This window comes from Mesorhizobium sp. URHB0026 (genome assembly GCF_054059755.1).
On record NZ_JBSSCN010000001.1, the window covers coordinates 56,717 to 111,486 of the forward strand.

The 54,770-nt window shown below is 62.9% G+C and carries 56 protein-coding genes and 1 pseudogene (1 of these 57 cut by a window edge); 25 read left to right on the forward strand and 32 right to left on the reverse strand.

Features of this window, described 5'->3' with window-relative positions; genetic code table 11:
* Positions 1–353, reverse strand: the beginning of a protein-coding gene (locus ACVWWD_RS00280) for a LysR family transcriptional regulator (RefSeq protein WP_023770131.1). 610 nt of this gene lie to the left of the window's left edge; the window shows 353 of its 963 coding nt (coding positions 1–353); the start codon lies at positions 351–353; its stop codon lies off the left edge, out of view.
* A gap of 107 nt (positions 354–460) precedes the next feature.
* Here ACVWWD_RS00280 and ACVWWD_RS00285 point away from each other — a divergent pair, with 107 nt between their 5' ends.
* On the forward strand, positions 461–1,096 hold the full coding sequence (locus ACVWWD_RS00285; RefSeq protein ID WP_023770132.1) for an FMN-dependent NADH-azoreductase: 636 nt from the start codon (positions 461–463) through the stop codon (positions 1,094–1,096).
* 228 nt (positions 1,097–1,324) lie between these two features.
* On the opposite strand, the gene ACVWWD_RS00290 is transcribed toward ACVWWD_RS00285, so the two are convergent.
* Positions 1,325–1,624: an AzlD family protein gene (locus ACVWWD_RS00290; protein WP_023794267.1), complete on the reverse strand. Its 300-nt coding sequence runs from the start codon at positions 1,622–1,624 to the stop codon at positions 1,325–1,327.
* Positions 1,621–2,355: an AzlC family ABC transporter permease gene (locus tag ACVWWD_RS00295; protein ID WP_352546476.1), complete on the reverse strand. Its 735-nt coding sequence runs from the start codon at positions 2,353–2,355 to the stop codon at positions 1,621–1,623. The genes ACVWWD_RS00290 and ACVWWD_RS00295 overlap by 4 nt, the downstream gene beginning before the upstream one ends.
* Positions 2,356–2,524: 169 nt before the next feature.
* Between ACVWWD_RS00295 and ACVWWD_RS00300 the strand changes: the two genes are divergently transcribed.
* Positions 2,525–2,983 (forward strand): Lrp/AsnC family transcriptional regulator, encoded by a 459-nt coding sequence (locus ACVWWD_RS00300; protein ID WP_023770135.1) that lies wholly within the window; start codon positions 2,525–2,527, stop codon positions 2,981–2,983.
* A gap of 28 nt (positions 2,984–3,011) precedes the next feature.
* On the opposite strand, the gene ACVWWD_RS00305 is transcribed toward ACVWWD_RS00300, so the two are convergent.
* Entirely contained in the window at positions 3,012–3,935 is a 924-nt protein-coding gene (locus ACVWWD_RS00305; protein WP_352546475.1) for a LysR family transcriptional regulator, read from the reverse strand.
* Between the two features lie 126 nt (positions 3,936–4,061).
* On the opposite strand from ACVWWD_RS00305, the gene ACVWWD_RS00310 reads away from it, so the two are divergent.
* From ACVWWD_RS00310 to ACVWWD_RS00320, 3 genes are all read left to right on the forward strand, one after another.
* Positions 4,062–4,580 (forward strand): cupin domain-containing protein, encoded by a 519-nt coding sequence (locus ACVWWD_RS00310; protein ID WP_352546474.1) that lies wholly within the window; start codon positions 4,062–4,064, stop codon positions 4,578–4,580.
* A gap of 15 nt (positions 4,581–4,595) precedes the next feature.
* The gene (locus ACVWWD_RS00315; RefSeq protein ID WP_352546473.1) at positions 4,596–5,513 is read left to right on the forward strand and encodes an alpha/beta hydrolase fold domain-containing protein; all 918 of its coding nucleotides are present in this window, start codon (positions 4,596–4,598) and stop codon (positions 5,511–5,513) included.
* Between the two features lie 141 nt (positions 5,514–5,654).
* A complete protein-coding gene (locus tag ACVWWD_RS00320; protein ID WP_352546472.1) occupies positions 5,655–6,857 on the forward strand; it encodes an MFS transporter in 1,203 nt (400 codons plus the stop codon).
* A 70-nt stretch (positions 6,858–6,927) separates the two neighbouring features.
* Here ACVWWD_RS00320 and ACVWWD_RS00325 read toward each other — a convergent pair whose 3' ends face one another.
* A complete protein-coding gene (locus tag ACVWWD_RS00325; RefSeq protein WP_032921909.1) occupies positions 6,928–8,934 on the reverse strand; it encodes an EAL domain-containing protein in 2,007 nt (668 codons plus the stop codon).
* A 285-nt stretch (positions 8,935–9,219) separates the two neighbouring features.
* On the opposite strand from ACVWWD_RS00325, the gene ACVWWD_RS00330 reads away from it, so the two are divergent.
* Positions 9,220–10,254, forward strand: coding sequence for a class I SAM-dependent methyltransferase (locus ACVWWD_RS00330; RefSeq protein ID WP_023770141.1), 1,035 nt, complete (start codon positions 9,220–9,222; stop codon positions 10,252–10,254).
* A gap of 114 nt (positions 10,255–10,368) precedes the next feature.
* On the opposite strand, the gene ACVWWD_RS00335 is transcribed toward ACVWWD_RS00330, so the two are convergent.
* Together ACVWWD_RS00335 and ACVWWD_RS00340 are read right to left on the reverse strand one after the other, a co-directional pair.
* Positions 10,369–10,665 (reverse strand): HlyU family transcriptional regulator, encoded by a 297-nt coding sequence (locus ACVWWD_RS00335; RefSeq protein WP_023770142.1) that lies wholly within the window; start codon positions 10,663–10,665, stop codon positions 10,369–10,371.
* A gap of 44 nt (positions 10,666–10,709) precedes the next feature.
* Positions 10,710–11,351 carry a TetR/AcrR family transcriptional regulator gene (locus ACVWWD_RS00340; RefSeq protein WP_023770143.1) on the reverse strand — a complete coding sequence of 214 codons (642 nt, stop codon included), beginning with the start codon at positions 11,349–11,351 and terminating at the stop codon, positions 10,710–10,712.
* 177 nt (positions 11,352–11,528) lie between these two features.
* Between ACVWWD_RS00340 and ACVWWD_RS00345 the strand changes: the two genes are divergently transcribed.
* Together ACVWWD_RS00345 and ACVWWD_RS00350 are read left to right on the forward strand one after the other, a co-directional pair.
* On the forward strand, positions 11,529–12,206 hold the full coding sequence (locus ACVWWD_RS00345; protein WP_352546471.1) for a PspA/IM30 family protein: 678 nt from the start codon (positions 11,529–11,531) through the stop codon (positions 12,204–12,206).
* Between the two features lie 64 nt (positions 12,207–12,270).
* Positions 12,271–12,531, forward strand: coding sequence for a YiaA/YiaB family inner membrane protein (locus tag ACVWWD_RS00350; RefSeq protein WP_023770145.1), 261 nt, complete (start codon positions 12,271–12,273; stop codon positions 12,529–12,531).
* A 69-nt stretch (positions 12,532–12,600) separates the two neighbouring features.
* On the opposite strand, the gene ACVWWD_RS00355 is transcribed toward ACVWWD_RS00350, so the two are convergent.
* The 7 genes from ACVWWD_RS00355 to ACVWWD_RS00385 all read right to left on the reverse strand — a co-directional run bounded on the left by ACVWWD_RS00355 (position 12,601) and on the right by ACVWWD_RS00385 (position 19,613).
* Positions 12,601–13,299 carry a PadR family transcriptional regulator gene (locus tag ACVWWD_RS00355; protein ID WP_352546470.1) on the reverse strand — a complete coding sequence of 233 codons (699 nt, stop codon included), beginning with the start codon at positions 13,297–13,299 and terminating at the stop codon, positions 12,601–12,603.
* Positions 13,300–13,444: 145 nt separating this feature from the next.
* Positions 13,445–13,813 (reverse strand): thiol-disulfide oxidoreductase DCC family protein, encoded by a 369-nt coding sequence (locus ACVWWD_RS00360; protein WP_023770147.1) that lies wholly within the window; start codon positions 13,811–13,813, stop codon positions 13,445–13,447.
* Positions 13,814–13,832: 19 nt separating this feature from the next.
* Positions 13,833–14,102 (reverse strand): putative hemolysin, encoded by a 270-nt coding sequence (locus ACVWWD_RS00365; protein ID WP_023794255.1) that lies wholly within the window; start codon positions 14,100–14,102, stop codon positions 13,833–13,835.
* 110 nt (positions 14,103–14,212) lie between these two features.
* The gene (locus ACVWWD_RS00370) at positions 14,213–14,506 is read right to left on the reverse strand and encodes a GYD domain-containing protein (RefSeq protein WP_023770149.1); all 294 of its coding nucleotides are present in this window, start codon (positions 14,504–14,506) and stop codon (positions 14,213–14,215) included.
* A gap of 209 nt (positions 14,507–14,715) precedes the next feature.
* Entirely contained in the window at positions 14,716–16,740 is a 2,025-nt protein-coding gene (gene rpoD / locus ACVWWD_RS00375) for an RNA polymerase sigma factor RpoD (RefSeq protein ID WP_023781522.1), read from the reverse strand.
* Positions 16,741–17,166: 426 nt separating this feature from the next.
* Positions 17,167–19,101: a DNA primase gene (dnaG, locus tag ACVWWD_RS00380; protein WP_352546468.1), complete on the reverse strand. Its 1,935-nt coding sequence runs from the start codon at positions 19,099–19,101 to the stop codon at positions 17,167–17,169.
* A 143-nt stretch (positions 19,102–19,244) separates the two neighbouring features.
* Entirely contained in the window at positions 19,245–19,613 is a 369-nt protein-coding gene (locus ACVWWD_RS00385; RefSeq protein ID WP_352546467.1) for an RcnB family protein, read from the reverse strand.
* Positions 19,614–19,991: 378 nt separating this feature from the next.
* Here ACVWWD_RS00385 and ACVWWD_RS00390 point away from each other — a divergent pair, with 378 nt between their 5' ends.
* The 4 genes and pseudogenes from ACVWWD_RS00390 to ACVWWD_RS00405 all read left to right on the forward strand — a co-directional run.
* Complete coding sequence (locus ACVWWD_RS00390; RefSeq protein ID WP_023781520.1) at positions 19,992–21,656, forward strand: Na/Pi cotransporter family protein; 1,665 nt, start codon at positions 19,992–19,994, stop codon at positions 21,654–21,656.
* A 130-nt stretch (positions 21,657–21,786) separates the two neighbouring features.
* Positions 21,787–21,996, forward strand: coding sequence for a DUF2061 domain-containing protein (locus ACVWWD_RS00395; protein WP_023770153.1), 210 nt, complete (start codon positions 21,787–21,789; stop codon positions 21,994–21,996).
* A 113-nt stretch (positions 21,997–22,109) separates the two neighbouring features.
* A complete protein-coding gene (locus ACVWWD_RS00400; protein ID WP_352546466.1) occupies positions 22,110–23,294 on the forward strand; it encodes an MFS transporter in 1,185 nt (394 codons plus the stop codon).
* Positions 23,295–23,361: 67 nt separating this feature from the next.
* Positions 23,362–23,518, forward strand: a pseudogene (locus tag ACVWWD_RS00405) (P1 family peptidase); the annotation flags it as partial.
* An 87-nt stretch (positions 23,519–23,605) separates the two neighbouring features.
* Here ACVWWD_RS00405 and ACVWWD_RS00410 read toward each other — a convergent pair.
* Complete coding sequence (locus ACVWWD_RS00410) at positions 23,606–24,163, reverse strand: GNAT family N-acetyltransferase (protein ID WP_352546465.1); 558 nt, start codon at positions 24,161–24,163, stop codon at positions 23,606–23,608.
* 52 nt (positions 24,164–24,215) lie between these two features.
* A complete protein-coding gene (locus tag ACVWWD_RS00415; protein ID WP_023770156.1) occupies positions 24,216–24,926 on the reverse strand; it encodes a DNA helicase in 711 nt (236 codons plus the stop codon).
* A gap of 378 nt (positions 24,927–25,304) precedes the next feature.
* On the opposite strand from ACVWWD_RS00415, the gene ACVWWD_RS00420 reads away from it, so the two are divergent.
* On the forward strand, positions 25,305–26,288 hold the full coding sequence (locus tag ACVWWD_RS00420) for a hypothetical protein (protein ID WP_457102858.1): 984 nt from the start codon (positions 25,305–25,307) through the stop codon (positions 26,286–26,288).
* Positions 26,289–26,315: 27 nt separating this feature from the next.
* Here ACVWWD_RS00420 and ACVWWD_RS00425 read toward each other — a convergent pair whose 3' ends face one another.
* The gene (locus ACVWWD_RS00425; RefSeq protein WP_023794237.1) at positions 26,316–27,107 is read right to left on the reverse strand and encodes an alpha/beta fold hydrolase; all 792 of its coding nucleotides are present in this window, start codon (positions 27,105–27,107) and stop codon (positions 26,316–26,318) included.
* Between the two features lie 99 nt (positions 27,108–27,206).
* Here ACVWWD_RS00425 and ACVWWD_RS00430 point away from each other — a divergent pair, with 99 nt between their 5' ends.
* A complete protein-coding gene (locus ACVWWD_RS00430) occupies positions 27,207–28,124 on the forward strand; it encodes a LysR family transcriptional regulator (RefSeq protein ID WP_352546463.1) in 918 nt (305 codons plus the stop codon).
* Positions 28,125–28,188: 64 nt separating this feature from the next.
* Here ACVWWD_RS00430 and ACVWWD_RS00435 read toward each other — a convergent pair whose 3' ends face one another.
* Positions 28,189–28,638, reverse strand: a complete 450-nt coding sequence (locus tag ACVWWD_RS00435; RefSeq protein ID WP_352546462.1) for a GatB/YqeY domain-containing protein — start codon at positions 28,636–28,638, stop codon at positions 28,189–28,191.
* A gap of 274 nt (positions 28,639–28,912) precedes the next feature.
* On the opposite strand from ACVWWD_RS00435, the gene carA reads away from it, so the two are divergent.
* Entirely contained in the window at positions 28,913–30,130 is a 1,218-nt protein-coding gene (gene carA / locus ACVWWD_RS00440) for a glutamine-hydrolyzing carbamoyl-phosphate synthase small subunit (RefSeq protein WP_031251996.1), read from the forward strand.
* 220 nt (positions 30,131–30,350) lie between these two features.
* On the opposite strand, the gene ACVWWD_RS00445 is transcribed toward carA, so the two are convergent.
* Together ACVWWD_RS00445 and ypfJ are read right to left on the reverse strand one after the other, a co-directional pair.
* Positions 30,351–31,616 carry a TCR/Tet family MFS transporter gene (locus ACVWWD_RS00445; RefSeq protein WP_352546460.1) on the reverse strand — a complete coding sequence of 422 codons (1,266 nt, stop codon included), beginning with the start codon at positions 31,614–31,616 and terminating at the stop codon, positions 30,351–30,353.
* 155 nt (positions 31,617–31,771) lie between these two features.
* Complete coding sequence (ypfJ, locus tag ACVWWD_RS00450) at positions 31,772–32,695, reverse strand: KPN_02809 family neutral zinc metallopeptidase (protein ID WP_352564608.1); 924 nt, start codon at positions 32,693–32,695, stop codon at positions 31,772–31,774.
* A gap of 225 nt (positions 32,696–32,920) precedes the next feature.
* On the opposite strand from ypfJ, the gene ACVWWD_RS00455 reads away from it, so the two are divergent.
* On the forward strand, positions 32,921–33,283 hold the full coding sequence (locus ACVWWD_RS00455; protein WP_352546458.1) for a hypothetical protein: 363 nt from the start codon (positions 32,921–32,923) through the stop codon (positions 33,281–33,283).
* 69 nt (positions 33,284–33,352) lie between these two features.
* Here ACVWWD_RS00455 and ACVWWD_RS00460 read toward each other — a convergent pair whose 3' ends face one another.
* From ACVWWD_RS00460 to mntR, 3 genes are all read right to left on the reverse strand, one after another.
* Positions 33,353–34,186: an alpha/beta fold hydrolase gene (locus tag ACVWWD_RS00460; protein ID WP_023770165.1), complete on the reverse strand. Its 834-nt coding sequence runs from the start codon at positions 34,184–34,186 to the stop codon at positions 33,353–33,355.
* A 26-nt stretch (positions 34,187–34,212) separates the two neighbouring features.
* Positions 34,213–34,401 carry a hypothetical protein gene (locus ACVWWD_RS00465; protein ID WP_023770166.1) on the reverse strand — a complete coding sequence of 63 codons (189 nt, stop codon included), beginning with the start codon at positions 34,399–34,401 and terminating at the stop codon, positions 34,213–34,215.
* A 104-nt stretch (positions 34,402–34,505) separates the two neighbouring features.
* Positions 34,506–34,955, reverse strand: coding sequence for a manganese-binding transcriptional regulator MntR (mntR, locus tag ACVWWD_RS00470; RefSeq protein WP_023770167.1), 450 nt, complete (start codon positions 34,953–34,955; stop codon positions 34,506–34,508).
* 231 nt (positions 34,956–35,186) lie between these two features.
* Here mntR and ACVWWD_RS00475 point away from each other — a divergent pair, with 231 nt between their 5' ends.
* The 3 genes from ACVWWD_RS00475 to ACVWWD_RS00485 all read left to right on the forward strand — a co-directional run bounded on the left by ACVWWD_RS00475 (position 35,187) and on the right by ACVWWD_RS00485 (position 38,204).
* Positions 35,187–36,551 carry an Nramp family divalent metal transporter gene (locus ACVWWD_RS00475; protein WP_352546457.1) on the forward strand — a complete coding sequence of 455 codons (1,365 nt, stop codon included), beginning with the start codon at positions 35,187–35,189 and terminating at the stop codon, positions 36,549–36,551.
* A gap of 53 nt (positions 36,552–36,604) precedes the next feature.
* On the forward strand, positions 36,605–37,441 hold the full coding sequence (locus ACVWWD_RS00480; protein ID WP_352546456.1) for a protein-L-isoaspartate O-methyltransferase family protein: 837 nt from the start codon (positions 36,605–36,607) through the stop codon (positions 37,439–37,441).
* 112 nt (positions 37,442–37,553) lie between these two features.
* Positions 37,554–38,204, forward strand: a complete 651-nt coding sequence (locus tag ACVWWD_RS00485) for a dihydrofolate reductase family protein (RefSeq protein ID WP_023781508.1) — start codon at positions 37,554–37,556, stop codon at positions 38,202–38,204.
* A 9-nt stretch (positions 38,205–38,213) separates the two neighbouring features.
* On the opposite strand, the gene ACVWWD_RS00490 is transcribed toward ACVWWD_RS00485, so the two are convergent.
* The gene (locus ACVWWD_RS00490; RefSeq protein WP_435053970.1) at positions 38,214–39,092 is read right to left on the reverse strand and encodes a LysR substrate-binding domain-containing protein; all 879 of its coding nucleotides are present in this window, start codon (positions 39,090–39,092) and stop codon (positions 38,214–38,216) included.
* A gap of 87 nt (positions 39,093–39,179) precedes the next feature.
* Here ACVWWD_RS00490 and ACVWWD_RS00495 point away from each other — a divergent pair, with 87 nt between their 5' ends.
* Positions 39,180–39,779 carry a LysE family translocator gene (locus ACVWWD_RS00495; protein WP_023770172.1) on the forward strand — a complete coding sequence of 200 codons (600 nt, stop codon included), beginning with the start codon at positions 39,180–39,182 and terminating at the stop codon, positions 39,777–39,779.
* Between the two features lie 20 nt (positions 39,780–39,799).
* Here ACVWWD_RS00495 and ACVWWD_RS00500 read toward each other — a convergent pair whose 3' ends face one another.
* Positions 39,800–40,594, reverse strand: coding sequence for an SDR family NAD(P)-dependent oxidoreductase (locus tag ACVWWD_RS00500; RefSeq protein WP_352546454.1), 795 nt, complete (start codon positions 40,592–40,594; stop codon positions 39,800–39,802).
* A gap of 276 nt (positions 40,595–40,870) precedes the next feature.
* Between ACVWWD_RS00500 and ACVWWD_RS00505 the strand changes: the two genes are divergently transcribed.
* The gene (locus tag ACVWWD_RS00505) at positions 40,871–41,329 is read left to right on the forward strand and encodes a MarR family winged helix-turn-helix transcriptional regulator (protein ID WP_352546453.1); all 459 of its coding nucleotides are present in this window, start codon (positions 40,871–40,873) and stop codon (positions 41,327–41,329) included.
* Between the two features lie 64 nt (positions 41,330–41,393).
* Here ACVWWD_RS00505 and ACVWWD_RS00510 read toward each other — a convergent pair whose 3' ends face one another.
* Positions 41,394–42,572 (reverse strand): MFS transporter, encoded by a 1,179-nt coding sequence (locus ACVWWD_RS00510; protein WP_023770176.1) that lies wholly within the window; start codon positions 42,570–42,572, stop codon positions 41,394–41,396.
* A 196-nt stretch (positions 42,573–42,768) separates the two neighbouring features.
* On the opposite strand from ACVWWD_RS00510, the gene ACVWWD_RS00515 reads away from it, so the two are divergent.
* The 4 genes from ACVWWD_RS00515 (at position 42,769) to carB (ending at position 48,674) form a co-directional block, all read left to right on the forward strand.
* The gene (locus tag ACVWWD_RS00515; protein ID WP_023770177.1) at positions 42,769–43,125 is read left to right on the forward strand and encodes an ArsR/SmtB family transcription factor; all 357 of its coding nucleotides are present in this window, start codon (positions 42,769–42,771) and stop codon (positions 43,123–43,125) included.
* Positions 43,126–43,222: 97 nt separating this feature from the next.
* Positions 43,223–43,993: a metallophosphoesterase family protein gene (locus tag ACVWWD_RS00520; protein WP_352546452.1), complete on the forward strand. Its 771-nt coding sequence runs from the start codon at positions 43,223–43,225 to the stop codon at positions 43,991–43,993.
* A 150-nt stretch (positions 43,994–44,143) separates the two neighbouring features.
* The gene (locus ACVWWD_RS00525; protein WP_352546451.1) at positions 44,144–44,980 is read left to right on the forward strand and encodes an SH3 domain-containing protein; all 837 of its coding nucleotides are present in this window, start codon (positions 44,144–44,146) and stop codon (positions 44,978–44,980) included.
* Between the two features lie 196 nt (positions 44,981–45,176).
* Positions 45,177–48,674 carry a carbamoyl-phosphate synthase large subunit gene (gene carB / locus ACVWWD_RS00530; RefSeq protein WP_457102859.1) on the forward strand — a complete coding sequence of 1,166 codons (3,498 nt, stop codon included), beginning with the start codon at positions 45,177–45,179 and terminating at the stop codon, positions 48,672–48,674.
* Between the two features lie 50 nt (positions 48,675–48,724).
* Here the strand turns inward: carB and ACVWWD_RS00535 are convergent, their stop codons facing one another.
* The 6 genes from ACVWWD_RS00535 to ACVWWD_RS00560 all read right to left on the reverse strand — a co-directional run bounded on the left by ACVWWD_RS00535 (position 48,725) and on the right by ACVWWD_RS00560 (position 54,653).
* Positions 48,725–50,530 (reverse strand): ATP-dependent nuclease, encoded by a 1,806-nt coding sequence (locus ACVWWD_RS00535; RefSeq protein WP_352546449.1) that lies wholly within the window; start codon positions 50,528–50,530, stop codon positions 48,725–48,727.
* Positions 50,531–50,614: 84 nt separating this feature from the next.
* Positions 50,615–51,400: a hypothetical protein gene (locus tag ACVWWD_RS00540; RefSeq protein ID WP_457102860.1), complete on the reverse strand. Its 786-nt coding sequence runs from the start codon at positions 51,398–51,400 to the stop codon at positions 50,615–50,617.
* A gap of 163 nt (positions 51,401–51,563) precedes the next feature.
* Entirely contained in the window at positions 51,564–51,956 is a 393-nt protein-coding gene (locus ACVWWD_RS00545) for a RidA family protein (RefSeq protein WP_352546446.1), read from the reverse strand.
* A 233-nt stretch (positions 51,957–52,189) separates the two neighbouring features.
* Positions 52,190–52,654 carry a cupin domain-containing protein gene (locus ACVWWD_RS00550; RefSeq protein WP_352546445.1) on the reverse strand — a complete coding sequence of 155 codons (465 nt, stop codon included), beginning with the start codon at positions 52,652–52,654 and terminating at the stop codon, positions 52,190–52,192.
* Positions 52,655–52,967: 313 nt separating this feature from the next.
* A complete protein-coding gene (locus ACVWWD_RS00555) occupies positions 52,968–53,525 on the reverse strand; it encodes a DUF4142 domain-containing protein (RefSeq protein WP_352546444.1) in 558 nt (185 codons plus the stop codon).
* Positions 53,526–53,654: 129 nt separating this feature from the next.
* On the reverse strand, positions 53,655–54,653 hold the full coding sequence (locus ACVWWD_RS00560) for a YihY/virulence factor BrkB family protein (protein WP_352546443.1): 999 nt from the start codon (positions 54,651–54,653) through the stop codon (positions 53,655–53,657).
* Positions 54,654–54,770 lie beyond the last annotated feature (117 nt).

The following is a 54,770-nucleotide window of genomic DNA, read 5'->3' on the forward strand; positions in this document are numbered from 1 at the left end:
AATGCCTTGAGCACCCGCACCAGCACGGGGGAAGGCAATGATACGTCCACCGCCAGCGCCACCTCGGCCTCCAGCCCGTGGTGGTGCCCGTCGACGCGCGAGCGCATCCGCTGCAGCACGCCCACCATTCGCCGCGCGTCTTCCAGCATCGCCCGGCCGATCTCGGTCAGCTGCGGCTCGCGCGTGCCCTCGCGTTCGAAAAGCTTCAGCCCGAGCTGCGCCTCGAGATTGGCGATTCCGTAGCTGATGACCGATTGCGCGCGGTTGAGCTTGCGGCCGGCCGCCGAGAAACTGCCGGTGTCTGCAACGGCGACAAGGATCTGGAGCTGGTCGAGGGTCGGGTTGGGCTGCATCATTGTATCTACTTTATGGATGGATCATATCGAAAATATACCAGTTTATCTGGTAGGTCGATGCCCCATATATGGCGGGACAATTCATTCCACTGGAGAGACCCGCTATGTCCATTCTTCTCGTTACCTCAAGCCCCCGCGGCGCTGCCTCGCACTCGACCCGCATCGCCACCGAGTTCGCCCAGAAGCTTCTCGCCGCCGACCCGTCGAACACGCTTGTCGTGCGTGACCTCGTCGCCAACCCGCTGCCGCACATCGATGCCGACTATGCGACCGGCATCTACACGCCGGCCGATGCCCGCACCCCGCGCCAGGCTGAAGTGGTGGGCGTTTCCGATGTCGTGCTCGACGAGTTGTTTGCCGCCGACACGGTGATCTTGGCCACCGGCTTCATCAACTTCAACATCTCCTCGACGCTGAAGTCCTGGGTCGATCACGTCGCCCGCTCCGGCAAGAGCTTTGCCTATGGCGAGAACGGCCCCAAGGGTCTCGTGACCGGCAAGAAGGTCTACATCGTGCTGGCTTCCGGCGGCATCTATTCCGAAGGTGCGGCCGTGCAGTTCGATCACGCCGTCCCCTACCTGCGCAGCGTGCTCGGTTTTATCGGCATGACCGACGTCGACGTCATCCGCATCGAGGGCGTCGCCAAGGGACCTGACGCGGTCACCGAAGCACTCGCCAAGGCGACCGCCAAGGTAGATGCCGTTGTGGCCAGGACGCGCGACGTCGCCGCGGCCGCGTAGGGCACGGCGTCATCCCGCATCGAAGGCAGGCGCCCCGCGCCTGCCTTTCTTTTTTATCGAGTGTCCTAGCGTCCGCCTGGAACTCGGACAGCGGCGGCGAGCGGATTCGTGTAGCGCCGGGTCAGCATGTTTTTCTGGCACCGGACCTGCTCCAGCTCCATCTGTTCAACGCCATGGGTCGACGTCCACGGTCCAGTAAACTCGGACGCCCATCGGCTTTGTTGGACGCTACCCAATGAAATGCCTCAGCAGGCCCGCGGCGCCCACGCCGATCAGCACGGTTGGCAGCATGGAAAGCCGTGTCGCGGCGACCAAGGTGATGGCCAATGCCGCGAGATCAGCGGGATTGCGCGACACGAAGGCCGGCGCGATGACAGAGATCAGCACGCAGCCGGGCGCTGCCTCCATCACCGCCGTGGCGCGGGGACTGAGCACGCGGTTGCGCAGCACGACATAGCCGCCGATCCGCGTCAGATAGGTGACCCCGGCCATCAGCACGATGGTGAAAAGGGTCGCCATGTCGATCATGCGTCACCTGCCGTCAGCCAGGCCGCGACCAGCCCCGACACGGCACCTGCCGCGACATACCAGGCGCCGGGAACGAGGAGATATACGAGCGCGGCGACGACAAGGCTTACAAGCCAGGGCCGCGCCGCCGCGACGCCCTTCCACATGCCGCGCATCAGCACCAGGAAGACGGCAGGAAACGCCATATCGAAACCATAGGTCTCTACATCGCCCAGCATCGGGCCGAGCAAAGCGCCGAGCGTGGTGAAGGCCACCCAGGTCAGATACATCGCCAGCGCCGCGCCCATGTAATAGCGCGGGCTGAAGGCCGGCGCGATGCCGGCCTCGGCGCGCTGTTTGGCGTCGGCAAGGCCCAGCGCCCAGCTTTCGTCGCATAGGAAGAACAGCGCCGGAAACACTTTGCGCCGCGGCAGGTCGCGCAGGAACGGCGCGAGCGCCGCTCCCATCAGCAGATGGCGGCTGTTGACCAGGAAGGTGATGGCGACGATGAGCAGGATGTGCGGAGGCGACGTCCACAACTGGATCGCCGCGAATTCCGAGCCGCCGGCGAAGTTCAGCCCCGTCATCGTGGACAACTCGACCGTGCTCAGCCCTTTCTGCACGGCCTGGGCGCCAAGCACCAGCGCATACGGGATGGTGCCGAGCAGCACCGGCGCGCAGGACGCCACGCCACGGCGAAACTCCGATCTCGAACCATTGCCCACCGACTCGACTGCCTGTGAAATGCTCATGTCCTGCCATTGGGCGGCCTCACAGCCGCCTGCTTGCGTTTGAAAATCTCGTGATGTCAGGGGCAAAACATACCTACACCTCGACGCAATTGGGTTGCGAAGATTGTTGTCTTTCGTCAGATTTTGGCATTCACTGTTACGAAGCCACAGGAAAATGGAATTCAACGCCATGAAGCTCGACGACATCGACAAACGCATCCTGCGGGCGTTGCAGCGAGACGGCCGCATGGCCAATAATGATCTGGCCAAGGAGGTCGGCCTATCGCCCTCGCCTTGCCTGCGGCGCGTCAAGCTCCTGGAGGAAGCCGGTATCATCGACCGCTACGTCGCCGTGATCAATCCGGCCAGCATCGGCAAGGGCCTCACCTTTTTCACCCGCATCTGGCTGAAGGCACAGGACGAGGACACGATCGAACATTTCGCCACCGAGGTCGCCAAGCTGCCGCAAGTGATGGAGTGCTATCTCATGCTCGGCGACTGCGACGCCATGGTGCGTGTGGTGGCCGCCGGCATCGATGACTACCGGCGCTTCCAGTCAGAGCATCTGAGCCGCATCAAGGGCGTGCAGAACGTCAAGACCGACGTACCGAGCCAGACGATCAAATATACGTCGGAACTGCCGATCTGATCCTCGAAAATCCCGCGCCGAGGCGGCATCAACCCGTCGCCACGATGCCGCCTTGCCAATGCTCGTTAGGGACGGAAACCTCGCGCATGAAATCCACGAAGCTGCGCACGGTCTGCGACAGCTCGCGCTTGCTCGGAAACAGCAGATTGACCTCGACCGGAGCGATGTCCCAATCGGTGAGCAGCGGAACGAGACACCCTTCGGCGAAGTCGTCCACACAGAGATAGGTGGAAAGCACGCCCAGGCCCGCGCCGTTGCGAACCAGTTGGTGGATGGTCAGCGCATCGTTGACGCTGACCCGGTTGGGCACATCAACCGTGGCCATCTCACCGCCCCGGTAGAAATGCCAGGTCCGCGTGCGGCCGTCGCCTCGGGGCATTTCGATGCATTCATGGGTGGACAGATCGGCCGGCGTGAGCGGCGTGCCATGCCGGCTGAGATAGCCGGGCGCGGCAGCGAGGCAGCGCCGCACACTGCCCAGGCGCGTCGCCACCAGTGCGGAATCCGGCAGCGGGCCCATACGGATCGCCACATCGACCCGCTCGGCGACAAGATCGAGGTCGCGGCTGGTCAGATCGAGCGCGACGTCGACATGGGGAAACCGGGCGAGGAACGCCGGCAGATGCCGGGACAAGACATTGATGCCGAAACCGATGCCGGCGCTGACCCGCAGCAGACCGCGTGGCTCGCCCGCGAGGCTCTCGACATAGGTCACCGTCTCGTCAATCCGGGACATCAGCTCGACGCAACGCGTCCGCAACGCGTCTCCGGCCGCGGTCAGGATCACCGCGCGGGTGGTGCGCTGGAACAGCCGTGCGCCCAGCTGCTGCTCCAGCCGGGCAATGTTTCGGCTGACTGTCGACTTTGGCAGGCCGAGTACGCGGCCAGCCGCCGAAAAGCTGCTGGTCGCCGCCACTCTTTCGAAGACGCGCAAATCGTTGAGATCGATCATGGGGGCGACTGTTCCATCCGTGGGACAGTGAGTCCAGCCGGTCGAACGAGCTTTTTGGTGCTTTGGCGCCGGCCAGCAGCTACCACTGACAAGGGCTGGAAACCTCCCCGACCCTGGAGATCAGACATGCTTGAGTTCACCATCCCCGCCGACGATCCCAACCGCCAGATGTCGATTGTTGATCCCGACGATCCGTCGCTCCAGCATCTGGCCATAGTGGGCGACACCTACACCATCCTGCTGTCCGGCACGCAGACCGCCGGGCGCTTCTGCCTCATCGACATGAAGGTTCCCGATGGCGGCGGCCCCGGTCCCCACCGGCATGATTTCGAGGAGACGTTTCATCTTCTGGAAGGCGAGATCGAGTTCACCTTTCGTGGCCAGAAAAGCGTGGCCAAGGCAGGCATGACGGTGAACATCCCGGCCAACGCCCCGCATTCGTTCAAGAATGTCTCGGGCGCGGACGTCCGCATGCTGTGTATGTGCGCGCCGGCGGGACAGGAAGAGTTCTTTGCCAGCGTTGGTACACCGGTCGGGAACCGCACCGCTCCGGCACCGAAACTCAGCCCGGCGGAATTCGGCGCCTTCCTCGGCAAGGCAGCAGCGCTCGCGCCGCAATTCCGCACCGAGCTTCTGAAGCCATAATCCTGACAGGCCGTCATGAGCGTCGAAATCCACCCCGAGGACGAGCGCGACCGCGCCGTCATGCTGGCGATGCGCGACATGCTGGCGACGCTGCCGGCGCTGGAGTTCGCGCCGGCGTCACGGCCGGTCTTCGAAGATCTGATGCAGCACACGCCTGTCGCCGACGGCATCAGTTTCGAGACAGGGACCGTCGGCGCGGTATCGGGCGTCTGGTGCCGGCCAATGGCCGGTGCCGCGCGCGCCGCGATCCTCTACCTCCATGGCGGCGCCTACGTGCTCGGCTCCGCCATCGGTCACCGCAACTTCGTCAGCCAGATCGTGCAACGCGCCGGCGCGCCGGCCTTCATTCCCGACTACCGGCTGGCGCCGGAGCACGGTTTTCCGGCCGCCTTAGACGACGCGCTCAGCGTATTCACCGGTCTTTGCGACATGGGCTATGACGCGATCGCGATTGCCGGCGACTCGGCCGGCGGCGGCCTTGCGCTGTCGTTGCTGGCGCTGGTGGCGGCCAGGGCCAGAAAGGGCGCCGGCGTCATGCCGCGTTGCGCGGTGCTGATGTCGCCATGGACCGATCTTGCACTGGCAGGCGGCTCGATGCTGACGAGAGCGGAAGCCGATCCGCTGGTGAAACGCGACGAACTGAAAAAGGCAGCCGATCTCTATCTCAAAGGCACCGATCCAACCGATCCCCGCGCCTCACCGCTCTATCAGCCCCTGGGCGGACTGCCGCCGCTACTGGTCCATGTCGGCGACGACGAGATCCTGCTCGACGATTCACGCCGCGCGGTCGAGGCGGCGTCGAGCGCCGGCGGCGAGGCGGCGCTGCATATCTGGGAAGGCATGACGCACGTCTTCCCCTCTAACCTTGCGCAGTTGCAGGCGGCACGCCAGGCCATCGACATGGTCGGTGCCTTCATCCGCCAGCATCTCTAGATTTGGCTGTATGGATCGCAGGCCCTAAAAAAATCGATCTGAAAATGTCGATTTGAGCGCTGCTCGGACGTCCTTCGGACGCAACCGGAATTGCCGGGGGGCGTCGAAAGATCGATCCTGCTCCCGGCTGGGAGAAGAAACATGAACCATTCCTACCGTTGGGCCATCGTCGCGGCTGGCGCGCTGATGTCCTGCGTCGCCATCGGCACGATGTTTTCGCTGGCGATCTTTCTCGAACCCATGGCGCTCGATACCAACTGGTCGCGCGCGGGCATTTCGAGCGCCATGACGCTCAACTTCCTGGTGATGGGCCTTGGCGGCTTCGCCTGGGGTGCCCTGTCCGACCGGTTCGGCGCCCGCATCGTCGTCACGATCGGCGCCGTGCTGCTCGGGCTGGCGCTGGTGCTGGCAAGCCGCGCCGGTTCGCTTCTCACCTTCCAGATCACCTATGGCGTGCTCGTCGGACTCGCGGCCAGCGCCTTCTTCGCGCCGATGATCGCGCTGACGTCAGGCTGGTTCGACACCAATCGCGGGCTGGCCGTATCGCTGGTCTCGGCCGGCATGGGCGTGGCACCGATGACAATCTCGCCGCTCGCCCGCTGGCTGATCTCCGCCTACGAATGGCGTAGCGCCATGTTCGACATCGGCATCCTGGCCTGGGTGCTTCTGCTGCCCGCCGTGCTTCTGGTGCGCCAGCCGCCAAAGCCTGTCGCCTCCGATGCGGCCGAATCTCGAGCCGCCGAAGGCGCAGGCCTCACAGTCGGCCAGGCGCTGCGCTCACCGCAATTCATCGTGCTGGGGCTGACCTTCTTCGCCTGCTGCGCGGCTCATTCCGGCCCGATCTTCCACATGGTCAGCTACGCTATGCTGTGTGGCGTCGCCCCGATGGCGGCAGTCTCGATCTACAGTGTCGAGGGTCTGGCCGGCCTGGGCGGCAGGCTGCTCTACGGCGTGCTGGCCGACCGGCTCGGTGTCAAGCCGGTGCTGATCGCCGGGCTGGCGATCCAGGCGATGGTCATTGCCGCCTATCTCTCCATCAGCCAGCTCGACCAGTTCTATATGCTGGCCGTCATCTTCGGCGCCACCTATGGCGGCGTCATGCCGCTCTACGCGGTGCTGGCGCGCGAATATTTCGGCCAGCGCATCCTCGGCACCGTATTCGGCGCCGCCACCATGCTCTCCAGCCTCGGCATGGCGCTGGGGCCGCTTGCCGGCGGCATGATCTTCGACGCCTATGCCAGCTACCATTGGCTGTTCATCGGGTCGGCGCTTATCGGCCTGGGTGCCGCGGGGATAGCGATCGCCTTCTCGCCGCTGCCACGCAGGGCGTTGCGGACGGCATAGGCATCGCCGCGCTGCAATCGCCAGAGGGCAGACGAGCTTGACGGGCCAATGGCCGGTCAAGCCAGCGCCTTTACGCAGACTTGAGAACCGTGAACGGCCGCTTTTGAACGGCCCGCTTGGTCTGGAAATTCGCGGCCGGAGCGGGACGGCCGACGTGAAAGCCCTGGACCTGGTCTATGCCGAATTGGCGCATGAGGACCATCTGCTCTTCGGTCTCCACCCCTTCGACCAGGATCTTGTGGCCGCGATTTCTGACCAGCGCAATGATGTCCTGCAGCATTGCCATGCCCTTGGGAGTGCCGCAGTCGTGAAGGAAGGAGCGGTCTATCTTGACCGTATCGAACTCGATGAGACGAAGCCATGAAAGGCCGGCGAAGCCCGTCCCGAAATCATCGAGCCAGATCTTGATCCCGAGCAGTTTCAGGTCGCTGATGCAGCGCAGGATGTCGGAGTGCATCTCCATCTCCAGCCCCTCGGTGATCTCGAAGGCCAGCCTGTTTCCGGTTACGCCGGTCTCGCCCAGAATGGTCGCGACCGACGTCGCGAAGCCCGGCGTCTTGAGCTGGATCGGCGAGACGTTGACGCTGACGACGCGCACGTGATCCTGCGCCAGGAGTTCGGCGCACACCGTCCTTATTGCCCAGCGCCCGAGCTCGAGGATGGCGCCGGTTCGCTCCGCGACGGGAATGAACAGGCTCGGCGGAACCAGGGTGCCGTCGAGCATCTTGAGGCGCATCAGCGCCTCCACGGCCTCGACCCCACCCGACGCGACGTTCTGTATCGGTTGGTAGACGAGCGAAACCAGGTCCTGGCCAATGGCGATCTTCAGCAAGGCCGCCAGGTTCTCGCTCTCGTCGCTGCTCTGGGGATCGGTCGGATCGAACAGCCGGGCACAGTTTCGGCCGCTGGCCTTTGCAAGATAGAGCGCTCGATCGGCCTCGTGGATGATCTTCTCCAGCTTGGCGGCGGTCTGCTTTCTGGTGAACGCCGCGCCGACGCTCGCCGTCACGATCGAGATGCCATCCCGGCGCAACTCGTGCGCGATCGCCAGGTTCTCGATCGTGCGGCAAATGGCTTCCGCCAGATCCGAGACCTCGCCCTTCTTGTCCATGCGGGCCAGGACGATGAATTCCTCGCCGCCGTAGCGGCCGATGGAGCCATCATGTTGCTTGATCAGGTCGCTGAGCGCATCGGCGACCTGGATCAGGCAACGGTCGCCTTCCTGATGGCCATAGCAATCGTTGAACTTCTTGAAGAAGTCGACGTCGATGAGGATCGCCGCGAAACCGTGACCAAGCTTTTGCCAGTCATTCCAATAGTCGCGCAGTTTTTCGTCGATCGCGCGCCGGTTCTCCAGCCCTGTCAGCGGATCCGTGCGCGACAGCCTGAGCAGGGCCTTGCCGCGCTCGGTCGCCTCCTTGTGCTGGATCTTGGCTTCCAGCGCGTTCAGGAAGACGTTGTAGCGCTCTTCGTTCAGCTTCCAGTTCACATAGGACGTGAATGTGAAGCACGAAACATAGAAGGTGCCGAATACCATTTTGTATATCAGCGTAGCGGGTAAAAAGTAATTCACCACATACAAGATGCACAAAATTATCGTCGACGTTATGATCGAGACCTTGAAGCGGAATGTAAAAAAGAGATTGGCACTCATCATGAAAATGGTGCCGAAGACCATATAATAGGCGACGCTTTCCTTGTTCGCGCCCATGGAAGCGGGGTAAAGCCAGCCGATATAGCCAAAGATGATGGCCGCGGCGCAAGTTACGTCAAGCCAGTCGGTGGCGGCTCCCTTGCGAAGCTGTGCTTCCAGCACCAACAGTGCGGTCAGTCCGACAGCGAAGCGGGCCGTGATCGTAAAGGCGGCCACATCGGGTATCAGCAGCAGATCCGATACCGAAAACAAGACGTAGATGGCGACGGCGATCCAGAGGCCTGGCCTGGCTTCCTTCCTTCGCTTCGCCTGGGCTTCCGTGCGGTAGAGCGTTCGAAGTTCGGCCGCCCCCAGCTCCTGACGCGGATCGTGCGGTTCCGCAGTCACCGCATCGGCCACTGTGGATGACGCGCGTTCGTTCACGACAAATCCCGGTTGAAGGGCATTTCGCGTTCCGAACTCTTTTCCAGCTTCTGCCCCCAACGCAGACCGACTCCTTGGGCGCGACACGTTTGCCGCGCGATCAAATGCAATGACGCAGGACAAGTTTCCGTTAACTCGAACCCGGAATCCCGTCCTTAAAAACTCCAATGAATTGGCATGGTTAGCGGGAAATTAATCATATCGGTAAAAGGCACCGGACCCGCCGTTGGCAAATGGAGTATTCTACGCAATAAGTTAACTGACTGTTAACCAAGGAGTCCTGGTGTGCAAACCGTGTTTGATGGCAAGAGCCTTATCACTGCCGAGGCGATCGCCGGTGGTCTCCGTCGAGGAAAGCCCGAGCATCATGGCGAAGCGTTCGAAACCGCTCGCGCGGAGCTGGCGCTGATCCTCCACGCTACACAGCAACAGGTCGAGCAGCAGAAATTTCCCGCCGAGATCGTCCGCCGACTGCTCTCGCTTCTCAATGCGCTGCGCGCCAAGGTCCATCCCGACGTGTGGCAGGCCTTGATACCGGTGGCGCAGAACCACCCGATCCAGAAGTACTTTCTGGAGGATCCGCTGACGCATTGGTCCTTCACCAAGCCCAGGGGGTATTCCGGCGACGCGCAGTTGCTCGACTACATCTATTGCGACCCGCATGTTGCCGAGAGCGTCGCAAGCGCTTCGGAGGTCGGCAAGGCGCTTTACAGCCATACCCAGAACGTTCCGTCATGCGTCGCGGCACGCGAGCGCCGCGATCTGCTGACCCGCTATGTCGACGAGACCGCGGCCAGGAACGGACCCGAAACCGAAGTCCTGGCGATCGCTGCCGGCCATCTGCGCGAGGCGAACCGTTCGGCCGCCTTGGCCGAGGGCGGTCTCAAGCGCTGGGTCGCGCTCGACCAGGATCCCCAGAGCGTCGGACTGATCGCGCGCGACTTCCAGGGCACCGCGGTCGAGGCCATCGACGGCTCGGTGCGCACCGTGCTCACCAGAGGCCACAAGCTCGGCAAGTTCGACCTCATCTATGCCTCCGGCCTTTACGACTACCTCCAGCACAACGTCGCAGTGAAACTCACCAAGACCTGCCTGCAGATGCTGAAGCCGAACGGGACCTTCCTGTTTGCCAACTACGCCGAGGGCACTCCTGACGCCGGCTACCGGGAGACGTTCATGGACTGGGTGCTGCTGCTGCGATCGGAGGTCGATATGTGGAACATCATCAACGCCAGCGTCGACCGCAACGCCGTCGACGCGCAGGTCTACTTCGGCGAGAACCGCAACGTGCTTTACGGCGTCATCCAGAAGCGTGGATAATACCCGTCTGGATGCAAACCGGCTGACGTAAGGACCTCGAGCGCTTCGACCGCGGTGCTCGAGGGTTTCGGTCCTCTTACGCGCGCCCCAGGCTCGCTGCTGGGACCGCCTGTCCTAGCCGAAGATCCGCTCACCCTGTTCGTCGACGAGTTGGATGCCTTTCTTGATCGAGATATCGACGGCGTCGTCCAGCCCGGCGAAACGGTCGGCACGGATGAACCTGTGCTCCTTCACAACGCCGTCGATCTCCTTGGAGACGACGCCGCAGGTCTGGTACTGGCCATCAGCCTTGTAGGGCGTGGCGCTGATCGTGAAACCCTTGTGCTCGACCTGCTTGGCGGGCGCGGCATTTCCAGGCTCGGCCGCTTCGCCCCCACCGCCGCCGCCGAAAAGACGTTTCAGAAAAGACATAGCCCAAATCTCCTTGTCGCCAGCGATCGCGGTTCGCGCGCGATTCACGACGTTATCCCTCCAGCATGCGCGAATGTGCCGCCGCGTTCCAGTCCCCTGATGAAGACGGAGACCAGGAGTTCGATCTGCTGGCTGATCTCATCGGCCTGGCGGCGGTCGGACCTCGCCGCATAGCCGCTGGTGACGATGCCATGCACACTTGACCAGAGGGTTCGCGCGGCGATCCGGCGCGTGTCCTCGTCGAGATCGAAGCCGCCATCGGCAAGCACGCTGGCGATGATCTCGAACAACTGGTCGAGCCGCGCCTCGTAGACATCGGGCTCGGTCAGCACCGGACGCCGTCTGTTGAAGGCAAGCAGCGCCGGCCAACTGCCGGGGTGCGCCTCGACGAAACGAACATAAGCGCCGGCCAGTGCCATCAACCGTTGGCGCACGTCGGTGATGCCGCGCCTGGCAAGTTCGGCCATCGCCACGGCGCCCGCGCCCCCCAATCGGTCGAGCAGGCGCATGTTGACGGCGCGGTGCACCCCGTCCAGATCGGAAAACAGGTTGTAGACCGAGCCGACCGAGATGCCCGCCTGTTCGGCAATGGTCCTGGCCTTCAGATTGTCCATGCCGCCTTCGTTGAGCAGCGCTTCGGCAATAGCCAGCACCCGCTCGCCGGTCTCTTCCTTGTCGAGTGCCATGCTTTTCCTTCTGATGAGCGCGCCTTGCAAATGACCCGCCATTTCCCGACCCGATCCCGCTCGTTTACCATATCCGGGATATCGTGAACAGCGTTCAAAACAATCTTGAACAATGTTCATTTCGTGCTATATTGACTTAGTGAACATCGTTCACCCAACGTCCAAGGGAGAAGAACCATGCTTGCCCTGATCAGAACACTGCTCGACGGCGCCAGCGCACGGGCCGAGGACGGCCTGAGGGATCGCTTCGCCATCGACCTTTTGGCGCAGCGCATCCGCGACGCGGAGGCGGGTCTTGCCGCTGCCAAGCAGACGCTTGCATCCCTGATCGTGCGCCAGCGTGCCGAACAGGCTAGCCTCGACCAGCTCGACCGCCGCCATGCCGACCTGGAGACCCGCACGGTCAGCGCACTGACCGCTGGCATCAATGGCCTGGCAGAAACCGGGGCCGCGGCCATCGCCGAACTGGAGAATGAACGCGAGGTCCGCCGCGCCACGGTGCAAAGCCTTGGCGAAAAGACCTTGCGGATGCGCGTTTCAGTGGAGCGGGCGCACCGCCGCATCATCGACCTCAACCAGGGCATGATCTCGGCCAGGGCCATCGATGCCGAGCGCAAGGCGCAGTCACGCCTAGTCAGGTCGATCGGCCATTCGTCGAGCCTCAACGACGCCGAGGAGCTTCTGGCCCGCATAAAGGGAGCCAGCGATCCCTTCGAGGAGGCCGGCATTCTCGACGAGATCGACGGCGAGCTTCGTCATGATGCGATCCGCGACCGCCTTGCCGACGCCGGCCACGGACCGGCGGTGAAGGTGCGCACCAGGGACGTGCTCGAGCGCCTGAAGACCATCAACTGAAAACCAGCCTTCGCGGACCTGACTTCCATCAAATCCAATATCATCGAAGCAACGGAGAAATTGAATGAACGCCAATCAGACCTACATCATGTTCAACACTATCTCGGTCGGCGCAGCCTATTTCATGCTCGGGCTGTCGCTGTGGCTGGCACCGGTCGACCTGTCGACCAAAGGCTACTGGGCCATGGGCATCCTGCTCTTGACCGGCAGCTTGGTGAACCTGGTCAAGTACCGCACCGACGAACGCATTTCCGCCGAGACCACCGCCAAGATCGAGAAGGCCCGCAACGAGAAGCTGATCAGCGAATATGTCGGCAAGGAATGATGCATCGCGGCGTTGCTGACGAAAAAAGCCCGGGAGACCGGGCTTTTTTGTACGTTTCATCCGACGGGATCAGCGGTGCGACAGCGCTTCCAACGCTTCGGCGGCGGCTTCCAGAATGGCAATCGCCTCGGCCTGCTTTTCGGCCGGGGCATCGACGATCTCGCCGAGTGCCGCGCGTAGCCGGTGGCGGATGGCGCGGAATTCGTCGCGCGTTTCGGAGCGCTCGCCACGGCCACCCCGGCCGCCGCGACGATCCTCGCCGTCGTCGTTCCAGCCGAACCAGTCGCGCGCCTTGGCCATCTTGCGGCCGAAGCGCTCGAGATGATCGAGCACGCCGTCGATCATCTCGCGATTGTCGGCCAGATGCGCCTGCCCGGCCTCGGTGATCGAGAACACCTTCTTGTTGCCTTCGCTTGACGACACGGCATAGCCGGCCTCTTCCAGGAAGGTCAGCGTCGGGTAGACCACGCCCGGGCTCGGGCTGTAGATGCCGCTGGTGCGCTCTTCCAGCGCCTTGATGATGTCATAGCCGTGGCGCGGCGCCTCGGCCAGCAGCGACAGCGTGATCAGCTTGAGGTCGCCATCGGCCAGCATGCGCCCGGCGCGAAAGAAGTCGCCAGGTCCACCGCGACCGCCGCCGCCCCTGCCCCCGAACGGGCCGAAGCCGCCGCCCCCTCTGCCACCGAACTTGCCGGCCATGTGCATGAACATGCGCTCGCCGAAATGATGACGGTCGGAATGATTGTGCCCAAAATTGTGCTTGTGCATTGATTGCTCCTTGAGTTCTATCTCACGATATATCTTAACTAGGCGCACCCAAGCGATGAGTCAAGATATATCTTACGATCTATCTTTAGCCAATCGGTTGCGTCGAGCCATCAGGCGCGGCAGGAATGGGTGGTGTGTGAATGGACTACCAGCGGCCCTTGCGCCGATTCCAGCCGTAGAGCAGATCGGCGAAGCGATCGTAGGCAGCGCGGGTCGGCGGCAGCATGAGCCGATTGCCGAACAGGCGCGCCAGCCATCCCTCGCCAGGCGTTATCAGCCAGACCGCGATCGCCACGTCCGCACCGACCAGCAGTCGGCCATCCGCATCGGTGGCATGCAACCGGCGGCGGATGGCCTCCAGCGAGACGCCATGCGACGACAACGCATCCGGCTCCAGGTTGATGTCGCGGAATTCGATCCGACCGGCCTTGACCGCCTCGATCAGCCGCCGCTTCTGCCGACCGATGCCGGCATCGCAGACGGGGCAGCGCGTGTTGTACCAGACGGTCAGCACGGCGTGGTTCTGCCATCAGTCACTTGGCGTGCATGGCCGCCTTGGGCCCGACGCATTTGTTGTCGCGAAACAGTGCCCACTCCTCGCAAAGGCGACCGTTGGGCAGCCGGCAAAACCCGTATTCGTTACCGGCCCTGTCTTTCCTGACCGCGAAGCGGCCACCGATCGCGCCGCAATGGGCCGAGGCGGGGTTGGCAATGCCGACCGATTTTCGCGCGGCGGCACCGGCGTCGATCGGCATCAACGACACCAAGGCAAGGCTGGCGGCCAATATCGAGACTTTCTTCATCGCGATCTCCCAGGAGTGGCCGCAATCTATCACGGCGAACCGCCCTGTCTTGCTCCAAGGCGTCCCGCCGCAACCTGATAGTCGATTTCCAGAAACCCGGCCGCCTTTCTTCATTCAAGCGACGAGACGATCTCGCGGTAAGCGAACTCCGGGAAAGCCTTCAGTGTCCGTGACTTGAGGCTTCCGCCCGCGGCCAGCATCAGGGCGAAACGCGCCAGCACCGCATCGTCCGGCGCCTCGACCACCGCCACCATGTCGAATTCGCCCATGGTCAGATAGAAGGACTTGAACGATCCTCCCATCTCGCCCAATTGCTTCTTGGCGGCATCGAGGCGCTTGGGCGAGTCGCGCACATTCTTGGCGCCGTGCTCGGTCCAGTTCATCAGCATGATATAGGTCGTCATGGTAGGCCTCTCTCCGGGGCCCACGGAGCACGGCGCTCAAGCCATGGACTTGTCGACATGGCCTCGACCGGGGCGGGCTTCCGGGGTTGTCGCCCAGAAATGCATCCGACGCGAAATTATCCTCCCTAACGGCGGGGGCCGCAAGGGCGAATACCGCCACGAAAAAGGGCGCCAGTAGCGCCCTTGATCTTCAACAGGAATGGCAGGTCTCAGCTATCGAGGAAGCTGCGTAGCTTGCGGCTCCGGCTCGGGTGCTTGAGCTTGCGCAGCGCCTTGGCTTCGATCTGGCGGATACGCTCGCGGGTGACCGAGAACTGCTGGCCGACCTCTTCCAGCGTGTGGTCGGTGTTCATGCCGATGCCGAAGCGCATGCGCAATACGCGCTCCTCGCGCGGGGTCAGCGAGGCCAGGACGCGCGTGGTGGTCTCGCGCAGATTGGCCTGGATCGCCGCATCGATCGGCAGAATCGCCATCTTGTCCTCGATGAAATCGCCCAGATGCGAATCCTCCTCGTCGCCCACAGGGGTTTCGAGCGAGATCGGCTCCTTGGCGATCTTCAAGACCTTGCGCACTTTTTCGAGCGGCATGGCGAGCTTTTCGGCCAGTTCCTCCGGCGTCGGCTCGCGGCCGATCTCGTGCAGCATCTGGCGCGAGGTGCGCACGATCTTGTTGATCGTCTCGATCATGTGCACCGGGATGCGGATGGTGCGCGCCTGGTCGGCGATCGAACGCGTGATCGCTTGCCGGATCCACCATGTCGCGTAGGTCGAGAACTTGTAGCCGCGGCGGTATTCGAATTTGTCGACCGCCTTCATCAGGCCGATATTGCCTTCCTGGATCAGGTCGAGGAACTGCAGGCCGCGATTGGTGTATTTCTTGGCGATCGAGATGACGAGGCGCAGATTGGCCTCGACCATTTCCTTCTTGGCGATCGCGGCTTCGCGCTCGCCCTTCTGCACCTGGTTGACGATTTTCCTGAATTCCAGGATCGAGATCGCCGTTTCGGTGGCCAGGTGCTGGATCTCGGCGCGCAGCTCCTTGATCGCGTCCTTCTCGTTCTTGGTGAATTCCTTCCAGCCGCGCGAGGTCAGGTTGGCGATCGAGCGCGTCCAGTTGGGGTCGAGTTCGGAGCCCTGATATTCCTTGAGGAATTCCTCGCGACGAACGCCATAGCTTTCGGCCAGGCGCAACAGCTTGCCCTCGTTCTGGACCAGGCGCTTGTTGATGTCGTAGAGCTGCTCGACCAGCGCCTCGATGCGCGCGGTGTTGAGCGACAGCGACTTCACCGCCTTGATCAGCTGGTCCTTCAACTCCTTCAGCCGGCGGTCCTGGCTGGGCGACAGCGTGCCGGCGGCGGCCAGACGGTTCTCGACCTGCTGGTCCTGCAGCTTCCTGAGCTTCTTGTAGGTGTCGGCGATGACGTCGAGCGTCTCCATCACCTGCGGGCGGAGTTCCGCTTCCATCGCCGCCAGCGACAGGCTCGCCTCGTCCTCGTCTTCCTCGTCGTCATCGCCGATGCCGCGCGTGTCGGCGCCGACATTGGTGATGTCGTCTTCGTCGTCGCGTCCGCGACGCGACTTTTCGTCGACCTTGGGTGCTTCCTCGACGCGTTCGACCACCGGCGCCTGCTTGGCTTCGGGGCCGGCATAGGTGGCTTCGAGGTCGATTATCTCGCGCAGCAGGATCTTGGATTCGTTGAGCTCGTCGCGCCAGATGATGATGGCCTGGAAGGTCAGCGGGCTTTCACACAGGCCCGCGATCATCGTCTCACGCCCGGCCTCGATGCGCTTGGCAATGGCGATTTCGCCTTCGCGCGACAGAAGCTCGACCGAGCCCATCTCGCGCAAATACATGCGCACCGGATCGTCGGTGCGGTCGGTCGGCTCTTTCTTGGTGGTGGTGGCGGCGACCGCGGTGCCGGTCTGCTCGGCCAGCTCGTTGGCGTCTTCCTCGGCATCGGCGGCGGTGTCGCCAGCCTCGGCCTCTTCGCCCTGTTCGTCATCCTCGACGACGTTGATGCCCATGTCGGACAGCATCGCCATTGTGTCCTCGATCTGCTCGGAGGTCACTTCCTCGGAAGGCAGCACCGAATTCAGCTCGTCCATGGTGACATAGCCGCGCTTCTTGGCGGCCTTGATCATCTTCTTGACAGCATCATCGGAAAGGTCGAGCAGAGGCCCATCGGTGGCGCCTTCGCGTTCGGTCTCGACCTCTTCCTTTTCCTTTGTCGCCATAGTCTTTTTCTTCTCCTAGCGGCCGGCCATCGGGGCCGCGTAAGCTGTCGGACCAGTCAAATCGGATACGCCCGTTTTCTAAACGCGCCTTACCCGGCCCACAAACTGCATCCACTCTTTTGTTTGGTGCATGCCGTTCCCCAAAACCGGGTTTCACTCTTGGGCGGCATACATTAAGTCCAGATTAACCCTGATATCTGTGGCAGGCGGGCCGCCTGTCCAGTGACCAAGTTACCTTGCATCGCTTGTTTCCCGTCGACGCGGGTGCGGGTTAACGTTTCGAATCGTCCTGATTCCGTCATTCTGTCCGAAGGTCAAGCGCCTCTGGCATGATTCGCATGAAAAAAGCGAATCAATTACCCGACTTAGCGCACCGCGCCCCCAAGGGAAGCGCGGCCACGCCTTCATTCCTGCACTCAGCTGCGCTTAGGCTCGCCCAGCCCTGCCCGACGAAACGCCAAATCCTTCGATCAGCGCTTCCGTCGCTTGTACATCCTGAAACTGCGCCTGAATTTCGATCAGATGGCGGAAATTTTCGTCCGAAGGATCCGCCTCGAGCGCCGCTTCCGCCTGTTTCAGCTCCTTATGTAAGGTGCGCGCGCTGCGCTGCAAGTGCAACGCCTGGTTCAGGGCGTCGCGGGCGTCCTCGAGCGCCGCCGTCTCCAGCGCCGGCCATTGCCGCGCCCGCTTGATCAGTCCGACGGCGCGCTCCCAGATCTCGGCGCAGCCGGCGCGCTCGATCGTCGCCACCACGGCGTGGCGGTCGTTGGCCATGTCATGCGCCATCGCGTCGAGGATGGCGGCATGCAGCCGGGTCAGATCGGAATTGGCGAGATCGAGGAACTCGACATGAGCGAAGTTCTCGTCGATCAGCGCCGGATGGTTGATCAATGCGACGATGATCGTCGCCTCGCGCACCGACATCCCTTCGCTGCCGCGCTTGACCAGCGCCGACTGGCCGAGGCTTTCGGTGATCGCCATGCGGCCGCCGCCAGGCTTGGCGAATTGGCCACCGGGTGCGGCTGCCTTGCCCTGGCCCGGTTTCCAGTCCTGGCGGCCTTGGCGCGCATTGCGCTGGGAGCCGAAGAAGCTCAGCACCCGCTCGCGCATTTCCTGCTGGTAGTGGTAGCGCGTGCTTTCGTCGCGGATGCGGCTGCTGAGTTCCCGCAGCGTCTGTCCCAATTCCGCCCGCCGCTCCGGCGTGTCGAAGACGCCGCCCGCCGTCTCACGCATCCACAGAAGGTCGACCAGCGGCCGCGCATCGGCCAGCACGGCGCGGAAGGCGTCCGGCCCCTCGGCCTTGACCAGGTCATCGGGATCCTTGCCTTCCGGCAGCAGCGCGAAGCGCGCCGAGCGTCCGGCCTGTACTGACGGAAGCGCCATGTCGGCGGCCCGCCATGCCGCCTTCAGCCCGGCCTTGTCGCCGTCGAAGCACAGCATCGGCTCCGGCGCCATGCGCCACAACAATTCGAGCTGGTTTTCGGTAAGCGCGGTACCGAGCGGCGCCACGACATTCTCGAAGCCGGCCTGCGCCAGCGCAATCACGTCCATGTAGCCCTCGACGGCGATGACAGTACCGCCTTTCGCCAATGCTTTGCGGGCGCGGGCGAAATTGTAGAGCACATTGCCCTTGTGGAAGAGCTCGGTGTCGGGCGAATTCATGTATTTGGCGAGCGCATCGGGCGCCAGCGCGCGGCCCCCGAAGGCGATGATCTTGCCGCGCGAATCCGGGATTGGAAATATGATGCGATCGCGGAACCAGTCATAGGAGACCGGGATATCGTCGCCATGGCGCACCAGCCCACAGGCCTCGATATCGGCCTTCGGCACGCCCTTGGCCGCCAGATGCTCCTTCAGCGCGTTGCGGCTGTCGGGCGCGAAGCCGAGGCGGAACGACTGCTGTGTCGCCGGTGTCAGCCCACGGTCGCGCAGATAGGCACGGGCTTTGGCGCCTTCAGGCCCTTGCAGGCGCTCCTGGAAGAAGACGGTCGCCATTTCCAGGACATCGGTCAGGCTGGCGCGTTCCTTCTCGCGCCGCTCTTCCTGCGCATCGCGAACCGGCATCGGCACGCCGGCCATGTCGGCGATCTTCTCGACCGCCTCGGGAAAGCTCAATCCCTCGAGTTCGGTGAGGAACTTGAAATGGTCGCCCGAGACCGAGCAGCCGAAACAGTGGTAACGCCCCTTCTTGTCCTCGCAGTGGAAAGACGGGCTCTTTTCGCCATGAAACGGGCAGCACGCCCAATAATCGCCACGCGAGGCATTGGTCTTCTTGCGATCCCACGCGACGCGCTGGCCGATAACCGATGAAATCGGCACGCGGTCGCGGATCTCGTCGAGAAAGGCGGGCGGAAAGCGCATTGAGGGAACTCGTTTCCCCACCATATAATCATGCGCGCGATCTCAGACGACCCCTAATGCGGACCATGCCCGGTTTCCACAGGCCAGATAGAAAGGCGGCCATTGCGGACCGCCTTTCTTTTCAGTCCGACACCAGTCGGAACTTACTGCGCGGCCAACGCGCCGAAGATGACGCCGGAGAGGATGCCGACCAGCACATAGTCGTTGCCAACGCGGATCCACTCCTGGCCGCGGCCGGGACGGCGCAGGCCATAGCGGCCATAGTCGCGGATCGGCCGGTGCTGCCTCCAGCCAAAATATTTCTGGCCATTGCGCCAGTTGTTCCGCTTCACCACGACCTTCTTCTTGAAGACACGCATTTTCATATCCCGGTGGCCGCCGGGCTTCTGCCAGTCGACCTTGGTGTAGTTCGACCGCGGCGCGACCGGAGCGTTCATCGGCGCTGCCTGGCCGGTGAGCGAGGTGGCGGCCAGCATCGAGAAAGCCAGAGCGGAAAGAACAATGCGTTTCATTGGAAGTCTCCTTGGTTGTCGATGCCAGAGGAATAGCGGCCAGGGGATGAACCGAAACTGAACGCCGGCATTACAATCACGTAATGAATCCAGCTGCTTAGTCCGAAGATCTGAACATCATCGCAAGGAGCGGCGCCAACGCCCTCGCAGGTCCGGCCGATCGACGGCTCAAGCTCGTGCAACCATTTGCGGGCCCGTCCATTTCCGACACTGGCTGTCGCCTCGCGGCGACCCCTTGAAATCGACAAATTTTTATTATCCGGCTAAAATATTACGGCTATATTCCAAGGCTGCCATGACCATGATTCGTACCCTCGCCTTAGCCACCGGTCGCCATGCTGCCCGCCGCGCGCGCCATGCCGGCATGCAGGCGCCGCGGTGAGCGGCTCGGTCGTCCTTCTGCATCTGGCCGGCGCCGTGGCGCTGATGCTGTTTGCCACCCGCATGGTCAAGACCGGCGTCGAGCGAGCCTATGGCGACGTGCTGCGTCATCGCCTGCGCGCCACCATGCGCAATCCGATCATGGCGGTGCTGGCCGGCACCGGCCTCGCCATCGCACTGCAGAGCTCCACCGCGGTCACCTTGCTGGTCGGCTCCTTCGCTGGTTCCGGCATTGTTTCGGGCGCCGCCGGCCAATTGGCCGTGCGCGGCGCCGAGATCGGCTCGGCCCTGGTGGTCAAGCTGCTCACCTTCGACCTGACCTTGCTGGTGCCGCTCTGCCTGATCACCGGCACGGTGATGTTCATGGCCACCGAGCGGCGCGACTGGCGCCAGACCGGCCGCATCCTGGTCGGCATCGGTCTCCTGATCCTGTCGCTGGAGATGATCGGCCAGGCCTCGGAGCCGCTGCGCAACAGCCAGCTCATGCCGGTCATCATCAACTACTTCTCCAGCGATTCCATCACCGCCTATCTGCTGGCCGCGCTGATCACCTGGCTGTTCCAGTCCAGCATCGCGGCGGTTCTCTTGATGGCGACGCTTGCCGGCCGCGGCCTGATCAGCCCGGAACTGGGCGTCGTTCTTATCCTGGGCGTTAATCTCGGCTCGTCCATCATCGCGCCGATGCTGACCCGCTCGGCTGGCCCCGAAGTTCGCGTCGTGCCGATCGGCAATCTCCTGATGCGCGGGCTGGGCTCGCTGGTCATGCTGATCCTGTTCATGATCTTCCGGCCGCATGTGGGCTTCCTCGGAGCCACGGCGGCGAGCCAGATCGTCAACGCTCACATCCTGTTCAACGTGATCATCCTGCTCGCCGGCCTGCCGCTGGCCGGTTTCGTCTATCGTGCGTCCGAGAAAATCGTGGCGCTCGGTACCAAGGCGGCGCCGGCCGCTGCGCTCGACGTCGTCGAGCTTTCCGCGCTCAACGAAAGCGCGCTCGATGTGCCGAGCCAGGCCCTTGCCAACGCCACACGCGAGGTGGTGCGGGTCTGCGAGACTGTCGAGATCATGCTGAAACGCATCATCGAGCTCTATGAGAGCGCTGACTCCGACAAGATCAAGGCGCTGGCGGCCCTGGACGACCGTGTCGACCGCAGGCACGCGGCCATAAAGCTCTACCTCGCCAAGGTCACCAGGAATCCGATGACCGAAGACGAGGCGCTGCGTTGCCAGGAGCTGATCGGCGCCTGCGTCAAGCTCGAGCAGGTCGGCGACATAATCGTGCGCAACATGCTGGTGCATGTGAAGAAGAAATTCGACCGCGGGTTGGAATTCACCGACGAAGGCTGGAGCGAATTGTGCGCCTTCCATGGCTCGGTGTTGGCCAATGCCCGGCTCGCCTTCAACGTCCTGGTCTCGCGCGATCCCGAGACCGCGCGCCAACTCGTGCTGGAAAAAGACCGGCTGCGCGACCGCGAGAAGGAAACCAGCGCCAGCCATTTTATGCGGTTGCGCGAAGGCACCGCCAAAAGCGTCGAAACCAGCTCGATCCACCTCGACACCATCCGCGACCTGAAGCAGATCAACTCGCTGCTGGCCTCGATGGCCTACCCGGTTCTGGAAGAGCGCGGCCTGCTCACGGGATCACGGCTGAAGGCGAGCTGACCGGCGGAAGTTTCCCGCAATCGCACCGATTTGGAACACGCTTCCATCATTCGGGAAAGAGCGCCGAACCTAGCCTTTGCTTATCCAGCCATCCGTCGGCTAAGCATCCGTTTCCACCGGGAGGAAATCGATGGATACCCATTCGCGCAGTTTCGCCAAGGCGCTTTCCTGGCGCGTGACCGGCACTATCGATACGATGATCATCTCGCTGGTGGTGACCGGAAGCATCAAGCTTGCGGCCGCGATCGGGGTGACGGAGGTCTTCACCAAGTCGCTGCTCTATTATTTTCATGAGCGTGCATGGCTGAAGATCCGTTACGGACGCAAGTCCGTGACCTGATGGGCTTGCGATCGATCGGTCCCGTCAAGAAAACCTAAACCGGCGACAAAAATTTCTGGATTGCCTGCTACGGCCATCCATGGTTTGAGCCCTGCATTCGGGGGTTCCTTTTCATGTCGCTGCCGCTCATCGCCCTGTTCATCGCCGCCTTCGCTTTCGGCACCACCGAATTCGTCATCGCCGGGGTGCTGCCGCAGGTGGCGCAGGGGCTAGGCGTTTCTGTTCCTTCCGCCGGCTACCTCGTCTCCGGCTATGCCTGCGGCATCGCCATCGGCGGGCCGCTGCTGGCGCTCGCCACCAAGAGCCTGTCGCGCAAGACCTTGCTGCTTGGCCTGGCCGTCATCTTCACCCTCGGCCAGGCGGCCTGCGCGCTGGCACCCGACTTCACCTCGATGCTGTTGCTGCGCATTGCCGTGGCTGTCGCGCATGGCGCCTATTTCGGCGTCGCCATGGTGGTCGCCGTCGGCCTTGTGCGCGAGGATCAGCGCGGCATGGCGGTCGCCGTCATCCTGTCGGGGCTCACCGTCTCCAACGTCATCGGCGTGCCGGCCGGCACCGCCATCGGCAACATCTGGGGCTGGCGCGCGACCTTCTGGGTGATGTGCGCGCTGGGCGTGGCGGCAACGCTCGCCATCGCGGCCTTGCTGCCGCGCACCACCGGATATCAGGCCAGGGCGGCGAGCCTTGCCAGCGAAGTCCGCGTCCTCGCGCGCCAGCAGGTCTGGACTTCCTTGATCCTGATGCTGATGCTGATGCTCGGCCAGTTCTGCCTGTTCACCTACATCACCCCGACGCTGCTGGAGGTCACCGGGCTCGATGAAAACCTGGTGCCCTGGGTGCTGCTGCTCAACGGCGTCGGCGCCACGCTTGGCGTCTTCCTGGGCGGCAAACTGTCCGACTGGAAACTGATGCCGTCGCTGATCACCATGCTTGCCCTGCAGGCGGTGACGCTGGCCATCATCTATGCCGTCAGCCCCTATCCCGTGCCGATGGTCGTCGCGATCATCGTCTGGGGCGGCCTCAACTTCGCCATCGGCACACCGATCCAGACCCGCATCCTGGCCTGGACGGCCGACGCCTCAAACCTCGCCGCCTCGCTCATCCCGTCCGGCTTCAATATCGGCATCGCGCTGGCCGCGTCGCTGGGCGCCGCCATGCTCAATGCCGGCTACGGCTATCGCAGCCTATCGCTTGTTGGCGCCTTTGCGATGGTCGTCGCTGTCATTGTGGCTGTCATCTCCCATTTCTGGGAACGGCGCAGCGACATCAGCCCGCCGGTACCGGCGGCCGCCGGATAACATGGCAACGACAATCGCCGATTTCGGCCTGACCTGCGGCACCTTGCCGGCGGGCACGTAAAACGCGATCACCGATGTGCCTGGCGTGCGGCGGTCACTGCACGTTGCGCGACGGCGACATCAACACCGGCGTGACCGCGATCCTGCCGCATGGCGGAAACCTCTTCCGCAGCAAGGTGACGGCTGCGAACCATGTCATCACCGGCTTCGGCAAGACCGTCGGGCCGACTGGCTGCGCGACCAGCCCGAAAGGCGATAGGCGCGGAAAACGCCATCAGATGGCCGCCGGCGTGGAGTTTCCAAACGGCCTCTTACAAATCGATCCGGAACCGCAGGCTCTCCACCCCGCCATAGGCGGCGTCCTCGAAGAAGCGCTCGACGAGTTTGCCGCCATTGGCCAGGATCACCTTGTGCGAAGCCGGATTGCCGGGCTTGGCGGTGATCTCGACATGGGGCAGGCCGACCGCCCTCGCCTCGTCCAGCATCAGCCGCAACGCTTCGGTGGCGTAGCCGCGCTGCCGCTTCCAGGGCACGACGGCGTAGCCGATATGCCCAAGCACGTGCGAAGGCAGTTCCGCCGTGCCCTTCTGCCAGCGAAAGCCTATCGAGCCCGCCGCCTCGCCGTCCCATATCCAGCGGCGGAAACCCGGCAAACGTGGCACCTGTGTCCCGTCGGGCAAGGCGATGGGCGGCCCCTTGGCCTCGGGATCATCGAGGCTGGCCAGGAACGCCACCGGGTCTTCCTCTATTGCCGCAAGCTGCTCGCGCGTCGCTTCCAGGAGCCGCACATTGTCCGGCGACCAGCCGCGTTCGAGCGCCGCCTTGTAGCTCGGCAGATGTTCAAGCGCCGGTTTGACGATCTCGACCATGATCGATGCCTCCTGAAAAACGCGGCAGGCATAGCCTTGGACAGCAGGGTCCTCAAGCCGCCTGGAAATGGATCTCCCCCTTGTTCAGGAAGCAGGTCTTGCTGAACAGCGACAGGTCGAGCGGATTGGGCAGCCTGATATCGCCGATATCGGGGACCGGTTTTTTCGACAATTCGTACGAACGGTCGACCTGCGCGATGAAGACCAGGATAAGCCCCCTGTCGCGCGCGAATGATCGTAGCCTGCGTATCTGGATCATCAGATCCGGATTTTCCCGCTTCTGGTCGAGCAATTGCAGGTAGTCGATCACCACCAGCGTGCCGGCCCCGGCCTGGGCTAGCCGCGCCACCATGTAGTCGGCCGAGATGACATCGGAATTGTCGAATTCGAACCGACCTTCGAATTGCCGTGGCTCGACCCCGATCGCGCGGAAGCGGTCGAGAATGTCCGCCTGCGTATATTCCAGCGTGAAGAACACGCTGCGCCGGCCGCGCCTCATGGCTTCGACCGCCAGTTCCAGGCTCATCAGTGTCTTGCCCTGGCCCGGCCGAGCGCCGACCAGCAAGAGGTCGCCGGGCGCAAGTTGTGCAAACAAGCTGGCGGCGGGTCCGGTTTTCGCGACCTTCGCCGCAAGCAGGCTCCAGCTCGCAAAACCTTCTTGTGCCGCAATACGATCGAGCGCCTGGTGGAGCGGGATTTTCACCGCGCGGGACAACAGCCTGGCTTGACGCTTCAGATGATAGACGGGCCAAGACAGCCTCATCGCAAAACCTCCTGGTGCGAGCAGTCTTTGCAACCCGTCCTTATGCCTGGTGCTCGAACAGTCGGTGCGGTGATTGGATGGCCCCGCATGAACGATGCTTTCCCGGCGGAGGGAGGAGGCGTGGGCCGCGCCAGAATCAGATCATAGCCCAATCGCGCCGGCTCGAAAATCGGGCGTTCGTAGATATGGAGGCTCCCGCCGCAAGCCTTGACCCGGCATGGCCGCTTATGGATGGTTGCGCGTTGGCCTGGTCTTTTCGCGCCTACTTGCCGGTGCGCTAAACAAGATGTGTTTCGCCTGATGGCGCGCCGCGTTTTATGATCGCCCTCGGGTGATTCCGCGGGGATCACAAACGGCTTCGACAGGAGAATGGGTCCGGTGCGGTTGAGATCTGTCCCGTTGGGCGTCGTTACGTTCCGAGGTCTCCTCGTCGCCGTCATGGCCTTGATGGCATCGGCCCGGTCCTTTGCCGCGCCATCGGCCATTCCGGCCTGGCTGGACGCCCATGTCGGCGATGGCGATGGCCAGATCTCACATGTGGTGCTGGAGCGGGCGCGCGCGCTTTACCTGAAAAAGGTCGCGCAGGGCGTCGTCCGGAACCCCTGCTACTTCGCCATGGACGCCACCCGTCCCGGCGATTTGGGCAATGGCGTGCTCGGGCGCCGCTACTATGTCATATGCGAAGCCAGCCAGTCGTTTCGCGCGATTTCGTCTGGCCACGGCGGCGGCCGCAACCTGAAAGGCACGGTGGACTTCTCCAATGGCAGGCGCTGCGCCAGGAATTTCGGCAATGCCATGGATTCGGAACTGACCGCCGGCGGTCCCTACATGACCCGCGAGGCGAAAACCTCGTTCAAGGGCTATTATCGCATCGGCGCCAAACAGGACGTGGCTTTCCAGCGCACCTTCATCCAGTTCGACGGCGAAGGCGAAGCCGCCAATGCAAGGCAGCGCGTGATCGGCGGCCACGCGGCGCAGGTGCTGCGGGGCATGTGCCTGCGCAAGAGCCCGAGCAGTTCCTATGCCGACCATGACGGCTTCGTGCCGTTCGGCAAGCTGGTGGATTATGCCGGCGGCCGCAGCAATGGGTGCACCAGCTGGTCGCCGGCCGATGCAAGGCAGCTCATCTCGATGGTGAAGGACAACCCGACCACGCTCTATATCTATCCGGAATCGCGCGACATCGCCGCCGTGGCAAACGGCCATTCCCGTTCAGGCACCTACTGGAACGCATCCTGCCTGAAGGAAATCGGCACGCCGAAATTCTGGCCGCGAACAACCCTCGAGCCGGTCATTGACCAGTACAAGAAGGACCATCCGGCGGCGCCGCCGCAGCCGCTGCCGATGTGCAAGGAGCCGTGAGATGGACCCACGGCACCCTGCTCCGGCTCAGTGCAGGAAATCGAGCACGGCCTGCATGAACTCGGTGGGGTATTCCACGTTCGACAGGTGAACCGCGGGAAGCACGACAAGCTTCGCGCCGGGCACCGCGGTCGCGATCAACTCACTATGGCTCGCCGCCGTCACGGTGTCGTGCTGGCCGGCGATCACCAGCGTCGGCCTCGGGATCAACGCGACGGTGCGCCGAAGGTCGGCATCGCGAACCGCCGCGAACAGGCCGGCGAGGCCTTGCCGGTCGATCGCAAGCAACATGGCGCGGAATTTCTCGATGACGGGTTCGTTGGCCGCCACCATGTCGGCCGGGAACCAGTTGTTGAGGAACACTTCGGCGGTTTCCGACATGTCCGGCGCCTGCCGGACGACGGCGATCCGCTCGTCGAAATAGCTTGCCGGGGAGAGGTGAGATGAAGTGTTGCTCAGGATCAGCCGGTCGACCCGTTCGGGCGCGTGGATGCCGAGCCACTGCCCAACGAAACCGCCCAGCGACAGACCGAGGAAATGCACCCGGCCAAGGCCGAGCGCATCGATGAGTTCGATCACGTCGCGGCCAAGCCGGTCCAGCGAATAGGCGCCGACTGGCACGCTCGATCCGCCATGGCCGCGAAAGTCGTAGCGCAGAACGCGGAAATGCCTGGACAGTTCGCCGACCTGGCCATCCCACATGTGCAGCGTCGTGGCGATGGAGTTCGAAAGCACCAGCACCGGTTGCCCGGCGTCACCATCGAGGCGGTAGGCGATGCGCGTGCCGTCGCCGACGGTCACGTAATTCAGCTCATTCATGATAAGATCCTTTTGGAACGTTGAATGAGGCAAAGCGTAGCTGTGGCCGGGATTTGGTGATATTACAAAGATAGAACAATCTCTGTAACCAAAGCTGACATGGCCGAATTCACCTTGCACGACCTCCAGTGCTTCGATGCGGTGATCCGCAGCGGCGGCTTTCAGCCGGCCGCGGCCCTGCTCCATCGCTCGCATCCGGCGGTGTTCGCCGCCGTCGCCAGGCTCGAACGACAGCTCGATCTCGTCCTCCTGGATCGCGGTGGCTATCGCGTGCGGGCGACCGAAGCGGGCCGGTCGTTCCATCGACGGGCGCAATCGCTGCTGCGCGAAATGGAAGGCCTGCACGTCCACGCCGCCCAGCTGTCGATGGGCGAGGAAAGCGATATCCACGTCGTGATCGGCGACCTCTGCCCGCGTCCGCAAATGCTAGGCATGCTCGGACGGTTCTTCTCCCAGTACCCCGGCACGCGGCTGCATCTCCATTTCGAAGCCGTCGGCGGCCCGTGGGAGCGCCTTTTTGACGACAAAACCGATCTCATCCTGCACTGGATCGACAAGGGCGACGTACGGGTTGAATGGATCGATCTCAGCAAGGTGTCGTTCATTCCCGTCGTTGCGCCGGGCTTTCTGCCGGAGCGCGTCGAACAACCGATCACGCTGGAGAAGATGCAGGCATTCACCCAGTGCGTGATGCGCGACACCGCGACGCATTCGCCGCGACAGGACTACTTCGTGGTCGAGGAGGCGCCGCAATGCCTGGTCCCCGATCAGGCCATGAAGAAGGAAATCATCCTGCAAGGGCTCGGCTGGGGCCACCTGCCTCACTTCCTGATCGCGGAAGAGCTGCGCGACGGCCGCCTATTATCCATAGCCGGCAGTCATCTGCCGGGCCGCACCGACGAATTGGTGGTGGCGCGCCGCCGCGACCGGCCGCACGGGCCGATCGCCAATCGCTTGTGGGACCATATCCAGCAGGAAGCACCGGCATTGCGCCGCGCGTTGGAGCCTCCGGTCTAACAGCAAGCCTCCGCTTGACGTCGAGTGGGCCGTGTTGGAAGCCGACGACGCGAGGGTAAAAGCCCTACTGCAACAACCCCTTGACGATGCCGCTGGCCTTGCCGAAATCCATCTGGCCGGCATATTTCTGCTTCAGCGCCGCGATCACCTTGCCCATGTCCTTCTGGCTGGCCGCACCGGTCGCCGCTATCGCCTCGCGCGCCGCCGCCGTGACCGCCGCATCGTCAAGCTGCGTCGGCAGGAAGCCGCGGATGATCTCCATCTCGCCGCGTTCCTGCGCCGCCAGTTCCGGGCGTTTGCCGTCTTCGAACGCCTTGGCCGATTCCTCGCGCTGCTTCACCATCTTGGCCAGGATCTGCAGGATTTCCTCGTCGCTGGCGGGTTCCTTGCCGGCACCGCGATTGGCGATGTCGCGGTCGTGGATGGCGGCCTGGATCAGCCGCAGTGCCGGCAGCCGGTGCTTGTCCTGCGCCTTCATCGCGGTCTTCAGGGATTCGGCGATTTTCGCGCGCATTGCTCTCTCTCCTTCGGTCGGCGCGGACAATAGCGCCGGGGACAGGCCAACGCAAACCAGATATTGTGGATCAAGCCTCTGATATTGCTTGATGAAATAAATCGCGGCCGCATTTCGCATGATCATTGACCGCCCTGTCCCCTTCCCCTATGTACTGGGCCTTGCACGAACTGAAGCTTGGGTGCGTGGAGGCCGCGAATTCGCCGCTTCGCGCCGTTTGCCGCGCCAACGCCCGCAGGGCTATGGAAGCGCGCGGCTTGATAGGAGTGCCGCCATGGCCGAGATGACGCCCGCGCTGACCCCACCTTGGGCCACCGAAAAGCCGACCGCCCTTCTGGTGCTGGCTGACGGCACCGTCATCGAGGGTCGCGGCCTCGGCGCCACCGGCTCGGCGGTCGCCGAGGTTTGCTTCAACACGGCACTTACCGGGTACCAGGAAATCCTCACCGACCCCTCCTATGCCGGCCAGATCGTCACCTTCACCTTCCCGCATATCGGCAATATCGGCACCAATGGCGAGGACATCGAAGACCTCAACCCAGCCGCCCGCGCCGGCGCCGTCGGCGCCGTGTTCAAGGCCGATGTCACCAACCCGTCCAACTATCGCGCCGCCGGCCATCTCGACCAGTGGCTGAAGAGACGCGGCATCGTCGCGCTCTCGGGCATCGACACCCGCGCGCTCACCGCGCTGATCCGCGAAAAGGGCATGCCCAATGCCGTCATCGCGCACGCGCCCGACGGCGTCTTCGACCTCGACGATTTGAAGCGGCGTGCCGCCGCGTGGTCGGGCCTGATCGGGCTCGATCTCGCCAAGGAGGTCACATCGGGGCAGTCTTCTGTCTGGCGCGAGACGCCTTGGGTGTGGAACGAAGGCTTTGGCGAACAGGCCGATCCGTCGCTGCACGTCGTCGCCATCGACTACGGCGTCAAGCGCAACATATTGCGGCTGCTGGCCGGTCTCGGCGCCAAGGTGACCGTGGTTCCGGCCAAGACTGGTGCCGAAGAAATCCTCGCCATGCGGCCCGACGGCATTTTCCTCTCCAACGGCCCCGGCGACCCGGAAGCCACCGGCGACTATGCCGTGCCTGTCATCCAGGACCTGCTCAAGACCGACATTCCGGTGTTCGGCATCTGCCTCGGCCACCAGATGCTGGCGCTGGCGCTGGGCGGCAAGACCGCCAAGATGCATCAGGGCCATCACGGCGCCAACCATCCGGTCAAGGATCACACCACCGGCAAGGTCGAGATCGTCTCGATGAACCACGGCTTTGCCGTCGATGCCGACTCCCTGCCCGCGGGTGTCGAGGAAACCCATGTCTCGCTGTTCGACGGCTCGAATTGCGGCATCGCGCTCACCGGCCGCCCGGTGTTCTCGGTCCAGCATCACCCCGAGGCCTCCCCCGGCCCGCAGGATTCGCACTATCTGTTCCGCCGCTTCGTCAACCTCATCCGGCAAAAGCGCGGCGAGGAATTGCTGGTGGAAAGGGCCTGAGAGGCGTCGCGCCGCCCCTCATCGGAAGTGAGCTTGCCGCAATCTCAGCGCTCTTCTTCCACCGTTGACGATTTGCGAAAGCGGCGATGACTGCGTCTTTCTCCCCGTCACCATACGAGCAAAAAAATGTCCGCCACGACAATGAGGGGCAGTGCAAACGCCCATGGTCCCGCATCGCAAATCCCTCGACCTCACGCCACCGGCCTCACTTGCCTCCGGCTCATAGCTGGGCTCCATCTTCCACGACATTGTTCGTGACAGTCATGACCGTCGCCGGCCTAGCCACCTTGGTGACGAAGACGATGACCGCCAGCACCAGGAAGCATGCACCGACCAGATAGGGCGCGCCACCGAAGGTGACGGGCGCGCTGGGGCCGGTGAACCAGGAAAAGATAGCGGTATAGAGCAGCGGCGTGATGATCGATGTGATCGAAAAGATCGAGGTCATCGCGCCTTGCAATTCGCCTTGCGCCGAAGGGGGAACCTTGGCTGCGGCGAGGCTTCTCAGCGGCGGATCGGCCAGCGCTTCCAGGCAGCCGGCGACGATCACCGCGTAGACCATCCAGCCTTGCGAGGCGAAGGCATAGCCGAAGGCGCTGGCCGCGGTGAACGTCAGGCCGATGACCGCAGTCCTCCACTCGCCGAGCCTTGGGATGACGCGCGGCAGCACCGTGCCCATGATGATGGCGCCGCACAGGCCGAAAGCGCCGAGCGAGAAGCCTATCTGCTGCTCGCTCCAGCCGTAGCGGTAGTTGGAGACGAACGACCACACCGCCGGATACATCATGTGGCCGAGCGTCATCAGGAAGAAGACCAGCCCAATCCAGCCGATGCCCTGATATTGGCGCATCTGCAGAAGCGTGCCGACCGGGTTGGCGCGTTTCCACTCGAAGCGGCGGCGGTGCTTTTCATCGAGCGTTTCAGGCAGGAAGAACATTGCGATGAGGAAGTTCACGAATGCGAGCCCGGCGGCGAAAAAGAACGGCACGCGCGGTCCGAACGTGCCGAGCAATCCGCCTAGCACCGGCCCGATGACGAAGCCGACGCCGAAGGCGATGCCGAGCAGGCCGAAATTCTTCGCCCGGTTCTCGTCGTTCGAAATATCGGCGATGAAGGCCGACGTCGTCGAATAGCTGGCGCCCGAAATGCCGGCCAGGACGCGACCGATGAACAGCATCGGATAGGACCAGGCGATGGCGCAGATCAAATTGTCGATGGAGAAGGTCAGCACCGAGGCGAGCAGGATCGGCCGCCGCCCGAACCGGTCGCTCAGACCGCCCATGATGGGCGCGAAGAAGAACTGCATGGCCGCATAGACGAAGAACAGCCAGCCGCCCTCGATCGCCGCTTCGCTGATGCCGACGCCGGTCAGTTCCCTGAGAAAGGCAGGGAGCACCGGCATGATCATGCCGAAACCGATGATATCGAGCAGCAGCGTGGTGAAAACCAGCGCAAGGCCCCGCTTGGCGGTTTTGGGGTCGATCATGCTGGGTCAAGCTCCTCTGGCCGCCCTGGGGCGCGGGCGGACGCACCTTATAGGCGAGCCTGCGGAAAGGAACAATGCGAGAACAGGCAGGAAGCTTTGATCCTGACACTCCCTGACGGCGTCTTAGCCGCCAGCTCCATGTCCGAAATGACTGCTTAGAGCGGGCCGCTCATCGTGTTGCAATCGGAAAGCTTGCCGCTCTTGTAACCGCGCGTCAGCCAGGTCTGCCGCTGCTGCGAGGTGCCGTGGTTGAAGCTTTCCGGCACGACATAGCCCTGCATCTTCTTCTGCAGCGTATCGTCGCCGATCTGCTTGGCCGCGTTCAGCGCGCTTTCGAAGTCGCCCTGCTCCAATATGCCCTTCTGCCCGGTGTAATGCGCCCACACGCCAGCGAAGCAGTCGGCTTGCAGCTCGATGCGCACCGACAGCTGGTTGGCATCGGCTTCGCCCATGCCTTGCCGCATCTGGTTGAACTTCCCCATGATGCCGGTGAGGTTCTGCACGTGGTGGCCGACCTCATGCGCGATGACATAGGCGCGGGCGAACTCGCCGGAAGCGCCGAACTGCTGGTCGAGCTGCTGGAAGAAGGTCATGTCGAGATAGACCTTGTGGTCGCCCGGACAATAGAACGGTCCCGCCGCCGCCGAGGCAAAGCCGCAGGCGGAGCGGACCTGGCCGGAAAACAGCACCAGCTTCGGGTCCTCGTAGGTCAGGCCTTGCGACTTGAAGATGCCGGTCCAGGTGTCTTCCGTCTCGGCGAGCACGGTCGCCACGAACTGCTTCATCTCGTCATTGGCCGGTGTTGCGCCGCTGTCCTGGCCACCGCTGTTGTCTGATATCTGGCCACCGCCGCCCGGCAGCAGGCCGCCGTCGCCACCGCCCAGGATCGTTGAGGGGTCAAAGCCGAAATACCATCCAGCCAGCACCACCAGGATGACGAGAAATATGCTGCCGCCGCCACCGGCGCGGCCACCGATCGGGATGCGGAACTGACCGCCACCACCACCGATCCCGCCGCCGCCGCCATCGCTACGGTCGTCCTCGATATTGTCACTCTGACGACGGCCTCTCCAGAGCATGGCAACTCCTCGTGCTGCGAACTTCCCCATTGCTCCGGCAGGGCCGGCTCAACCCAACAAACAAGTATCGCAATGGTTGCTCCAAGTCACAGCATTTTTGTGGTCAGGCATGGCCGCTTCACCGCACTGGCGTGTGCGCCCAAGGCCTGTAGCATCGCCGGCATTGGGAGGGGTTCCAGGCTTGAGGACGAGCAGGGGTTTCCTGTCGCTGCTGGTGGCGTTGCCGTGCCTCGAACAGAAGACAGGCGGCTTTCCCGGCGGCATGCTGCGCAAGGCGAGCTGCGACAGGCTCCCCAACGAGGCGAGCCGCGGCCGGCTGGCCAAGACCGGCTGGCCAAGACCGGCTTCAACGATTGCATCGCGTCCGGCAAGGACCACAAATTCTGCACCAAGGAATTCTCCAAGACCGCCGGCCCGCGCGCTTGCGACAAGGCCCATCCCTGCCGCGAGGATTGTATCTTCACCGAAGGCTACGATGATCTTCCCGAGGCCAAGCCTGGCGAAGGGACCTGCATCCCGCCCTATTTCATCTTCCAGTTCCGCGTCGACGGCCATCCGCGCAGCTGGAAGCAGGATGTCAGCGAGTGAAGCAGACCGAGGGCGGCAGGCCCGGAAGGAATTAGACCGGTCCGGCGGTTCTATCAAACGCCGAACCGCCTAGCCGGCTTCCAGGCTCCGCCAGAACTGGAGGACCGTGGCGGCGATCGCCTCCGGCGCATCTTCCTGGACGAGATGCTTGGCGTCAGGGACTGTCTGAAACGTCGCGCCAGGGATGCGCCGCGCCAGTTCCCGGCCGTCCTTTACCGGAATCCAGTCGTCATTTTCGCCCCACAGGATGGCGACCGGACAACGAATCTCGCCATATCGCCACTCCACCTCCTCCGTGTACTTGTCGTCCATCTGCGCGACTTGCCTCCAGAACGCCTTCTGGCCCTCGTCGCCAAGCCATGGACGAAGATAGGCCTGCATCTCGTCTGCGCGTAACCGATTGTCCGTCGCGCCATCGATGTAGGCCCGCAAGATCGCTTCGTGAACATACGCGGGCAGCCCAGCAAAAACCTTCTCGCTCTGCTTGGCTGCCTGGACCAGCGGCGAACCTTGCGGGCTGATCGCCACCGGATCGATCAGCACCAGCGAGCGGAACTCCAAACCGTTGAGCAGATGACCGCGCAGAGCGGTTGATCCGCCGAAATCATGCGCGACCACGTCGGGCCGTTCCAGCTTCCAGTGGGCATAGAGGGCCGCGAACAGCTCGTTCTGGATGCCGCGCGACACATCGCCGTCCGGCTTGTCCGACCAGCCATAGCCAAGCATGTCGAAATAGTGGATGCGTCGCTGCTTCGCTAGCCATGGCGCGATGCGGCGCCACTCGACCGAGGAGAATGGCGTGCCATGGAGAACGACGGCGGGCGGTCCTTCCCCCATCATGCCCCAAGCGATCGAATGTCCCTGAAAGACGAAGCGTTCGGGCGGGCGCCACTCGATGGTCATCCGCATCGATCCAGAACTGCCGCCGCCTAGTCTTTCTGCTTGGCGCCGGCGCTCTTGCCGTCGGAGCTTTTCGAGCGTTCCTCGAAACGATCGGCGCCCTTCTTCAGCGGATGTCCCGTTTCGGCCTCGGTCTTGCGCTCGTCCCTGGCGGCCGCCTGTTCCAATCCTGTGGCTGCCTGCTTGCCTTTTGCGGTCGGTGCCTGCTCGATGCCCATTGCTTCCTCCCTGGCGCGCAACAGGCGCGCAATGAGAGGGGAACGCGTATAAGCGCCGGCGGTTCCAGGGGCTAACATGGTCGAAAACGCGGCAATGAAGCGCTTCAACGCGCCGTCATCGCCTTGCGGAAAGCTTCCAGCGTCTCGGCGCTGACATGGTGCTCGATCCCCTCGGCATCGATGCGCGCCGTCTCGGCGCTGACGCCGAGCGAACGCAGGAAGGCCTCGACTGTCTGGTGGCGGATGCGGCTTTCCTCGGCGACCTTGCGGCCGGCTTCCGTCAGGAACACGCCGCGATAGGGCTTTCGCGACACGAGCCCGTCGGCGCAGAGCCGCGTCAGCATCTTGGCCACTGTCGGCTGGGCGACGCCAAGACGCGCGGCGATGTCGACCTGGCGCGCCTCGTTGCCGTCCTCGATCAGGTCGGCGATCAGTTCGACATAATCCTCGACCAGCGCGCTGCGGCGCGCTTCGCGCGTCTGCCGGAACCCTTCCGAATGGACACCTGCATCGAGCAACGGCTCACGCGGGACCGGTCTGTTCTTAAGCGCCAATGCGCGCTCCTCCTCGGGAGTTTACCGTCCCTGCTTTTATAGCACGGGCTGTGATTCTTCAGGCCGTTTATTTGCATTCCGAGAGAGGCGCAACCGGCCTCTCCCAGGCGCCCCTTCGCACGCACAACGCGGCGAGATAAAAAGCACCAACAATGAAATATAGCATATTGCATAATGTTGAGCCGTGGCATACCTTGAGGGCATCCTCCGGAAGTCGCGGAAAGCCTTTTCATGTCAGAAGCAGACGCCACAACTTCCCGGTCCGCATGGCGCTTCGCCAGTCGGGATGAAGACGATCAGCCCAGTCTGCGCGAGGTCAACGCCTCCATCGCGGTGCCGACATCAGGCGTCTGGTTCCGCCGCCTGTTCGCCTTCATGGGCCCCGGCTACATGGTCTCGGTCGGATATATGGACCCGGGCAACTGGGCGACCGACCTCGCCGGTGGCGCCCAGTTCGGCTACACGCTTTTGTTCATCATCATGCTGTCCAATCTGATGGCGATCCTGCTGCAGGCTTTGGCCGCGCGTCTTGGCATCGCCACCGGCCGCGACCTCGCCCAGGCCTGCCGCGCCTACTATCCGCGCCCGGTCAATCTCGTCCTGTGGATCGCCTGCGAACTCGCCATCATCGCCTGCGACCTCGCCGAGGTGATCGGCACCGCGATCGCGCTGCAGCTTTTGTTCGGCATCCCGCTGATCGGCGGCGCCATGCTCACCGCGCTAGACGCTTTCCTGGTCCTGCTCCTGATGAACAAGGGTTTTCGCTATCTCGAAGCCTTCGTCGTCGCGCTTTTGATCGTCATCTTCAGCTGCTTTGCCATCCAGATCTTCGTTGCCGCCCCGCCGGCCGGCACGATCCTGCATTCGATGTTCGTGCCGTCCTCGGAAATCGTCACCAATCCGGCGATGCTCTACATCGCCATCGGCATCATCGGCGCAACGGTCATGCCGCACAATCTCTACCTGCATTCCTCGATCGTGCAGACCCGCGCCTATGAGCGCACGGAGGCCGGAAAACGCGATGCCATCAAATGGGCGACGACGGACTCCACCATCGCCCTGATGCTGGCGCTGTTCGTCAATGCCGCCATCCTGATCGTCGCGGCGGTCGCCTTCCACGAAACCGGCCACCAGGATGTCGCCGAGATCGACCAGGCTTTCAAGCTGCTGTCGCCGTTGCTTGGCCTCGGCATCGCCTCGATTCTGTTTGCCGTGGCACTGCTGGCGTCAGGCCTGAATTCGACGGTGACGGCAACGCTCGCCGGCCAGATCATCATGGAAGGTTTTCTGCGCCTGCGCATCCCCAACTGGGCTCGGCGCCTGCTGACGCGCGGCCTCGCCATCATTCCGGTGGTGGTCGTCACCGCGCTCTATGGCGAGAAGGGCACCGGCCAGCTGCTGGTCTTCAGCCAGGTGGTGTTGTCCATGCAACTGCCTTTCGCGGTCGTCCCGCTGGTGCAGTTCGTGTCCGACAAGAAGAAGATGGGCAATCTCGCCATTCCGCGCGGCGTCGCCGCACTGGCCTGGATGGTCGCGGCCATCATCCTGGTGCTGAATTTCAAGCTGCTATACGACACAATGTTCGGGGTTGGTTGAAGTTCCGCTTAATCACGGGACAAGCCGCCGGATCGCGCTATCTTCCCGATGCCATGAGCGAGCTCGAAGACATCAGGACATTCTACGCGCGGCTGATGGCGGCCAATGCCGCCTCATCGGACCCGCGCCTGGAAGAGGTGTTCGCCAGCGTACCGCGCGAGGCGTTCCTCGGCCCCGGCCCATGGACGGTCATCACCGGCAACGGCACGGTCACCACGCCAAGCGCCGATCCGGCCCACATCTGCCAGAACGTTCTGGTAGCGCTCGATGCCGACAAGGGCATCAACAATGGCGAGCCTTTCCTGCACGCCATGTGGATCGGAAAAGTCGCACCAAAGCCTGGTGAGGCCATCACGCATATCGGCGCCGGCAGCGGTTACTACACGGCTTTGCTGGCCAAACTGGTTTCGCCAGGCGGCACCGTCACCGCCTTCGAGATCGACGAAAACCTGGCTGGGCTAGCGCGCAAGAATCTGGAAACCTACGGCAATGCGACCGTTCTCCATGGCGACGCCGTGACGTCGCCGCTGTCGCCATCCGACATCATTTATGTCAATGCCGGTGTCGTCGCCCCTCCCGCCGGATGGCTGAAAGCGTTGCGCCCCGGCGGCCGCATGATCTTTCCCTGGCGTCCCGCCGAGCGCGTCCCGCTGGCAATCCTGGTGACCCGCACCGAAAAGGGTTTTGCCTGCGATCCGTTCATGCGTGCCTGGTTCATCCCATGCTTCGGCGCCTCGCTCGCGGATCTTGCGGCGAAGATCCCGACACGCGAGCAGGCCACGCGCAGCCGCTCGATCTGGCTGGTCGAGGACAGGCAGCCGGACCGCACCGCCACGGCGATCTTCGAGCATGTCTGGTTCTCGTCGAAAGCCGTGAGCGTCCGCGGCTGACCTATCGAGGGCGGACCAAATCTCGCGGCCTTTGTCGGGACGGGCGCGGTTGCTCCGTCCTTGGGTTGAAGTCCGGCCGCTATGGCGTGGACGCAAGCAAAGGGAGAGCACAATGAGAAAGATCATCGCCGCGACCTTCGTCAGCCTCGATGGCGTCATGCAGGCGCCTGGCGGGCCGGAAGAGGATCCGGTCGGCGGCTTCGAATTCGGCGGCTGGACGTTCCACTATTTTGACGAGGTGGGAGGCGCGGCAATGGAGGAATTGTTCTCCAGACCCTTCGCCCTGCTGCTCGGCCGCAGAACCTACGACATCTTCGCCGCGTACTGGCCCTACCAGAAAGATCCGATCGCGGATGCGTTCAACCCCGCAACCAAGTACGTGGCGACGCATCGGCCTGACACCCTCACCTGGCAGAACACGCACGCGCTTGGGCCCGATATCATCACGGCCTTGCGCCGCCTCAAGCAGGAAGATGGACCTGACCTGCTCATCCAGGGGTCTGGCGATCTCATCCAGACCTTGCTCGCCAACGGGCTGATCGACGAGATCCGGCTGATGATCTTCCCGCTGTTGCTGGGCAAGGGCAAGCGGCTGTTCGGCGATGCAGCGATGCCGGCCGCTTTCAAGCTGGTCAAATCGCGGACTTCGACCACCGGCGTCATTATCGCGACCTATGAGCGCGCGGGCGAGATCAAGGTCGGCTCCTTTGTCACTGGCGAGCCATCCGACGCCGAACTCGAGCGGCGCAAGAACTGGAAGTAAATTCGGTCATCAAGCAGCCTGTAAACGCCGCGCCAGCCCGTCCCTTATATGCCGGGCGAATTCCTGCGCCGCCGTGCTCACGCCATGCCGCGGCAGGTGCAGGTTGATGGCAAAATTCGGCAGCGGCGGCAGGCCGGTGTCGAACGGCAATATGTCGAGATCGGCTGGCACGGTGGAGGCGAGCCATGTGGTGACGGCGAGGTCGGAACGAACCGTCGCCGTCGTCGCGTCGATGTTGCCGTTCTCGAACACGCTGCGCCATTCCAGCCCATGCTCCTTGAGCGCCGCCAGCACCACCGGCCGGAAGGCGCAGGTGTCGGCAACGATCGAGACGGGCAATGGCCGCTTGGCGCGAGCCACCCCACCCCTTGCGCCGACCCAGACCAGCCGCTCGATGGCCAGGCATTCGCCCGAGGTTGGACCGACCCGCTCCTCGATTACCGCGAGGTCGATGGTGCCCGCCGCCAGTGCCGCCGCCAGTTCCGGCGAGGAGGCGCAGACCAGCGATATCTCGACCTGGGGATAGGCCTCGGCATAGGCCTTCAGTACGGGGGCCAGCAATGTGCCGACAAGGTCGTAGGGAACGCCGAGCCGCACCTGTCCGGCGACAGCGCTCCCCACCATCTCGGTCCAGATCTCGTCATTGAGGCTGAGCAGGCGCCTTGCCTTGTCGAAAAGCCGCTCGCCGGAATGGGTCAGCCGCAGACCGCGCCGGTCGCGCTCGAACAGCCCGCAGCCGAGCGTTTCTTCCAGCCGCTTGACCTGCTGGCTGACCGCGCCCTGCGTCAGGTGTAGCGCGTTGGCCGCCGCTGTCATGCTGGCCTTGTCGGCGACGGTGACGAAGGTGCGCATGAGACTGGTATCGAGATTGCGGATCATGATAGGCATTATAATTGCTAATGACGATCATCGCAAACATTGCATTTACTGATCCAACTCTCAGTCTAACATGAAGCCTCCGACAAGGGATGCTCCATGCTCCAGCCTATCCTGCCGCTCATCCTGTTTGCCTTCGTGGCCACCGCGACGCCGGGCATCGCCACGACATTATCGACCGCTTCGGGTGCGCAATTCGGCTTTCGCCGCTCGGTTCCCTTGATGATCGGCAGTGCCGCCGGCCTCGCGACCGTGACGGGGGCGGCCGCTGCCGGGCTTGCCGGGCTGCTGCTTGCCATGCCCTCGCTGCAGCTTGCCATGAAGATCGCCGGCTCGCTCTACCTCGTCTGGCTGGCAATCAAGATCGGCCGCGCCGGCCCGCCCAATCTCGATGTCACCATGGCCAAACCCAACAGTTTCCTGGGCGGCGCCGGCATCCAGTGGATGAACCCCAAGGGCTGGGCGATGGGCCTGGGCGCGGCGGCCTCCTTCGCCGCGCTTGCCGACGGGCCGGGACAACTTGCTTTGCTGCTCGGCTCGACCTTCGGCCTCACCGCCGCCATCTCGCTGTCCGTCTGGTGCGTGGCGGGCATGGTGCTGGCGCGGCTGCTCAAGGCCGAGTGGCAATGGCGCGCGCTCAACATCGTGCTGGCGCTGGTGCTCGCCGCGTCGATCATCCCGATGTGGCGGACGGTCTGACGGCCGGCCGCCACGTCGGCCTAAGCCGCGTAGCGCGGGGCCGGCTTGTCGGCATGCAGGCTGCCATAGAAGGCCTGGCGGGCGCCTAGGAATGTGTCCAGCTTCCCGGTGTCGGCAAGCGCCGGCACGGTGACGGCCTCGCCCCTGGCCAGGCCGACAAGGGCAGCGTCCACCAAATCGTCGGCGGTCATGACGATCTCCTTCGGCAACTGGTCGATATCACCGCCGGAAAGCTTCCAGAAATCGGTCCGGGTCGCGCCCGGCAGCACCACCTGCACCGTCACTCCAGTGCCCGCGACCTCGCGATGCAGGGCTTCGGTGAAGTTGACGACATAGGCCTTGGTCCCGCTGTAGATGCCGCCGAACGAGGTATCGAAGGCCAGGACCGAGGCGATGTTGACGATCCCGCCCCGGTTGCGCGCCAAGAGCCCAGGCAGCACGGTACGCGTCAGCCGGGTCAGAGCCACGACATTGACCTTGATCATGCGCTCGGCCGCGTCGGCGTCGGCGGTTGCCACCACTGCCTGACCGCCAAGGCCGGCATTGTTGACCAGCAGCGTCACGGTTTCTTCGGCTGATATCGACTGCTCGACACGGCGCAAATCGTCGTCGTCGGACAGATCGGCGCTGAGCACGCTGACGTTGCGACCGTGGGCATGGCGCAGCTTCTCGGCCAGCGCCTGTAGTCGATCTGCACGGCGCGCCACCAGCACCAGGTCATAGCCCTGCCCTGCCAGACGGTCCGCATAGACGGCGCCGATCCCCGATGAGGCGCCGGTGACGACCGCCGTGCCCTTGTTGTCATTCTTGCTCATTATCGCGTTCCTTGTGTTCGCTGTCTTCGGCCGGGGTGGATATATATCGGCCGGCAAGGCTGCTGTTCGAATTAGTGGCATATGCCACTTTCCGCGAAGTAGGTATATGCCAGCATCTTGTCAACGGCGGCGGTGAAAACTATTTTTGCGGCGGGCTGGCGCACCTGCCGGGGCGATTCCAGGAAGTGCTCAGCGGTTTAGCGCCCCGAATTGCGCAACAAGACAGAGCATTGGAGGCGATGCGTTTCGCCGGAGATGTTCCAGCAAGGAGCGGTCATGAGTGAAGCTGATGGATTTAGCCGTTGCAACAATGCCACCTTGCGGCGCACCGCGCGCAGGCTTGGCCGGTTCTACGACGACGCGCTGGCGCCTTCCGGCCTGAAGGGTACGCAGTTCGGCCTGCTTTTCCAGATCAGTGTCGGCGCCGACCCGGCGATGGGAGCCATTGCCGAGGCGCTGATAATGGACCTCTCCGCGCTCGGCCACACCCTGAAGCCCCTGGTCCGCGACGGCTATGTCGAAACCTTCCCCGACAAGGACGATCGCCGCGTCAAGCGCGTACGGCTGACGCCATCAGGACAGGCCAAGCTCGACGAGGCGATCAAGCTATGGAGCGTCGCCCAGCGGCAATTCGAGGCCATGATCGGCGCGGAGCAGGCCGCGAAACTGCGTGCCACACTCGATGAAGTGGCTGAGTTGAAGCTGGAAGTGCCCGCGGCCACTCCTTCCAGCTGAAGAAGCGGCCGCCCAGCTGAAGAAGCGGCCGCGAAAAACGACGATGCATTCCTCGGAGCCGGCCTTATTCCGCCGGCATGGTGACGGCCCGGGCAAACACCCGTCCCGCCAGCACGATGCCCAGTCCGATGATCGGAAACACCGCCGCGACCAGGCCGAGATCGGCGGGCGCGCCGTAGCGCAGCACGCCACCACCGACCACCGCGCCCACCGCCACGCCGAGATAGAGCGCCGAGCCGTTGAGCGACAGCACGATCGGTGCGGCGTCCGGCGCCAGCTTGATGATGCGGCTGGCCTGCGCCGGCGGGAACGCCCAGCCGACGATGCCCCAAGGCACCATCATCGCCATCAGCGCCGGTCCGGCGATGTGCTGCGGCAGGAAGGTCGGGATGACCGACAGCATGACCAGCATGGCCGCACTCAACGCCAGCGACCAGCCGACGGTGCGGGTGGCGCCGAAACGGTCGGCCGCCTGGCCGCCGGCAATGTTGCCAACCACAGCGCCGACGCCGAAGGCGAGCAGCATGCCGGGCAGCGCGATCTCGCTCAGCCCGCCGCTCTCGATGGCAAGCGGCGCGACATAGGCAAAGACGGTGAAGGCACCGACCAGCGCCAGCAATGTCGTCACCAGGATCGGCATCACGCCGGGACGCATGGCGGCCGCCAGCCGGCGCTTCAGCGGCAGCCTGGTGCCGATGATGCCGCGCGGCAGGCGGTACCACAGGATGGCGCCGGACAGCGCGCCAAGGCCGGCAATGGCGTAGAAGGTGCCGCGCCACCCGGCGATGGCAGCGACCAGCGCGCCAAGCGGTGCACCGACAGCGACGGCCACGGTGGTGCCGCCGACGACGACGGCGATGGCGCGGGCTCGGTGATGATCATCCACCAGCGCCACCGCCGTGCCTTGCGCGGTCGCCGCGAACAGGCCCGACGACAGCGCCATGATGATGCGTGCGACCAGCAGCACTTCGAAGGATGAGCTCAGGGCGGCGACGACATTGCCGACGACGAAGAATACCAGCGTCCACAGGATGACGCGGCGCCGGTCCCATTCGCCGGTCAGCGTCGCCAGGATCGGCGTGCCCAGGGCATAGGCGAGCGCGAAGGCGGTGATCAGCGAGCCGGCGAGCGGCACCGAGATGCCGGCATCCCTGGCGATATCGGGCAGAAGGCTGGAGATGACGAAGCCTTCGGTCGAGATCGCAAACGATCCGAGCGCAAGCCAGAAGATTCTCTTGTCCATGGGAAAGCGTCCTTAGTTCAAAGGTTATTGAACAATTGGACATAAAAGGGCATCATGTCAATGAAGCCAGGTAAAAATAGCACAACCATGCTGACAGCCCTGTGTCAGGACGGCCCATGAAGTGGAGAAACACCGTGTATGGACCGGGCAGGATCGACGCGTTGAAATCGGCCCGAACTGTGCTTAGGTTCCAGCCATGACCTTGCCACACCCCAATACGGACCAGATCAGTCTGCCCATTGTGCTCGGCGTGCTCGGCGACCCGACGCGGCTTGCGATCGTGCGCTATCTCGCCAGCAAGGAAGGCGTGCCGCTGAACTGCAGCCGGTTCCTCGATCTCGGCTCCAAGACCAACCTCAGCTACCACCTCGCCAAACTGCGTGAGGCCGGTGTCACCCGCGCCGAAGTGGTCGGCACCAACCGCATGATCACGCTGCGCCGCGCCGATCTTGACGCCCGCTTCCCCGGCCTGCTCGACAGCGTCATCGCCGCGGCCGCGGACGACGCAGCTCTGCCGGCCGTCGGCGGCCACGACATCGAAGCGTCGGCCTGACACGTTTCCTTTCTCTCGCGAAGCGGTAGGAAACCATGTCCCTGTCAGGATCGCCCTTTCGACCAGTCCCTTGCCAGCCTGTGGAGCTCCCTCGAAAATGCGCTTAGCCGTCCTGGCCGATATCCACGGCAATGTTCTCGCGCTCGACGCCGTGCTCGAAGACATGGCGCGGCGCGGCGGCGCCGACCTCACCGTCAATCTCGGCGACAGCGTTTCGGGGCCGCTGTGGCCGCGTGAAACAATGGAGAGGCTGGAGGCGCTCAACCTGCCGACGGTGCGTGGCAACCATGACCGCCGCGTCGCCGTCGATCCGGCCGACGAGACCATGTGGGCGTCCGACATCTATGCGCGGCAGCGACTGACGCCAGCGCAGCGCGATACACTGTTCGCCCAACCCTTGATCCTTGAGATCGCGCCCGGCGTCATCGCCTTCCACGCCCGCCCCGATCACGACGAGAAATACCTGCTCGACGCGATCGTCGATCGTCAGCTGGTGCGCGCGCCGCTGGCGGCGATCCGGCGCCGGCTGAAGGCGCTCGACCCGGCCTGCCGCATCGCGCTGTGCGGCCACAGCCATCGACCCGAACTGATCCGTATCCCTGACGGTCCCGTGATCTTCAACCCGGGCAGCATCGGCTGCCCCGCCTATGACGACGACACGCCGCCGGCCCATGTCTCCGAACAGGGTTCGCCGCACGCCCGCTACGGCATCGTCACCCTGGGCGGCGCCGGCCAGCCGGATCGCTTCGAGATGATCGCCGTCGAGTACGACCACGAGGCGGCGGCACGGCAGGCTGAACAGGCGGGACGCCCGGAATGGGCGCACGGCCTGCGCACCGGCTTCATGCCGGAAGCGGCGCGGCCGTGATCCTGATCCCTAGACTTGCACCGCCCAGCACCGGTCCGCCGCCATGATTAGCCCCAATTTCCGGCTTACATGGCGGCGCATCGTCCCTTATAGAATCGGCCGGACATGCGGCGAGACCGCCGCGGCATGGTGGTATCGGCGCACGGCCAAATGATGAGGCGCACAGTTACGCTCCGAACAGGTTTGCATGCGCTGGTTGCCGCTCCGCTGCTGATGGCGGCGTGGCCGGCTGTCGTCCCGGCCCATGCCGAAGAGGCGCCGTTCATCTCCGTCATCACCGGGCTCGCCCCCGACGACCTGCTCAATGTGCGCGCCAAGCCGTCGGCGATCGGCAAGACCGAGGCCCGTTTGGCCGCCGGTGCGAGCGTGAGAAATCTCGGCTGCAACGACATTGACGGCCATCCCTGGTGCAAGGTCGAGTCTGACAATCCCAAAGCCACCGGCTGGGCTCCCGCGCGCTACCTCGTTCCTCTCAATCCCGCGACCGTGCCCGACGAGGCGGCGGATACGCCCGGCATGGCCCCCGAAGCCGCCGCGATGCCCAATGCACCCGACCTGACCGCACGGCTGGGCGACGCCAACCAACCGGCCAGCCCCGAAACCATGCCGAAATCCGCGGCGGAGATCGCCATGCAGGATGCCTACGGCCTGGCGCTGGCGGCAACTGAAAACGCGCCCGCGGCCGAAGAGCCAACGGGGGCCACGGCAGCCGCCGATGGCGCCCTGCAGATTCCCTGCGCCCGCTACGTTGGACAACCCATGGCGCCTTGCGCGGCGAGCGTGACGCACAAGGGCACTGACAAGGCCGACGTGACCGTGACCTGGTCCGATGGCGGCAGCCGCGTCATCTCCTTCGCTGCCGGCCTGCCGGCAAGCTCGGACGCCGGCAGCGACTTCCGTTTCACCCGGGAAGGCAAACTCAATATGATCCGCATCGGCGTGTCGGAGCGGTTCGAGATCACGGACACGGTGGTGCTGGGGAATTAGGCACGCTCCAGGGTCGACGCCAGGGAATGAGGCGCTTCTTTGCTTAGCACGCGTACCCGCATTTTCGGGGTTACATCGGGCAAAACTCTTCCCTATAAGGCCCTCCTAGCCTGATACCAGAATCGCGAGCACAACCGGCCGGGTCTTCCCGTCCCGGTTTTTTGTGCAAGCCCGCTGCCGAACGGAATTCATAGACATGCCCAGACGCACCGACATCAAGTCGATCCTGATCATCGGGGCCGGCCCCATCGTCATCGGCCAGGCCTGCGAATTCGACTATTCCGGCACCCAGGCCTGCAAGGCGCTGAAGGAAGAGGGTTTTCGCGTCATCTTGGTCAATTCCAACCCGGCCACCATCATGACCGACCCGGAACTGGCCGACGCCACCTATATCGAACCGATCACCCCCGAAGTCGTCGCCAAGATCATCGCCAAGGAGCGGCCCGACGCGCTGCTGCCGACGATGGGCGGCCAGACCGCGCTCAACACCGCTTTGTCGCTGCGTCGCATGGGCGTGCTCGAGCGCTACAATGTCGAGATGATCGGCGCCGACGCGCATGCCATCGACAAGGCCGAGGACCGCGCGCTGTTTCGCGAGGCGATGAAGACGATCGGGTTGGAAACGCCGAAGTCGATGCTGGCCAACGCCACCGACGTCAAGAACGCCGACCGCAAGACGCATGAGGCCGAGCGCGCCGCGCTGAAGGCCGAGAAGCCGGACAATCTCGACGCCGAACTCGATGCGCTGGAAACCCGCTGGAACCTCGGCGAAGGCGACCGCAAGCAGCGCTACATCAGCCATGGCATGGCGATCGCGGCCCAGGCGCTCGACCATGTCGGCCTGCCGGCCATCATCCGCCCGTCCTTCACCATGGGCGGCACCGGCGGCGGCATAGCCTACAACAGGGCCGAATTCTACGACATCGTCCAGTCCGGCCTCGACGCCTCGCCGACCACCGAAGTGCTGATCGAGGAGAGCGTGCTGGGCTGGAAGGAGTATGAGATGGAGGTCGTCCGCGACAAAGCGGACAATTGCATCATCGTCTGCTCGATCGAGAACATCGACCCGATGGGCGTGCACACGGGCGACTCGATCACCGTCGCCCCGGCACTGACCTTGACCGACAAGGAATACCAGATGATGCGCAACGCCTCGATCGCGGTGCTGCGCGAGATCGGCGTCGAGACCGGCGGTTCCAACGTGCAGTTCGCCGTCAACCCGGCCGATGGCCGTCTCGTCGTCATCGAGATGAACCCGCGCGTCTCGCGCTCGTCCGCGCTCGCCTCCAAGGCGACCGGCTTCCCGATCGCCAAGATCGCCGCCAAGCTAGCCGTCGGCTACACGTTGGACGAACTGGAGAACGACATCACCGGCGGCGCCACGCCCGCCTCGTTCGAACCGAGCATCGACTATGTCGTGACCAAGATCCCGCGCTTCGCGTTTGAAAAGTTCCCCGGCGCCGAGCCGGTGCTGACCACGGCCATGAAGTCGGTCGGCGAAGTCATGGCCATCGGCCGCACCTTCCAGGAGTCTTTGCAGAAGGCGCTGCGCGGTCTCGAAACCGGCCTCACCGGCCTCGACGAGATTGAGATCCCCGGCCTTGGCCATGCCCTGGGCAACAACCCGAACGACCGCAACGCCATCCGTGCCGCCCTGGGCACGCCGACGCCCGACCGGCTGCGCATGGTGGCGCAGGCGATCCGCATGGGCACCTCGCTGGAAGACGTGCACGCCATGTGCAAGATCGACCCGTGGTTCCTCGAACAGATCGCCGGTATCATCGCCATGGAAGCCCGCATCCGCGAGCACGGCATTCCGGGCGACGCCGTCAATCTGCGCATGCTGAAGGCGATGGGCTTCTCCGACGCGCGCCTCGCCTCGCTGACGAAGACCGACGCCGAAGTGATTCAAAGGATTCGTGAAAAGCTCGACGTTCATCCGGTTTATAAGCGTATCGACACCTGTGCCGCCGAATTCGCCTCGCCCACCGCCTACATGTACTCGACCTATGAAGTGCCCTTCGCCGGCGCGCTCGCCAACGAGGCGCAGGTCTCGGCGCGCAAGAAGGTCGTCATCCTCGGCGGCGGGCCGAACCGCATCGGCCAGGGCATCGAGTTCGACTATTGCTGCTGCCACGCCGCGTTCGCGCTGCGCGATGCCGGCTATGAAGCGATCATGATCAACTGCAACCCCGAGACCGTTTCGACCGACTACGACACCTCGGACCGGCTCTATTTCGAGCCTCTGACGGCGGAAGACGTGCTGGAGATCCTGCGCGCCGAGCAGGCCTCGGGCGAACTGGTCGGGGTCATCGTTCAGTTCGGCGGCCAGACGCCGCTGAAACTCGCCGATGCGCTGGAAAAGGCCGGCATCCCGATCCTCGGCACCTCGCCTGACATGATTGATCTCGCCGAGGACCGCGACCGCTTCCAGAAGCTGCTGCACAAGCTCAACCTCAGCCAGCCGAAAAACGGCATCGCCTATTCGGTCGAACAGGCCCGCCTGGTCGCCGGCGAGCTCGGCTTCCCCCTGGTGGTGCGCCCCTCCTATGTGCTGGGCGGCCGCGCCATGCAGATCATCCATGACGAGAGCATGCTGCAATCCTATCTGCTCGACACCGTGCCCGGCCTGGTGCCGGAGGACATCAAGCAGAAATACCCCAACGACAAGACCGGCCAGATCAACACGCTGCTGGGCAAGAACCCGCTGCTGTTCGACACCTATCTCAGCGGCGCCATCGAGGTCGATGTCGACTGCCTCTGCGACGGCAAGGCGACCTTCGTGTCCGGCATTCTCGAACATATCGAGGAGGCCGGCATCCATTCGGGCGACAGCGCCTGCTCGCTGCCCGTCCACTCGCTGCCTTCCGAACTGGTCGACGAGCTGGAGCGCCAGACATCGGCGCTGGCCCGCGCGCTCCATGTCGGCGGCCTGATGAACGTGCAGTACGCAATCAAGGACGGCACGGTCTATGTGCTGGAAGTCAACCCGCGGGCATCACGCACCGTGCCCTTCGTCGCCAAGACCATCGGGCGTCCCATTGCGAAAATCGCCGCCCGCATCATGGCCGGCGAGACGCTGGAAGACGCCTTCGCCCATTACGGCGCCATGCCCGACCCGCGCAATCCCGGCCACATCGCGGTCAAGGAAGCCGTCTTCCCCTTCGCCCGCTTCCCCGGCGTCGACATCCTGCTCGGCCCGGAAATGCGCTCGACCGGCGAGGTCATGGGCCTCGACCGCGACTTCGCGCTGGCCTTCGCCAAGAGCCAGCTCGGCGCTGGCGTCGACCTGCCGCGCTCCGGCACGCTGTTCGTCTCGGTGCGCGACGAGGACAAGGCCGGCATATTGCCGGCGGTCAAGCGCCTCGCCGGCCTCGGCTTCAAGGTGCTGGCGACCTCAGGCACGCAGCGCTTCCTCGCCGAAAACGGCGTCGACGCGCAAAAGATCAACAAGGTGCTGGAGGGCCGCCCCCACATCGAAGACGCCATCCGCAACCGCCAGGTGCAGATCGTCTTCAACACCACGGATGGCCAGAAGGCGGTGTCGGACTCCAAGTCGCTGCGGCGAGCGACGCTGATGCAGAAAGTGCCGTATTACACGACGCTGTCGGGCGCGGCTGCGGTGGCGGAAGCGATTGCGGCGCTGAAGGCGGGGAGCTTGGAAGTCAGGCCGTTGCAGGAGTATTTCAGCTAGCTTAGCTTGAGTTGACCGAAATTCTTAGGTTCGAATGCTGCCGGCGTGATCTATTTCTCGTCCATGTCGTCGTTAACACCCGAGCTTGAAAAAACTGATATCCTTTTGATGAGCTCTTTCATTTCGATCGAAATTTCCTCATTGCGCATTGCGTCTATTATGGCGGTTGGCGTCACACTAATCTTATATTCATCTTGTAGGGCCTGATTGACAGAACTTAAGGCGTCTTTCCCTGGGATAAGTCCCATTCGCAAATCCGCGTCGCCCCAAAACTTGTCAAACTCATTCATTGCAGCTTCGCTCACCGTTGCATCATTCAAGCTTGGAGAGTTCTGTCTCTCAAAACGCCGGCGATTAGAAAGAAATTGCCCTGCCACATAGTTCTTTTTATCCAACGAGAACTTATTTAGAACAGCATCGACAATTGGGACGTATGCCTTAGCGGCACCACCGCGACGCAAGACCTCTGAAACTTTGTTGGCTGCGGCCCTGTCTATCGCGGCGGGGACCAGTAAAAAGTTTTCAATCTCTTTCCGACGATGGAGCGTCACGAGTTCTGAAAATTTCCCACAAGCCTCCTTAATGGCAGTGCATTCATCTTCGCTTCGGTAATCCCGATCAAAAACGATTGCTGAAGTTATCTTGCCACCTAGGGTCAACTCCATCCCAGCCTTGATGTTCTTTGCCCTCTCCGGGTTAAAACCTTCTACTGGGATGACCGCAAAATTTCCGCGATTACCGACCTCCGCGAACCCAAGCTTGCTGGCAAATTTCCCAAGTATTTGGAAATCCTTTCCCTCAACAAACAGGGCGCGCCGCGTCTTCGCCAACTGAGTAAGGATAGGGTTCAAGTTGGACCCGAGGGACGAGAAGACATCACCCAATTGCGAGGGGTTCTTAACGCGCTGCGCCTGACGTCTTTTCTTATTTACGACGACGATATCATCCGCCTCGGCCTCAGTTATTATCTCAGTTGAATGGGTGGCGATAAGGATATCTGGGCCTGAATTTCTCAAAAGAGTAAGCAACTGTCGCTGAAGTTCAGAATGCAGGTAGATATCTGGCTCATCAATTAAAAACAGAGAGTTATCGCTAGACTGAATCAAATGCGTTAGCATCTGGCACCAGACTTGGAATCCAAATCCCGCCCAAAAAATCTCTCTTGGAATTCTCGATTCGGGGCAAAACATATATAGTCTCGCATTCTTATGCGAATAGTCGACTATCGGCTCTTCGATATCCATACCGGGCCAGGTTCTGCCCAGAACCTCGCGGAATTCTTCGAACCGCTCAGGATAATGATACCAGATATTCCGGAAGTTCCTGGCTGATCTATAGTTAAAAAGTGCCAACCTAGCGGCCTCTTTCTCGTACAGAACCTCATTGTGGTCGACCGGACCCAAAATAGGCACGAACCCAATGGGGCAATTGAAGTGCCTCTTAAACTCCTTTGGTGAGTGGGGCGTCTTGCCGATGTTGTTCGTTGCTATTAAGTGGCAAGACCCAGCTTCGGGGAAAAATAACAATAGTTCATTCTTGTTAGACAAATTAAACTTTATAGAGGCGGGCTGGCTGTCGTCATAATTGTAAAATATATTTTCTTCCGCAATAGATATAGCAGAAAGGTCCACAACGTATCCGTATACTGATCCCTGAGGACCACTTACGACTTCCGCCTTCTTTGATGTCGCCTTTCTCAACGCCGAGGCCAGTATCCTAAACGCCGCTAAGATTGTGGATTTTCCAGCGTTATTTGGCCCAACAAGTATATTGAAGTTTCGAAGGTTTATAGTGAATCTATCGAACGCTTTAAAGCGGTTAAACTCCACTCGAATAAATCTATGAAGATCGGTCATTTCTAGTCCATAGTTTGGTGCTGTGAAAGGGTGGAAGCTCGATGCAGGTGCTATTTTTGAGTCAACAGCTAATTCCGGAAAGCCTCATGTCAGTTCAGTGGTAGCTATCTTAGCTGCCTTGTTCTTGGCTCTTTCCAGCTTGCTTAGCGCCTTCCGCATCCTGGCCACGGCTTCCTTGGCCTTGTCGCCTTCGATCGTGTCCCGTTTGATCACTTCATTTTCGACCAACTGCGACAAGTTCTCGTTGCCGACCTTAATGTCTGGAAAGAGTCTCCTGATTTCGCGACGCACCACCGAAATCACGGCCTCCGACCGGATGATCGCCGAAACCGTAAACTTGTTGAACAACTGAGCCTGCTGGTGGAAGGCATCCATCGCGTCGGTCGTCAGCCCTTCCTTGGCGAACAGGAAGAGGCACTGTAGATGATCCTCATTCTTGGGATTCATGCCGGCAAGGACGATGCGGCAAACTTCTTCGTGGCTGATCTGGTTTGCCACATAGATACGGACCAGCCGCCACTCGACTGCATTGGTCAGGATCACCCAGTGAATGCCTTGATGAGCCCCGTAGTCGATAACTTGCCTCAGGTGATTATCGGCCAAGCTGCTGCCGGCTGATTTCACTTCGACAAGCAATCGCAGTTTTCCTGCGATCTTGATCGCGAGATCACAATATGTCGATTTGATCTGATGTTCCGACGTGAGTTCATCATATTTATCGTAGCCAAAAACATCGGCCAGGATATCCTTGACCAAGGTAACCGTGTCAGCCTCCGCAACATCGGATTTTTGCTGAGCCAGCGTGATTCGCTGATACTTCTTGAGATTCGACGCAACGCGTTCAACAAATTTCTTCGGTAATTTGGTCAATGACTCGCACTCCCCATCCCGAAGAGAGTTGAGAGCGAGTTTACTTGAAAGACAAGTGAAAACTTACGCTAGAATCCGCCGGCTCTTCGCAGGCTCAGATCGTTCGAAGCTCGAAAAGCCAAGCATTTGGCTGTTCGTCCGCTGCGCGGACCGCTTCTCCCCCTCACGCCACCGCCACACACTCAATCTCGATATCAAACTCCATCGGCCAGGACGCCACCGGCACAAAGCTCCGCGCCGGCGGGTTCACGCTGAAATACTTCGCATAGACCCGGTTGATGGCGGTGTAGAAGCCGGAATTGACGGCGTAGATGCGCACCATCACCACGTTTTCCAGTGAGGTTCCGGCCGCTTCCAGGCAATGTTTCAGCGCCTTCAGCGACGCGTCTGTCTGGGTCTCGATATCGCCGCGCACCATCTCGCCGGTCACCATGTCCACCGGCGGCGTCGCCGAGATGAACACGAAACCGTTGGCCCTCACCGCCGTCGAACAGGGCAGGCCGAGTGAGCGCACCTTGTCCGACATGACGGGCACTTCGATGACTTCTTTCTTCATGGGTGTCCTCCCCCGGGTTGGCAGGGCTGGCGCCACTCCCCCAGCCTCCGCTTCGCTCGGCTGACCTCTCCCCGAGCGGAGAGGAGATCACGAGCACCGGCGCCGGCTCTTCTCCCCAGTGGGGAGAAGGTGGACGCGAAGCGGCCGGATGAGGGGCTGGCGCCGACTCCTGCGGTAATAGGCAACTTATCCCGGCACCGGCGGAACGCCAGCGCCGACGCATGGTCCAGCCCTCACCCCTGCCCCGGATAGGGCGTGCCGTCCTTGTGCAGGAAGCGCCCGTCCGAACTCGGACTCATCATGTCGATGTCCGAGCAGGTAATCACATCGTCGGGGTTGCGCGAGCCGACTTCCAGGTAGCGTGCGGTAAGCGACGCGCGGTTGATCATGTGATGGCCGTTGCCGCTGTTCTTGGCGAAGGCAGCACTATCGCCGGCCTTGAGCAGCGTCTCGCCGCCATCCTCGACCAGCGTCAGCTCGCCTTCCAGCACATAGACGAGTTCGTCCTCATGGCTATGCCAGTGACGCTGGCTCGACCAGCCGCCCGGCGGCAGCGTCATCAGGTTGACGCCGAAATCGGTGAGCCCGCCGGCATCGCCAAGGCGCCGGCGCGTGCGGTCGGCACACGGGGCGTCGAAGGGAACGGGGTAGCCCGAGCCCTTGCGCACGGGCACGGATGCGAGGTCGATCTTGGGCATGGGATGCTCCCGAGGTGAGGCCGGGTAGTGTAGCGCATGGCGGGTGGAGGCACAGGGGCCTCTTTCGGCTGCTGGTTTACCAGGGGCAGAGCGCCTGACACCTCAACTTCGTCATCCTAGGGCGAAGCAGCCGCGGAGTGGCGTCGCGGAGACCCTAGGATCCATGCCGCGACATCAATCGGGGACGCAGCGGAACAGAATTACGAACTGTAGCGACGCTTTGAAGTCCCGGCATGGATCCTCGGCTCTGCGCCGCGTCGCTACGCTCCTTGCTCCGCCCGTGGATGACGAAATGAAGCAACTCGCCCAGCCCCTAATGCGCCGCGCCGAGCTCCTTCACGTGCTTCTCATGCATCTTCAGTGTCGGCAGCGTCTTTTTGGCGAATTCCTTCAGCGCGGGGTCGTCGCCCGATCTTGCATAGGTGCTGAACAGCGCGACCGCCTGCTTGTGGGCCTCGGTCTGCATCATGACGTATTTCTGGTCGAACGCCTTGCCGCTGGCGGCTTTCAGCTGGTCCAGCATCTGCTGCTCCTTGGGTTGCAGCGCGGGGCCGGCGGGCTTGATCGAGGCGGTGGTCTGCCCCTTGCTCAGCGCCTGCTTGAAGTCCTCGCCGGCCTTGGTGTGGTCCTTGATCATCTGGCCAGCGAAGGCCTTGACGTCGGCCGAGGCGGATTTCTGTTCGGCGAGCTGGCTCGACTGGATCTCGAATTCATTGGCACTGGGCACGGTGCCGACGAAGGTCGGGGTGTCGACCTTGCTGTCGGGCAACATGGGCGCGACGGCGTTCGAATTGGTGCCGTTCGTCTGGGCAAGGGCGGCGGGCGCGACGGCTGTCAGCGCGACGGCGGCCATGGTCAGGAGCATTTTCATCTGGCGTCTCCGATCGGAATGGTTCCCTCAAGGAGTCCAACGCCGCGGACGCCGCGAGGTTGCCAGCCGGGTCTCTTCTGGTCACGGGAAGGAGGGAAAGCAGCCTTGCGACCACAGCATGATCTCTCCCTACGGGCGGCGAGGCCCCAGCAGAAAGGCCGTCATCGTTGCGCTCACGCACGCCACCGCCAACAAGGGGACGAAGCCCGAAGAGCCGGGCGTTCGGCGCATTGGAACAGGGCTTTCTGAAGCCGGAGCATTTTGAACCAAACCGTCCAGGTCGGACCTGCTCCCCCGTCGAACGGAATAGGCGCGCGTCAACTCCGCACCGAGCAGAAAGATTTCCGATGAATAATAGACCCAGAGCAGTATGACGAGCAGCCCTCCGGCCGCACCATAGGACGATGCGACCGCACTTGTGCCGATATACCAACCGATAAGCGACTTTCCCAACGTGAACAGAGCGGCGGTCACCACGGCGCCGATCCCGACATCCCGCCATTGCAAGGCACGGTCCGGCAGGACTTTGTAGATCGCGGCAAACATCACGGCGATCAGGGAAAAGGAAATCAGGGTGTTGATGGCGCTCAGAAAAAATTCGCCGAACGGCAGATGAGCGCTGATCACGTTACCCAGAGCCGAGATCGCAGCGCTCGCCGCCAAGGATACCAGCAACATGAAGCCAAGGGCGGCGACCAGGCCGAGACTTGCCGCACGCGCGCGCAAGAGACGCGACAGCGAATCCCCTTTCGCTTCAACCTTCCATATTGCATTCAGGGCCTGCTGCATCTCGCCGAACACCGCGGAGGCGGTGACGAGCAGCGTGGCCACGCCGATGAGCGCCGCCAGGGTCCCCGATGATTTGCTGGATGCCCCTTCGAGCGCCGTCTGAAGGAGCGCCGCGCTTTCCGAGCCCATCAGCCCCGATATCTGGGCGGACAAGGCCAACTGTGCCGCGTCATGACCAAAAGCGATGCCGGCTATCGCGACGACGATTATCAGAACCGGGGCCAGCGACGTGGCGGCATAAAACGCCATTGCCGCCCCATGACTAAGGGCATTGTCGTTGACAAAGCCAACCACGCTTTCTCGCACCAAGTCCCATACGTCTTTAATTACAGGGCGCACGTCCAATCCGTGAAGCGGGTCGCAAACCGTCTCCTATCAATGCAGCGGATCGTCCGATGTTCCGGCCGACTTGAGCGGCTTCAGCAGCCAAGTGAAGCGCGGGTCAAGGACACTGAA

What these genes read in the sequence shown, in the direction of transcription:
- ACVWWD_RS00290 (WP_023794267.1), bottom strand. Translation starts at nt 1,624, where the DNA reads ATGATCGACATGGCGACCCTTTTCACCATCGTGCTGATGGCCGGGGTC.
- ACVWWD_RS00385 (WP_352546467.1), bottom strand. Translation starts at nt 19,613, where the DNA reads ATGAAACGCATTGTTCTTTCCGCTCTGGCTTTCTCGATGCTGGCCGCC.
- ACVWWD_RS00480 (WP_352546456.1), top strand. Translation starts at nt 36,605, where the DNA reads ATGAGCGAGCTCGAAGACATCAGGACATTCTACGCGCGGCTGATGGCG.
- ACVWWD_RS00430 (WP_352546463.1), top strand. Translation starts at nt 27,207, where the DNA reads ATGGCCGAATTCACCTTGCACGACCTCCAGTGCTTCGATGCGGTGATC.
- ACVWWD_RS00355 (WP_352546470.1), bottom strand. Translation starts at nt 13,299, where the DNA reads ATGCACAAGCACAATTTTGGGCACAATCATTCCGACCGTCATCATTTC.
- ACVWWD_RS00485 (WP_023781508.1), top strand. Translation starts at nt 37,554, where the DNA reads ATGAGAAAGATCATCGCCGCGACCTTCGTCAGCCTCGATGGCGTCATG.
- ACVWWD_RS00545 (WP_352546446.1), bottom strand. Translation starts at nt 51,956, where the DNA reads ATGAAGAAAGAAGTCATCGAAGTGCCCGTCATGTCGGACAAGGTGCGC.
- ACVWWD_RS00515 (WP_023770177.1), top strand. Translation starts at nt 42,769, where the DNA reads ATGACCTTGCCACACCCCAATACGGACCAGATCAGTCTGCCCATTGTG.
- ACVWWD_RS00365 (WP_023794255.1), bottom strand. Translation starts at nt 14,102, where the DNA reads ATGAAGAAAGTCTCGATATTGGCCGCCAGCCTTGCCTTGGTGTCGTTG.
- ACVWWD_RS00340 (WP_023770143.1), bottom strand. Translation starts at nt 11,351, where the DNA reads ATGGCACTCGACAAGGAAGAGACCGGCGAGCGGGTGCTGGCTATTGCC.
- ACVWWD_RS00520 (WP_352546452.1), top strand. Translation starts at nt 43,223, where the DNA reads ATGCGCTTAGCCGTCCTGGCCGATATCCACGGCAATGTTCTCGCGCTC.
- ACVWWD_RS00500 (WP_352546454.1), bottom strand. Translation starts at nt 40,594, where the DNA reads ATGAGCAAGAATGACAACAAGGGCACGGCGGTCGTCACCGGCGCCTCA.
- ACVWWD_RS00300 (WP_023770135.1), top strand. Translation starts at nt 2,525, where the DNA reads ATGAAGCTCGACGACATCGACAAACGCATCCTGCGGGCGTTGCAGCGA.
- ACVWWD_RS00295 (WP_352546476.1), bottom strand. Translation starts at nt 2,355, where the DNA reads ATGAGCATTTCACAGGCAGTCGAGTCGGTGGGCAATGGTTCGAGATCG.
- dnaG (WP_352546468.1), bottom strand. Translation starts at nt 19,101, where the DNA reads ATGCGCTTTCCGCCCGCCTTTCTCGACGAGATCCGCGACCGCGTGCCG.
- carA (WP_031251996.1), top strand. Translation starts at nt 28,913, where the DNA reads ATGGCCGAGATGACGCCCGCGCTGACCCCACCTTGGGCCACCGAAAAG.
- ACVWWD_RS00435 (WP_352546462.1), bottom strand. Translation starts at nt 28,638, where the DNA reads ATGCGCGCGAAAATCGCCGAATCCCTGAAGACCGCGATGAAGGCGCAG.
- ACVWWD_RS00525 (WP_352546451.1), top strand. Translation starts at nt 44,144, where the DNA reads ATGATGAGGCGCACAGTTACGCTCCGAACAGGTTTGCATGCGCTGGTT.
- rpoD (WP_023781522.1), bottom strand. Translation starts at nt 16,740, where the DNA reads ATGGCGACAAAGGAAAAGGAAGAGGTCGAGACCGAACGCGAAGGCGCC.
- ACVWWD_RS00475 (WP_352546457.1), top strand. Translation starts at nt 35,187, where the DNA reads ATGTCAGAAGCAGACGCCACAACTTCCCGGTCCGCATGGCGCTTCGCC.
- ACVWWD_RS00495 (WP_023770172.1), top strand. Translation starts at nt 39,180, where the DNA reads ATGCTCCAGCCTATCCTGCCGCTCATCCTGTTTGCCTTCGTGGCCACC.
- ACVWWD_RS00555 (WP_352546444.1), bottom strand. Translation starts at nt 53,525, where the DNA reads ATGAAAATGCTCCTGACCATGGCCGCCGTCGCGCTGACAGCCGTCGCG.
- ACVWWD_RS00410 (WP_352546465.1), bottom strand. Translation starts at nt 24,163, where the DNA reads ATGGTCGAGATCGTCAAACCGGCGCTTGAACATCTGCCGAGCTACAAG.
- ACVWWD_RS00510 (WP_023770176.1), bottom strand. Translation starts at nt 42,572, where the DNA reads ATGGACAAGAGAATCTTCTGGCTTGCGCTCGGATCGTTTGCGATCTCG.
- ACVWWD_RS00345 (WP_352546471.1), top strand. Translation starts at nt 11,529, where the DNA reads ATGCTTGCCCTGATCAGAACACTGCTCGACGGCGCCAGCGCACGGGCC.
- ACVWWD_RS00415 (WP_023770156.1), bottom strand. Translation starts at nt 24,926, where the DNA reads ATGAGGCTGTCTTGGCCCGTCTATCATCTGAAGCGTCAAGCCAGGCTG.
- ACVWWD_RS00535 (WP_352546449.1), bottom strand. Translation starts at nt 50,530, where the DNA reads ATGACCGATCTTCATAGATTTATTCGAGTGGAGTTTAACCGCTTTAAA.
- ACVWWD_RS00370 (WP_023770149.1), bottom strand. Translation starts at nt 14,506, where the DNA reads ATGACGACCTATATCATGCTGATGAACTGGACCGAGCACGGCGCCAAG.
- ACVWWD_RS00305 (WP_352546475.1), bottom strand. Translation starts at nt 3,935, where the DNA reads ATGATCGATCTCAACGATTTGCGCGTCTTCGAAAGAGTGGCGGCGACC.
- ACVWWD_RS00400 (WP_352546466.1), top strand. Translation starts at nt 22,110, where the DNA reads ATGTCGCTGCCGCTCATCGCCCTGTTCATCGCCGCCTTCGCTTTCGGC.
- ACVWWD_RS00550 (WP_352546445.1), bottom strand. Translation starts at nt 52,654, where the DNA reads ATGCCCAAGATCGACCTCGCATCCGTGCCCGTGCGCAAGGGCTCGGGC.
- ACVWWD_RS00490 (WP_435053970.1), bottom strand. Translation starts at nt 39,092, where the DNA reads ATGCCTATCATGATCCGCAATCTCGATACCAGTCTCATGCGCACCTTC.
- ACVWWD_RS00320 (WP_352546472.1), top strand. Translation starts at nt 5,655, where the DNA reads ATGAACCATTCCTACCGTTGGGCCATCGTCGCGGCTGGCGCGCTGATG.
- ACVWWD_RS00445 (WP_352546460.1), bottom strand. Translation starts at nt 31,616, where the DNA reads ATGATCGACCCCAAAACCGCCAAGCGGGGCCTTGCGCTGGTTTTCACC.
- ACVWWD_RS00310 (WP_352546474.1), top strand. Translation starts at nt 4,062, where the DNA reads ATGCTTGAGTTCACCATCCCCGCCGACGATCCCAACCGCCAGATGTCG.
- carB (WP_457102859.1), top strand. Translation starts at nt 45,177, where the DNA reads ATGCCCAGACGCACCGACATCAAGTCGATCCTGATCATCGGGGCCGGC.
- ACVWWD_RS00505 (WP_352546453.1), top strand. Translation starts at nt 40,871, where the DNA reads ATGAGTGAAGCTGATGGATTTAGCCGTTGCAACAATGCCACCTTGCGG.
- ACVWWD_RS00350 (WP_023770145.1), top strand. Translation starts at nt 12,271, where the DNA reads ATGAACGCCAATCAGACCTACATCATGTTCAACACTATCTCGGTCGGC.
- ACVWWD_RS00465 (WP_023770166.1), bottom strand. Translation starts at nt 34,401, where the DNA reads ATGGGCATCGAGCAGGCACCGACCGCAAAAGGCAAGCAGGCAGCCACA.
- ACVWWD_RS00335 (WP_023770142.1), bottom strand. Translation starts at nt 10,665, where the DNA reads ATGTCTTTTCTGAAACGTCTTTTCGGCGGCGGCGGTGGGGGCGAAGCG.
- ACVWWD_RS00395 (WP_023770153.1), top strand. Translation starts at nt 21,787, where the DNA reads ATGGATACCCATTCGCGCAGTTTCGCCAAGGCGCTTTCCTGGCGCGTG.
- ACVWWD_RS00285 (WP_023770132.1), top strand. Translation starts at nt 461, where the DNA reads ATGTCCATTCTTCTCGTTACCTCAAGCCCCCGCGGCGCTGCCTCGCAC.
- ACVWWD_RS00315 (WP_352546473.1), top strand. Translation starts at nt 4,596, where the DNA reads ATGAGCGTCGAAATCCACCCCGAGGACGAGCGCGACCGCGCCGTCATG.
- ACVWWD_RS00460 (WP_023770165.1), bottom strand. Translation starts at nt 34,186, where the DNA reads ATGACCATCGAGTGGCGCCCGCCCGAACGCTTCGTCTTTCAGGGACAT.
- ypfJ (WP_352564608.1), bottom strand. Translation starts at nt 32,695, where the DNA reads ATGCTCTGGAGAGGCCGTCGTCAGAGTGACAATATCGAGGACGACCGT.
- ACVWWD_RS00425 (WP_023794237.1), bottom strand. Translation starts at nt 27,107, where the DNA reads ATGAATGAGCTGAATTACGTGACCGTCGGCGACGGCACGCGCATCGCC.